52 protein-coding genes and 1 tRNA gene (2 of these 53 cut by a window edge) are annotated in these 57,671 nt (G+C 65.2%); 16 read left to right on the top strand and 37 right to left on the bottom strand.

What is annotated here, in order from left to right; all coding sequences use genetic code 11:
- Window positions 1-743, bottom strand: partial view of a DUF1365 domain-containing protein gene (locus IWX64_RS08410; protein ID WP_196866681.1) — the 5' portion only. It extends 13 nt beyond the left edge of the window; only the first 743 of its 756 coding nucleotides appear in the window; its start codon is at window positions 741-743; its stop codon lies beyond the left edge, outside the window.
- Window positions 740-2,113 (bottom strand): NAD(P)/FAD-dependent oxidoreductase, encoded by a 1,374-nt coding sequence (locus tag IWX64_RS08405; RefSeq protein WP_196866680.1) that lies wholly within the window; start codon window positions 2,111-2,113, stop codon window positions 740-742. The genes IWX64_RS08410 and IWX64_RS08405 overlap by 4 nt, the downstream gene beginning before the upstream one ends.
- A gap of 200 nt (window positions 2,114-2,313) precedes the next feature.
- Here IWX64_RS08405 and IWX64_RS08400 point away from each other — a divergent pair, with 200 nt between their 5' ends.
- A complete protein-coding gene (locus tag IWX64_RS08400) occupies window positions 2,314-3,237 on the top strand; it encodes a LysR family transcriptional regulator (RefSeq protein ID WP_196866679.1) in 924 nt (307 codons plus the stop codon).
- Here the strand turns inward: IWX64_RS08400 and metE are convergent.
- The gene (gene metE / locus IWX64_RS08395; RefSeq protein ID WP_196866678.1) at window positions 3,234-5,549 is read right to left on the bottom strand and encodes a 5-methyltetrahydropteroyltriglutamate--homocysteine S-methyltransferase; all 2,316 of its coding nucleotides are present in this window, start codon (window positions 5,547-5,549) and stop codon (window positions 3,234-3,236) included. The genes IWX64_RS08400 and metE overlap by 4 nt on opposite strands.
- Before the next feature lie 30 nt (window positions 5,550-5,579).
- On the bottom strand, window positions 5,580-6,497 hold the full coding sequence (locus IWX64_RS08390; RefSeq protein WP_196866677.1) for a methylenetetrahydrofolate reductase: 918 nt from the start codon (window positions 6,495-6,497) through the stop codon (window positions 5,580-5,582).
- Between the two features lie 361 nt (window positions 6,498-6,858).
- Here IWX64_RS08390 and IWX64_RS08385 point away from each other — a divergent pair, with 361 nt between their 5' ends.
- On the top strand, window positions 6,859-7,977 hold the full coding sequence (locus IWX64_RS08385) for an FUSC family protein (RefSeq protein ID WP_196866676.1): 1,119 nt from the start codon (window positions 6,859-6,861) through the stop codon (window positions 7,975-7,977).
- On the opposite strand, the gene IWX64_RS08380 is transcribed toward IWX64_RS08385, so the two are convergent.
- Window positions 7,943-9,049, bottom strand: a complete 1,107-nt coding sequence (locus tag IWX64_RS08380; protein ID WP_196866675.1) for an App1 family protein — start codon at window positions 9,047-9,049, stop codon at window positions 7,943-7,945. The genes IWX64_RS08385 and IWX64_RS08380 overlap by 35 nt on opposite strands.
- 53 nt (window positions 9,050-9,102) lie before the next feature.
- On the opposite strand from IWX64_RS08380, the gene IWX64_RS08375 reads away from it, so the two are divergent.
- Together IWX64_RS08375 and IWX64_RS08370 are read left to right on the top strand one after the other, a co-directional pair.
- Window positions 9,103-9,840 (top strand): M50 family metallopeptidase, encoded by a 738-nt coding sequence (locus IWX64_RS08375; RefSeq protein ID WP_196866674.1) that lies wholly within the window; start codon window positions 9,103-9,105, stop codon window positions 9,838-9,840.
- A 327-nt stretch (window positions 9,841-10,167) separates the two neighbouring features.
- The gene (locus tag IWX64_RS08370) at window positions 10,168-11,523 is read left to right on the top strand and encodes a diguanylate cyclase domain-containing protein (RefSeq protein WP_196866673.1); all 1,356 of its coding nucleotides are present in this window, start codon (window positions 10,168-10,170) and stop codon (window positions 11,521-11,523) included.
- A 52-nt stretch (window positions 11,524-11,575) separates the two neighbouring features.
- On the opposite strand, the gene IWX64_RS08365 is transcribed toward IWX64_RS08370, so the two are convergent.
- Entirely contained in the window at window positions 11,576-13,216 is a 1,641-nt protein-coding gene (locus IWX64_RS08365; RefSeq protein ID WP_196866672.1) for a cellulase family glycosylhydrolase, read from the bottom strand.
- A 122-nt stretch (window positions 13,217-13,338) separates the two neighbouring features.
- Between IWX64_RS08365 and IWX64_RS08360 the strand changes: the two genes are divergently transcribed.
- The 4 genes from IWX64_RS08360 (at window position 13,339) to IWX64_RS08345 (ending at window position 15,982) form a co-directional block, all read left to right on the top strand.
- Complete coding sequence (locus IWX64_RS08360) at window positions 13,339-13,629, top strand: hypothetical protein (RefSeq protein ID WP_196866671.1); 291 nt, start codon at window positions 13,339-13,341, stop codon at window positions 13,627-13,629.
- 15 nt (window positions 13,630-13,644) lie between these two features.
- Window positions 13,645-14,565: a 5'-3' exonuclease gene (locus IWX64_RS08355; protein WP_196866698.1), complete on the top strand. Its 921-nt coding sequence runs from the start codon at window positions 13,645-13,647 to the stop codon at window positions 14,563-14,565.
- 91 nt (window positions 14,566-14,656) lie between these two features.
- Entirely contained in the window at window positions 14,657-15,016 is a 360-nt protein-coding gene (locus tag IWX64_RS08350) for a VOC family protein (RefSeq protein ID WP_196866670.1), read from the top strand.
- A gap of 276 nt (window positions 15,017-15,292) precedes the next feature.
- Window positions 15,293-15,982, top strand: a complete 690-nt coding sequence (locus IWX64_RS08345; protein WP_196866669.1) for a hypothetical protein — start codon at window positions 15,293-15,295, stop codon at window positions 15,980-15,982.
- Between the two features lie 30 nt (window positions 15,983-16,012).
- On the opposite strand, the gene IWX64_RS08340 is transcribed toward IWX64_RS08345, so the two are convergent.
- The 9 genes from IWX64_RS08340 to IWX64_RS08300 all read right to left on the bottom strand — a co-directional run bounded on the left by IWX64_RS08340 (window position 16,013) and on the right by IWX64_RS08300 (window position 26,021).
- Window positions 16,013-17,260, bottom strand: coding sequence for an ABC transporter permease (locus IWX64_RS08340; RefSeq protein WP_196866668.1), 1,248 nt, complete (start codon window positions 17,258-17,260; stop codon window positions 16,013-16,015).
- Window positions 17,257-18,138, bottom strand: coding sequence for an ABC transporter ATP-binding protein (locus IWX64_RS08335; RefSeq protein WP_196866667.1), 882 nt, complete (start codon window positions 18,136-18,138; stop codon window positions 17,257-17,259). Before IWX64_RS08335 ends, IWX64_RS08340 begins: the two co-directional genes overlap by 4 nt.
- A gap of 79 nt (window positions 18,139-18,217) precedes the next feature.
- On the bottom strand, window positions 18,218-18,907 hold the full coding sequence (locus tag IWX64_RS08330; protein WP_196866666.1) for a response regulator transcription factor: 690 nt from the start codon (window positions 18,905-18,907) through the stop codon (window positions 18,218-18,220).
- 89 nt (window positions 18,908-18,996) lie between these two features.
- Window positions 18,997-20,343, bottom strand: a complete 1,347-nt coding sequence (locus IWX64_RS08325) for a sensor histidine kinase (protein ID WP_196866665.1) — start codon at window positions 20,341-20,343, stop codon at window positions 18,997-18,999.
- 168 nt (window positions 20,344-20,511) lie between these two features.
- Window positions 20,512-21,924 (bottom strand): amidase, encoded by a 1,413-nt coding sequence (locus IWX64_RS08320; protein WP_196866664.1) that lies wholly within the window; start codon window positions 21,922-21,924, stop codon window positions 20,512-20,514.
- Window positions 21,921-23,150 carry an amidohydrolase gene (locus IWX64_RS08315; RefSeq protein ID WP_196866663.1) on the bottom strand — a complete coding sequence of 410 codons (1,230 nt, stop codon included), beginning with the start codon at window positions 23,148-23,150 and terminating at the stop codon, window positions 21,921-21,923. Before IWX64_RS08315 ends, IWX64_RS08320 begins: the two co-directional genes overlap by 4 nt.
- Before the next feature lie 38 nt (window positions 23,151-23,188).
- Window positions 23,189-23,920, bottom strand: a complete 732-nt coding sequence (locus tag IWX64_RS08310; RefSeq protein ID WP_196866662.1) for a hypothetical protein — start codon at window positions 23,918-23,920, stop codon at window positions 23,189-23,191.
- 28 nt (window positions 23,921-23,948) lie between these two features.
- Complete coding sequence (locus IWX64_RS08305; RefSeq protein ID WP_196866661.1) at window positions 23,949-24,704, bottom strand: DUF5058 family protein; 756 nt, start codon at window positions 24,702-24,704, stop codon at window positions 23,949-23,951.
- A gap of 45 nt (window positions 24,705-24,749) precedes the next feature.
- Entirely contained in the window at window positions 24,750-26,021 is a 1,272-nt protein-coding gene (locus IWX64_RS08300) for a M20 family metallo-hydrolase (protein WP_245345677.1), read from the bottom strand.
- 261 nt (window positions 26,022-26,282) lie between these two features.
- On the opposite strand from IWX64_RS08300, the gene IWX64_RS08295 reads away from it, so the two are divergent.
- From IWX64_RS08295 to IWX64_RS08285, 3 genes are all read left to right on the top strand, one after another.
- Window positions 26,283-27,311, top strand: coding sequence for a LacI family DNA-binding transcriptional regulator (locus tag IWX64_RS08295; protein ID WP_334683220.1), 1,029 nt, complete (start codon window positions 26,283-26,285; stop codon window positions 27,309-27,311).
- Complete coding sequence (locus tag IWX64_RS08290) at window positions 27,302-27,553, top strand: zeta toxin family protein (RefSeq protein ID WP_196866659.1); 252 nt, start codon at window positions 27,302-27,304, stop codon at window positions 27,551-27,553. Before IWX64_RS08295 ends, IWX64_RS08290 begins: the two co-directional genes overlap by 10 nt.
- Before the next feature lie 959 nt (window positions 27,554-28,512).
- Window positions 28,513-29,532, top strand: a complete 1,020-nt coding sequence (locus IWX64_RS08285) for a DUF808 domain-containing protein (RefSeq protein ID WP_196866658.1) — start codon at window positions 28,513-28,515, stop codon at window positions 29,530-29,532.
- On the opposite strand, the gene IWX64_RS08280 is transcribed toward IWX64_RS08285, so the two are convergent.
- Complete coding sequence (locus IWX64_RS08280; RefSeq protein WP_196866657.1) at window positions 29,529-29,999, bottom strand: hypothetical protein; 471 nt, start codon at window positions 29,997-29,999, stop codon at window positions 29,529-29,531. The genes IWX64_RS08285 and IWX64_RS08280 overlap by 4 nt on opposite strands.
- A 254-nt stretch (window positions 30,000-30,253) precedes the next feature.
- Between IWX64_RS08280 and IWX64_RS08275 the strand changes: the two genes are divergently transcribed.
- Window positions 30,254-32,245, top strand: coding sequence for a S8 family peptidase (locus IWX64_RS08275; RefSeq protein WP_245345678.1), 1,992 nt, complete (start codon window positions 30,254-30,256; stop codon window positions 32,243-32,245).
- 171 nt (window positions 32,246-32,416) lie between these two features.
- On the opposite strand, the gene IWX64_RS08270 is transcribed toward IWX64_RS08275, so the two are convergent.
- The 16 genes from IWX64_RS08270 to IWX64_RS08195 form a co-directional block, all read right to left on the bottom strand.
- A complete protein-coding gene (locus IWX64_RS08270; RefSeq protein WP_196866656.1) occupies window positions 32,417-33,847 on the bottom strand; it encodes an IS1380 family transposase in 1,431 nt (476 codons plus the stop codon).
- 296 nt (window positions 33,848-34,143) lie between these two features.
- Window positions 34,144-34,219: transfer RNA gene (locus IWX64_RS08265), tRNA-Ala, on the bottom strand.
- A gap of 107 nt (window positions 34,220-34,326) precedes the next feature.
- Window positions 34,327-35,007 carry a histidine phosphatase family protein gene (locus IWX64_RS08260; protein ID WP_196866655.1) on the bottom strand — a complete coding sequence of 227 codons (681 nt, stop codon included), beginning with the start codon at window positions 35,005-35,007 and terminating at the stop codon, window positions 34,327-34,329.
- Window positions 35,004-35,465, bottom strand: a complete 462-nt coding sequence (gene rsfS / locus IWX64_RS08255) for a ribosome silencing factor (RefSeq protein WP_334683214.1) — start codon at window positions 35,463-35,465, stop codon at window positions 35,004-35,006. The genes IWX64_RS08260 and rsfS overlap by 4 nt, the downstream gene beginning before the upstream one ends.
- Window positions 35,466-35,496: 31 nt before the next feature.
- Complete coding sequence (locus tag IWX64_RS08250) at window positions 35,497-36,159, bottom strand: hypothetical protein (protein ID WP_196866654.1); 663 nt, start codon at window positions 36,157-36,159, stop codon at window positions 35,497-35,499.
- A gap of 7 nt (window positions 36,160-36,166) precedes the next feature.
- Complete coding sequence (gene nadD, locus IWX64_RS08245) at window positions 36,167-36,790, bottom strand: nicotinate-nucleotide adenylyltransferase (protein ID WP_312884101.1); 624 nt, start codon at window positions 36,788-36,790, stop codon at window positions 36,167-36,169.
- 59 nt (window positions 36,791-36,849) lie between these two features.
- A complete protein-coding gene (locus IWX64_RS08240) occupies window positions 36,850-37,095 on the bottom strand; it encodes a hypothetical protein (RefSeq protein WP_196866653.1) in 246 nt (81 codons plus the stop codon).
- Window positions 37,096-37,188: 93 nt separating this feature from the next.
- Entirely contained in the window at window positions 37,189-38,472 is a 1,284-nt protein-coding gene (locus IWX64_RS08235; protein ID WP_196866652.1) for a glutamate-5-semialdehyde dehydrogenase, read from the bottom strand.
- Window positions 38,473-38,481: 9 nt separating this feature from the next.
- On the bottom strand, window positions 38,482-39,615 hold the full coding sequence (gene proB / locus IWX64_RS08230) for a glutamate 5-kinase (RefSeq protein ID WP_196866651.1): 1,134 nt from the start codon (window positions 39,613-39,615) through the stop codon (window positions 38,482-38,484).
- 7 nt (window positions 39,616-39,622) lie between these two features.
- A complete protein-coding gene (gene obgE / locus IWX64_RS08225) occupies window positions 39,623-41,242 on the bottom strand; it encodes a GTPase ObgE (protein ID WP_312884023.1) in 1,620 nt (539 codons plus the stop codon).
- A gap of 116 nt (window positions 41,243-41,358) precedes the next feature.
- The gene (gene rpmA, locus IWX64_RS08220; protein ID WP_081743419.1) at window positions 41,359-41,619 is read right to left on the bottom strand and encodes a 50S ribosomal protein L27; all 261 of its coding nucleotides are present in this window, start codon (window positions 41,617-41,619) and stop codon (window positions 41,359-41,361) included.
- A gap of 35 nt (window positions 41,620-41,654) precedes the next feature.
- The gene (gene rplU, locus IWX64_RS08215; RefSeq protein ID WP_019482657.1) at window positions 41,655-41,963 is read right to left on the bottom strand and encodes a 50S ribosomal protein L21; all 309 of its coding nucleotides are present in this window, start codon (window positions 41,961-41,963) and stop codon (window positions 41,655-41,657) included.
- A 283-nt stretch (window positions 41,964-42,246) separates the two neighbouring features.
- Window positions 42,247-45,525 (bottom strand): Rne/Rng family ribonuclease, encoded by a 3,279-nt coding sequence (locus tag IWX64_RS08210; RefSeq protein WP_196866650.1) that lies wholly within the window; start codon window positions 45,523-45,525, stop codon window positions 42,247-42,249.
- A gap of 375 nt (window positions 45,526-45,900) precedes the next feature.
- A complete protein-coding gene (gene dxs / locus IWX64_RS08205) occupies window positions 45,901-47,874 on the bottom strand; it encodes a 1-deoxy-D-xylulose-5-phosphate synthase (protein WP_196866649.1) in 1,974 nt (657 codons plus the stop codon).
- 163 nt (window positions 47,875-48,037) lie between these two features.
- Window positions 48,038-49,351, bottom strand: a complete 1,314-nt coding sequence (locus tag IWX64_RS08200) for a class I SAM-dependent RNA methyltransferase (RefSeq protein WP_196866648.1) — start codon at window positions 49,349-49,351, stop codon at window positions 48,038-48,040.
- Window positions 49,352-49,409: 58 nt separating this feature from the next.
- Entirely contained in the window at window positions 49,410-51,386 is a 1,977-nt protein-coding gene (locus tag IWX64_RS08195) for an APC family permease (RefSeq protein ID WP_196866647.1), read from the bottom strand.
- A 127-nt stretch (window positions 51,387-51,513) separates the two neighbouring features.
- Between IWX64_RS08195 and IWX64_RS08190 the strand changes: the two genes are divergently transcribed.
- Entirely contained in the window at window positions 51,514-52,188 is a 675-nt protein-coding gene (locus tag IWX64_RS08190) for a potassium channel family protein (RefSeq protein WP_196866646.1), read from the top strand.
- Window positions 52,185-52,901: a potassium channel family protein gene (locus IWX64_RS08185; protein WP_196866645.1), complete on the top strand. Its 717-nt coding sequence runs from the start codon at window positions 52,185-52,187 to the stop codon at window positions 52,899-52,901. The genes IWX64_RS08190 and IWX64_RS08185 overlap by 4 nt, the downstream gene beginning before the upstream one ends.
- Before the next feature lie 57 nt (window positions 52,902-52,958).
- Here IWX64_RS08185 and IWX64_RS08180 read toward each other — a convergent pair whose 3' ends face one another.
- The 4 genes from IWX64_RS08180 to dut form a co-directional block, all read right to left on the bottom strand.
- Window positions 52,959-53,690, bottom strand: a complete 732-nt coding sequence (locus tag IWX64_RS08180) for a DUF3159 domain-containing protein (RefSeq protein WP_196866644.1) — start codon at window positions 53,688-53,690, stop codon at window positions 52,959-52,961.
- A complete protein-coding gene (locus IWX64_RS08175; protein WP_196866643.1) occupies window positions 53,687-54,067 on the bottom strand; it encodes an OB-fold nucleic acid binding domain-containing protein in 381 nt (126 codons plus the stop codon). The genes IWX64_RS08180 and IWX64_RS08175 overlap by 4 nt, the downstream gene beginning before the upstream one ends.
- Complete coding sequence (locus tag IWX64_RS08170) at window positions 54,060-54,788, bottom strand: DUF3710 domain-containing protein (RefSeq protein WP_196866694.1); 729 nt, start codon at window positions 54,786-54,788, stop codon at window positions 54,060-54,062. Before IWX64_RS08170 ends, IWX64_RS08175 begins: the two co-directional genes overlap by 8 nt.
- 229 nt (window positions 54,789-55,017) lie before the next feature.
- A complete protein-coding gene (dut, locus tag IWX64_RS08165; protein ID WP_196866642.1) occupies window positions 55,018-55,506 on the bottom strand; it encodes a dUTP diphosphatase in 489 nt (162 codons plus the stop codon).
- A 132-nt stretch (window positions 55,507-55,638) separates the two neighbouring features.
- Between dut and IWX64_RS08160 the strand changes: the two genes are divergently transcribed.
- Window positions 55,639-56,103: a DUF3093 domain-containing protein gene (locus IWX64_RS08160; RefSeq protein ID WP_196866641.1), complete on the top strand. Its 465-nt coding sequence runs from the start codon at window positions 55,639-55,641 to the stop codon at window positions 56,101-56,103.
- A gap of 17 nt (window positions 56,104-56,120) precedes the next feature.
- Here IWX64_RS08160 and IWX64_RS08155 read toward each other — a convergent pair whose 3' ends face one another.
- Window positions 56,121-56,420 carry a DUF4193 domain-containing protein gene (locus IWX64_RS08155; RefSeq protein ID WP_196866640.1) on the bottom strand — a complete coding sequence of 100 codons (300 nt, stop codon included), beginning with the start codon at window positions 56,418-56,420 and terminating at the stop codon, window positions 56,121-56,123.
- A 279-nt stretch (window positions 56,421-56,699) separates the two neighbouring features.
- Here IWX64_RS08155 and sepH point away from each other — a divergent pair, with 279 nt between their 5' ends.
- Window positions 56,700-57,671 carry the 5' portion of a septation protein SepH gene (gene sepH, locus IWX64_RS08150; RefSeq protein WP_196866639.1) on the top strand. It continues 276 nt past the right edge of the window, so 972 of the gene's 1,248 nt are visible here — the first part of the coding sequence; its start codon is at window positions 56,700-56,702; the stop codon falls past the right edge of the window.

The raw sequence follows: 57,671 nt of genomic DNA, 5'->3' as shown, positions 1-57,671 counted from the left end.
TCCTGCGAATCATGGTGTGGCCTGGTGCGGACGGGCAACCGGCGCATCCAGAGTTTAACTCCCTGCCACCTGATCTGCGCAGCCGCGCGCAGGGGTGCAACCGGGATGGCGGTGATCATGCGGACAACGTTGCCGGTCGTGGCTGGCAGGCGGTGGCCCGCCATCGTTGCGATAAAGGGGGATTGACCATCCCGGTGCAGGGTAATTGCGATGGTGAGCCGTTCAGCCGGTTCCGGGACACGCATCTCGTAACTGCCCGAGACGTCGTTAAACGGCGACACATAGAACGCCTTCTCGGTGACAGCGCGGCCCACCAGGTCCGGATCCAGCAGGTAGCAGTGCCGCTCCCCGTAGGTGTTGTGCACCTCGGCGATCACCGCGGCCAGTGTCCCGTCGGTGCGGTGGCACCAGAACAGGCTCAGGGGGTTGAACACGTGCCCGAGCACCCGGCCGCTGGTCAGCATGGTGACGGTTCCGCCGTCGTCGTCGATACCCTGGGTCGCCAGATAGGTGGCGACGTTGGACCGGATCGAGCGCTCCGGGTCCCCCAGATGGTCGGCGGCGGAGAACACCGCGAACGGCCGCAGCCACCTTGGGAGCTGTGGGAGGTCATCCAGGTTCACGAACCAGCTGTAGCTGCGGTAGGTGAACTCATTGTGTAGCGGCGACCGGCGCACATGCCGGATCGTCGTCGGGTACAGGGCGGACGGGCTTGGGTCCGCGGGGTAGGAAGCAGGGCTCATGACGGAACGTCCACCACTGCAACCTCGAGCGGTTCGGCGTCCCAGGAACCGCCGAGACGTTCAGCCGCCCGGAGCCCGGAGAGGGCCCCGTCCTCATGGAAACCCCACCCGTGATAGGCGCCGGCGAAGGCGATCCGCTCGTCGCTGAGATCGGCCAGGCGGCGTTGCGCGGCGAGCGACGACGGCGTGTACTGCGGGTGCTCGTAGGTCATTGATTCCAGTACCGACTCCGGGGCAATCTCGTCGCGCTCACCAAGACTGACGAGGAACCGGTGCGCGGTGCGCCCCTCCAGCCGCTGCAGCCGTGTCAGGTCGTAGGTGACCAGGACCCGGTCGGGGCTCGCCTCGCAGGACGGCAGCCGGTAGTTCCACGAGGACCGGACGGCGTCGGTCCGCGGCAGTACCGATTCGTCGGTGTGGAAGAGCGTGTGGTTTGTCGAGTACGGCAGATCGCCCAGCACCTGCCTCTCGAGCGGGCCGGCCTCCCCCAGCATGGCGAGCGCCTGGTGCGGGTGAGTCGCGATCACAGCCGCATCATAGGTTTCGGTCTCGCCGTTGGAGGTGACGACGACGCCGTCCCCTGCCTTTCGCACCCCGGCGACGGGCGATCCGAGCCGCACGTCCTCGATGTGATCGAGGACCCGGCTCACGTACTCTCCCGACCCGCCCGTCACGGTGCGCCACTGCGGCGACCCCTTGATGGTGAGCATTCCGTGGTGCGACATGAAGGAAAACAGGTACCGCGCCGGATAGGCGAGCGCCGTCGACGGGTCGCAGGACCACACCGCGGACACTACGGGGGTCATGAAGTGGGAGGTGAAGTACTGGCTGAACCGTCCCCGGGCGAGGAACTCACCGAGGGTCATTCCATCGTCTGCGCCGGTAGCCTCCAGGAGTGCACGGGCGTTGCGCTGGAAACGGAGAACCTCGAGCAACATTTTGAGGTACCTGCCGCGGCGCAACACTCCCGGCTGACCGAATACCCCGCGCCTGCCCTTGGCCCCGGCGTACTCGAGCCCGCAACCATCGCACCGGACCGACATGGTCATGTCGGAGTCCTGGGTGGGAACGCCCAGTTCGTCAAAGAGCCGTAACAGCGTCGGGTAGGTACGGTCGTTGTGGACAATGAACCCGGTGTCGACACCTGACGTAGTACCGTCGGCCATCGGCATCTGGTGGGTATGGGCATGGCCACCGGCGCGGCGGTCGGCCTCGTAGAGGGTGACCGAGTGGTGACGGCTCAGCACATAGGCGGCGGTCAGCCCCGCCACGCCGCTGCCGACGACGGCGACCCGGCGGCGGACGCCCGGCTCGCTGGAGCCGGCGTCGGGCGTGTCAAGGTCCGGCGTGCCATGCTGTTGCTCAGTCATCTGCGCTCCTCCGCGTAGGTTTGCGTAAGGCGTCCAGCCGGTCGATCCGACCGTCCGGCACCTCACCACAGGCCTCCCAAAAGGAAAACGCCTGTTGTAAATATAGTTTGGTTATTGTTCGGAGACGGTTCATTCCCGGATTGGTGCCCCAGCCAGGGCCGAGGATCGCGAATGGCCCTCCGCTGCGGAAAGGAGTGCCAGTGGTCAACCCCGTGCATTTGCGCACACTTCTGGAGGTCATCCGGCTGGGCTCGTTCACGGCTGCAGCGTCCCGCCTCGGGTATACGGCGTCGGCGGTGTCACAGCAGATGTCGGCTCTGGAGCGGGACACCGGGGCCACCCTGTTTGAGCGGTCCGCGCGCAGCGCGATTCCGACGGAGGCGGCAGTGGTCATGTCACGTCATGCGGCGAAGGTGCTCACCGACATCGACGCCCTCCTGGCCTCGACGGCGCGGGCCGAGGCAGAGCCCACGCAGGAGCTACGGTTGGGGATTTTCCCGAGTCTGGCCACCTATGCACTACCGCGACTGCTCGGCACCCCTGAATGGCGTCGGTTGGGGATCAGCCTGAAGGTGTACGTCGCGGAACCGGGTCAGACCATCCAGGGGTTGCGGGCCGGCGGCGAACTCGACCTGGCCCTGGTGTTCCAGGTGGGCCAGGGTGGGCTCGCCTGGCCGTCGTCGGTCAGTCGCCAGTGGATCGGGGATGACAATTTCCGGGTGGTGCTCCCGGCTGCATGGGGCATCCAGCCCGGGGCAGCGGTCAGCGCCGACCAGCTTTCCGACATGCCATGGATCATGCACCACCCCGGGACTGCCGATGCCACGGTGATCGAACGGCTGTTCGCCAGCTGCAACCTGCACCCGCGGGTGGTGGCGTACTGCGACGATTTCAACGCCAGTCTGGCGATGGCCGACGCCGGGCTCGGCGCCGCGCTGGTCCCCGACCTCGCCATGACCCACGGCCCATCCGGCGTGGTGGCGCTGGATGTCCCCGAGATCCGCCTGGCCCGCAGTATCTTCGCCCTGCAGATCGGTGACCGGCAGACCACCAGGGTGGGGCTCTTCATGGACCAGCTCGCTGCCATCCTGAAGGCACAGAGCATCGAGCCGGTCCGCAGCTAGAGTGTCAGCCTCACCCGAACGGCGGCGTTGACCAGGTTACCCAATGACTCGGTGGTTTCCGTGTACCCCCTGGTCTTCAGGCCGCAGTCGGGATTCACCCAGAGCTGCCGGGCTGGCACGTGCCGGACCGCTTTCCCCAGGAGGTCCGCAACCTCATCCTCGTCCGGGACCCGTGGCGAATGAATGTCATACACCCCCGGCCCCACCCCCCGCGCGAAACCGTGGGACTGCAGGTCGTGGACCACTTCCATCCGCGACCGGGCGGCCTCGATCGAGGTGACGTCCGCATCGAGGCCGTCGATCGCCTCGATGATGGCGCCGAACTCGGAATAGCAGAGATGGGTGTGGACCTGCGTGGACGGCGCCGCCCCGGAGGTTGCCAGCCGGAAGGAGTTGACCGACCACGCCAGGTAGTGCGGCCGCTGTGCCGCCCGGAGGGGCAGCAGCTCGCGGAGCGCCGGTTCGTCGACCTGGATCACCCGGATACCGGCACGCTGCAGATCGCTCACCTCGTCGCGGAGCGCGAGGGCCACCTGGCTTGCCGTCTCGCCCAGCGGCAGGTCATCCCGGACAAAGGACCAGGCCAGGATGGTGACCGGACCGGTCAGCATCCCCTTCACGGGCTTGCTGGTCAGGGACTGGGCGTATTCGGCCCACCGCACGGTGATCGGTTCGGGTCGGCTGACATCGCCCCACAGGATTGACGGCCGGGTACATCTCGACCCGTAGGACTGCACCCATCCGTTCACCGTGACGTCGAAGCCGTCCAGGTGTTCGGCGAAGTACTGCACCATGTCGTTGCGTTCCGGCTCACCGTGCACCAGGACATCAAACCCCAGGTCCTCCTGCAGTGCGATGACCCGCGCAATCTCCTCCTGCATCAGGCCCGTGTACTCCTCGGTGGTGAGGTCTCCCCGGTGGAACCGGGCCCGCGCTGACCGCACCTCGACGGTCTGTGGGAACGATCCGATGGTGGTGGTGGGAAGCACGGGCAACTGGAGGGCCTCCTCCTGCGCCGCGACCCGTTCCTGGTACGGTCCGCGGGTGAAGTCCGACGGCGTGAGTGCGCCGAGCCGCTCCCTCACCTCGTGCCGGTTGACGCCGACGGCGGCCGCGCGGGAGGCCAGCACCGCCGTGGCCTCGGCGATGGCGCCGTCGATCGACCCGGTCGGGGACCCATCCACCAGCCGGGACAGGGTGAGAACCTCGGCGATCTTCTGGTCCGCGAAGGCCAGCCACGACCGGAGGTCGGGAGCCAGGTCCGGTTCGTCGTCGACGTCGTGCGGGACGTGTTGCAGCGAGGTGGAGGTCGCCACCGTAAGCCGGTCGACCGAATCAGCGAGGGTGGTCAGCTTGGCCGCCGCGGTCGCGAGGTCGGCTTTCCAGATGTTGTGGCCGTCGACCACCCCGGCCACGAGGGTGGTGCTACCCAGGACGGCCAGGTCCTGGGCTGAGGGCAGATCGCCCTTGAAGAGGTCCAGGTGCAGCGCGTCAATGCCGGTGGCGGCCAGGACCGGCAGCAGCGATCCCAGTGAGCCGTACGCAGTGGTGACGAGCAGTGAGGGCCGTTCGGCCGTCCCGGCGAGGTACTGGTAGGCCCGCTCCACGGCAGCCGCCACCTCGTGTTCGGGGATCACTTGGTCCGCCACCAGCGCCGGCTCCTCCAGTTGCACCCAGCGCGTTCCCACAGCAGCCAGCCGGCCGAGGAGGTCGGCGTAGAGCGGCAGCAGGTCGTCGAGCCGGGTCAGCGGGGAGAAGCCGTCAGGCGCCTCTGCCGCGGCCTTGCTGAGCAGCAGGAAAGTGACCGGGCCGATGAGGGTGGGCCGCAGCGTGATCCCCAGGTCGGCTCCCTCTACGACGTTGCGCAGCGTCCAGTCGTTGGCAATCGTGAACCGGGTGTCCGGCCCGATCTCGGGGACCAGGTAGTGATAGTTGGTATCGAACCACTTGGTCATTTCCAGGGGCGGCCGCCCGGCGTCGCCGCGGGCGAGGGTGAAGTAGGCGTCGAGTCCCAGCGAACCGCCGTCGTCGTACAGGTCCTGGAACCGGGCCGGCACCGCCCCGAAGGTGACGGCGGTATCGAGCACCTGGTCATACAGGGAGAAGGACGCTGGGATGGCCGACGCGGTCTCCGAAAGCCCGAGGCCGGCCAGCCGCGCGTAACCGTCCTCGCGGAGCTGGCGGGCGGTGGCTTCCAGCTCCGCCGCCGAGATTCTGGACGCCCAATAGGATTCAACGGCCTTCTTCAGTTCGCGCCGGGGGCCGATACGGGGGTAGCCGACGATCGTTGCGGCCGGGAATTCACTGTGCATGGTGGTACACCCTTCGGAAGTAATGGTGGGTCAGGCGGTCTGGATCAGGCCCGACGCCGGCGGGCGGCTCAACTCAAGCCGGTCGAGGACGTCCAGCGCTGCCGCGTGTTCGTTGAAGGTGTAGATATGGATGCCCGGGGCGCCGTCGTTCAGCGCAGCGTGCGCCAGGTCCACGGTGGCGCGGACGCCGATGCGCCGTCGTTCGGCGTCGTCACCGGCGCTGACCAGCCGATCCTTCAACCGGGCGTCGAGCTGCAGTCCCGCGAGTTCGCTGAGCCGCTCCAGCCGCCTGACGCTGGTGAACGGGATGACGCCCGGGATGATGGGAATGTCCACGCCGGCGCGGCGGGCCGTACGCAGGAGCTGGCTGTACTGTTCCGGTGCGAAATAGACCTGAGTGATGGCGAAGTCGGCTCCTGCCGCCTGTTTGGCCAGCAGTACTTCGATGTCGTGTTCGGTGCTCGGTGATTCCGGGTGTTTCGTGGAGTAGGCGGCGACGCCGACGGCGACCCGGCCGGCGCACAGATGTGCCGTGAGTTGCCGTTCCGCCTGCCGGATCAATTCCACCAGCTCGCTGGCGTGCTGCAGATCGCCCTCGGGCAGCGACCGGTCAAGTGGCCGGTCGCCGCGAAGGGCGAGGATGCCGCGCACTCCGCGGGAGATCAGTTCGTGCACGAGCTGGACCAGATAGTCCCGGGAGTTCCCCACACAGGTGAGGTGGGCGAGCGGTTTCAGGGTGGTCTCGTCCAGGAGACGCTTCAGCAGCCCGACGGCGGTGTCCCGGTTGGAGCCGGAAGCACCATAGGTCACTGATACGAAGTCCGGCCGGGTATCTTCAAGCGCCCGGATGGTCCGCCACAGTCCTTCTTCGGCGCTGGTGGTGCGCGGCGGGAACAATTCGTAGGACAGGGCCGGGTAGGTGGGCGGCGGCGGAAGGGGATATGACATTTGTGTCCTGTTTCGTTAGGTCACCGCCAACCCATCAGGGCATTCGGCTGGTGAAATAATCCGGAGGAACGCAGATCCGAGTCCAGGCGTAGCGCGGCAGCGCTGCTATGGAACTCCTGCGAACAAATGTCAGACCCACATGGGGGCACCCACACTCTCCGTGGGAGAGTCGCTGACCCGTTACTGAAGTAACTTGGGGGCTACGCTACGCCGTCGACCCCGCCGCATCAAGTACCCGGCGCCTACCAGCAAGTCAATCTGGGCACTGAATCGAGCTGGACACACCCCGTGCACATCAGAACCGGGGACACATTAGGACGGCGAATTCCGTGGGAGAGAGAATGCTGGAAGAATAGCAAGCATGCTGAACAACCCTTCCGGTGCCCGCCTGCTGACCCGGGTGGGAGGACTGATCCGCCACAAGCGGCTGCTGCTGGCGCTCAAGGCCGCCCTCGCCGCCTCCATTGCCTGGCTGGTTGCCCTGCAGGTGCCGGGCGTCGCCTCCGAGTACCCGTATTACGCACCCCTGGGCGCCGTGGCCTGCATGTACCCGACCATTGCGGGCTCAGCGAAACAGGGCTTCCAGACACTGGTGGGCCTGGCCCTCGGGTTTGCCCTGGCCTTCCCAGTGATATTTTTCGGCGACCGTTCGGTGGTGTCGGTGGCGTTGGTCGTGGGACTCGGGGTACTTACCGCCGGGCTTCCCCACATTGGTGCGGGCCGGGACTGGATCCCCGTCGCTGCCCTGTTTGTCCTGCTGCTCGGCGGCGACGATCCTGACGGGTATTCGTTCGGGTATCTGTTGCAGATGCTGGTGGGCGTAACAATCGGCCTGATCGTGAATGTGCTGATCATTCCGCCCCTGCACCTGAACGCGGTGGTTGCCGGACTCGACAGTCTCCGCTCCGCACTCGCACTTCAGCTGCGGGACATGGGCGAGGCCCTCCGAGAGCAATGGCCACCGGAGCACAAGGACTGGGCCGATCGGCAAAACAAGCTCACCACCTTTAGCAAGGAGGTGCGCACCGCAGTGCAGCTGGCAGATTCCAGCCGGCACGGGAACATCCGCCAGTACCGTCACAAACGGGACCTGGCCGCCGATTTCCACTCACTGCAGTCGATGGAGCGTATTACGTTCTACGTCGAGGACATGACCGAACTGCTCACCGACGTCATCTGGCGTACCCCGGAATCCACTCCCCTGCCCAAACCGCTCGGTCCGCCCCTCGCTTACGCGGTGAAGCTCACCGGGACCGCCGTCGAAGAATGGGACACCACCGCCGAGTCCCTGACCGACGCCGAGAACGCCGTCGAGGACCTGATGCAACACCTCAAGGACGTGTCCCCTGACGAGCGGATTGACGCGACCGCTTCGCTGGGCATGGCCCTTCGACGCATCCTCCTGACCATCCGCGCCGACGCCGGCCCGCAGGATCAGGACGGAATTACTCTGCCGGCTCCTGAAACGAATGATCAATAATTCCAAGGTCCGCCAGCTGGGATGACATTCCGGCGCCGTCCGGTGCGTAGATCCACGGAATGTTCGGGGTGGGCGAGGACGGCTTGGCGTTCGAGCGGCCACCGGCCAGCACTGCCTCACCCATGGTCAGCTGGCGAATCGCCACAGCCCGAACATTCTGCGGGTACTGCTCAGCGAAGTCGGCGTAGATTTCCTCGTCATGCTGGCCATTGTCGCCGATGAGCAGCCACTTGATGTCGGGGAACTCGGCGGCGAGCCGTTTCAGCGAGCTGCGCTTGTGCTCGGGGCCGCTGCGGAACCAGCGATCCCGGGTGGGGCCCCAATCGGTCAGCAGTTTCGGCCCGGCGGGATACAGGTTTCGCGACAGGAAACGGGTGAGCGCGGGAGCGACGTTCCACGCCCCGGTGGACAGATACAGCACCGGTGCCCCGGGGGACTCCTGCGTGATGCGTTCCAACAGCACGGCCATCCCCGGGGTGGCAGCCCGTGCGTGCTCGTCGAGGACGAACGTGTTCCACGCGGCGAGGAACGGCCGGGGCAGCGCAGTGACCATGACGGTGTCGTCGATGTCGGAGACCACGCCAAAGTCGATGCCGGATTCAATGATCCGCACCGGCGACTCGACCAGGATGTTGTCGGCCGAGCGTAGTGTGATGGTGTGCCAGCCCGGAGAGAGCTGGGCATCGATCCGTGCGTCGACGATTCCGCCACGGTCGGCAGTCACCTGGTGGCTCTCTCCGTCCACCTCGACGGTGACCGACGCATAGCGAACGGGTGCGCTGGTGAAATTGCGCCACCCACGGATGCCTTCCTTGATGGTCTTCAGCACCTCACCGCCGCTGATCGGCGCCATCTCCTCGGGATCAGCCAGGACCACGCGGGCCAGAACCCGTATCCAGCTGCCGGTCCCATAACCGGTGTACGGGATGATCGTTTCGACGTGTCCACGCTTGATAGCGACATTTGTCTGGACCGAGTGCCAGGCATCGTCTATCCGGAGGCCAAGATGGGTTCGTTCTTCGACGCCGTCGTTGTCCGACGCGGCCTGATCTGGTGGGGTGCTCGATGACATGCTCCCAGTCTTTCACGTCGGGGCCGCCACCGAGGGTTCAGTAGGGTGGAGACATGATTGAGACGTGGTGGAACCGGATCGTGGAGGGGTTCGCCCGGGCCGAGCCACCGGAGGTCACCGCCGTGGAGCTGGCGATCATGGTGCTCGCCGCCGCGGCGCTGTCGATCCCCCGGTTCACCTGGCGTTACTTCGGCCTGTTCACCACCGTGGTGCATGAGCTCGGCCACGCATTCGCTGCCCTGATGACCGGCCGGGTACTCAAGGGCATCACGCTGACCATGGACCATGCGGGCACGACGACGACGATCGGGCGCCCGGGGTGGCGCGCCGCATGGTCCGGGTTCTGGGGATACCCCACACCGGCAGTGCTCGGAGCATCGCTGACCTGGGCCGGCCTCAACGGGTGGGGTCCCGCGGCCCTGTCGCTGGGAGCGTTGATCCTGCTCGCAGCGCTCCTGTTGATCCGTAACGGCGGCGGCCTGCTCATCCTGCTGTCAGCGGTGGCCGTCTCGGCGTTGCTGGTACTGACCCTCCCGGCAGCGTTCACCGGGCATGTGGTCATTGCCCTCGGGCTGGCGCTCCTGGTCGGGTCGGTGCGGGATCTGGGCAAGGTGATCTCGGTACACCTACGGCGCCGTCGGGAACTGCAGTCCTCCGACGCGTACCTGCTGTACCGCAGCACCGGTGTCCCCTCGCCAGTCTGGTTACTGTTCTTCGCCGTCGTCATCGCGGGGTCGTTGGTTGCGGCCTGGTTCCCATTGTCCAAGGTGGTCGGCACGGCGCTCAGCTAGCATTACTAGCTATGGCACCCGGCGCAGCTGGCCAGCAACGCAATTTTGGCGCTGGATCGGCTGAGGTCGGTGAAAACCGGCACGAATGCGGCTAACGTGAGGGTGCCACACTGATCGTGGTGAGAGGCGCGGGGAGCCTCCTTTGACAAGTACGGGAGCATCTTGGTGGTACTTCGGTGGGTTAGGTCTGCGCTCAGTGCGTTCCCGCGTGGTTCGCGCCTCCCCGACCCGGCCTGGAATTTGCGCCACCGGCTAATCCTGCTGTTCGCGGTAATATCGTCGGTCTTGGTCGCTCTCTTTTCCCTTTTCCAACAGGAACCCCTGCGGATGGCGCTGGTCCAGGGCGCCGCTCCCGCAGCAGTAGCGTTGCTGGCTTGGAAAGCCCCGTTGAGTAGGCGTTTTAGCGCATCGCTCAGCTCGGCGTCCCTGATGCTGGTCGCGGCAATGGTCGTGAACATCAGTGGCACCATCGAAGCCCATTTCCTGTTCTTTATCCTCGTTCCCGTCGTTGCTTTGTACGAGGACTGGGCGCCATTGGCAACAGCCTCCATTCTGGTCTTGGGCCATCACGCAATAATGGGAGTCGCTTTGCCGACCGCCGTCTACAACCATGACGCGGCGCATGATGATCCGCTCACCTGGTCACTGATCCATAGCGCGCTGTTTCTTGCGATGTGCGCCACCAGCATTGTGCACTGGACCATCCATGAACGGGCCCGGCGGGATGGCTCCATGTTGCTGGCCCAGCTCGCCAGCCAGGCACTCCACGATCCTCTCACCGGGCTGGCCAACCGCACCCTGCTGAATGACCGACTTTCCCAGGCACTGATCATGAGCCAGCGCACCGGCACCCCAGTGATGGTGCTCACCGTTGATATTGACGGTTTCAAACCGGTCAATGACTCCTACGGGCACGCAGCCGGGGACACACTGCTGATCGAGCTGGCACGCCGCCTCGAATCGTGCATCAGGGCAGGCGACACCGCGGCACGCCATGGCGGCGATGAGTTTACTCTGCTGCTGCCCGGCACACCTCCCGAAGAGGCGCCGGCGATGGCCGAGCGGGTTATGGCAGCGGTAAGTTCACCGGTTTTCCTCCTCGGCGTCGAGATGCAGATGAGCGTGAGCATCGGTATCGCTCTGAGTTCGCCGGGTCTTTCGTCTGAGCTGCTGCTGCAGGAAGCGGATCAGGCCATGTACGCAGCCAAGCACAATGGCCGCGGCGGCTACATGGTGTTCGATAAGACCCTGGCCGCTGGCACGCTGGGCACGCTGGCGGTCCACCCCGACCATGCGCGGGCGTGGGCGGCCTACACACACGACCTCCGTTCGGAAATTGCCTCAGCGAAAGAGCTAGGGCTGATCCCCGAGCAGTCCCGCGGTCCCGAAACTGTGAGGCGCACGCTCGAGTCCGTCGTAGCGGCAATCGAACAGCTGCCCGAGGGACAGCAACCAGCAGGGTTGGCGCTTCCCGAACGGAATGCCCTGGAAGAGTTCGTATTCCATCATGATCTGGTGCAGCACTGGGCTGACACCCTCAGGCTGGACTCGATCATCGAGGTCCAGCGTTCACCCGAGGCAGACGAGTTCTGGCGCACCCTCCACCAGACCGTTATCAAGGACGCGAACGATCTGGTGGACGACGACGGCGACGCCGTCCACGCTGACTCCTCACCTTCCTAGCGGGGAGCTAGGTGGCTTCCTGGCGCGGAACTACGTGGCTTCCTAACGCGGGCTACTTGGCGGTCACCGTGACCTTCGGATTGACCGGCGGAGTCGCAGAGTTGACCTGCAGGCCGATGGTGGCCGTCTGGCCCTTCCGCAGGCTCGTGGTCCAGTCCGTCCCGACGCAGGTGACAGACCTCTTCGTCACCGAGGTGCACTTCAGACCCCAGGAGTTGACTACGCCAATCACCTGCGGATCAGTGAAGGTCACCGACCACGAGCTCACATCCCGGGTAGCCTTCACTGTGATGGTGGCAACGTAGCCGCCCGCCCAGGAACTCTGCACCGACCATTGGGCCGACACTGCGGGTGCACCAGTCGGCGGAACCGGCGACGGTGACGCGCTGGGCTTCGACGTTGGCTTCGGCGACGGTGACGCGCTGGGCTTCGGCGTCGGCTTCGGCGTCGGTGACGCGCTGGGCTTCGGGGTCACGGCAGGTACGGCCACGGGTCGCAGGATGGGTTGCAGCGCGGCCAGCTTTGCCGTCTCAGGGGTGCGCCAGTCCGATTTCAGCAGGCCCCCGGTGTCGGAGCTGTTCGGGTTGAAGGACCAGTAGGCAAAACTCGTTCCGTTGGTGGCCAGATAGGAGACCAGTTTGCTCATCCACTGTTTGTCCGAGGTCGTCACAAGTTTCGAACCGAACTCGCCGACAAGCACCGGGGCGATCCCCTGCTTGGCGATGAACCCCCAGTTGGCGTCCCAGATACCCGGCAGGTTCGCCGGGTAGTTGGGGGAAGCGAACCACTTCTGCGGATAGACCGAGGCAGGGTAATCGTGGGGCGAATAGACCACCCGGTTGGGCACCGACAGTTTCACCGGCTTCTTCGCGACATCGGCGAGACCCCCACCCCACCACGTCCACGAGTCATTACCCTGCGCCTCGACGCCCTCCACGATGACCAATAGCTTGGGGTTGACCGCCAAGACGGCATTCCCCGCCCGGGTTGCCGCCGCATGCCAGTCCTGGGCAGGATTGGCGCCGCCCCACCGCGCTGCCCCGTGCGGCTCGTTGTGGAGGTCAAAGCCGATCACCGTCGGTTCGTTCTTGTACCGGGCGGCCAGCATCTTCCAGTCGGCGATCCACTTGGCTTCCGGATACTGGGGTGTGTACCAGAGCTCCGACTGCGCGTTCGAGGAAGGGCGGTGACGGTCAAGAATCACATTGAGTCCAAGAGCCTTCGATTTGGCGACCAAGAGGTCCATCACCTGCTGCGGGCTCTTGCTGGCCAGATCGGGGTTGGCGTAGAAGTTGGTGTCCGAGCTGACCTTGCCCGAGGTGATGCACTGATTGGAGTAGGGCAGGCGGATGGTGTTGAAGCCCATCGACTTGATCTGCCGGAGACCATCGTTGAGTTTGATGGTCCAGAGACCGTGCGGAACGCAGTCGGGAGTCTCCAGACCAAACCAGTTGGCGGCCCTGATGACGTAGGGCTTGTTCGCTGTGTCGCGGATAGTGCCGCCGTCGGTGTGCAGCCATCCGGCACCGGTGACGGACACGTCCGCGGCACGGACGGCGCTGATCGCCGTCGGCTGCGCGGCGGGCTGCGCCACACCACAACCGGCCAGGACAAGCAGGCCGGCGACGGCGGGAACGAGTACCTTCGCCCATCGGGCGCGCGCCCAGGGGTGGGTGCCGGGTTTTATAGGCATGTACGGGGGTTCCTTTTCGCGTAAGACCATCAGTCCGGCACCACTTCATGTTGAGAATACGCCAATAGTGCGGGACTCCGCGTGCGGGGTATTCTGGTGGCTGACGAAAGGGGAGCGTACCGGTGGATAAGCAAGAACGTGCGGACTCTTCGACGGTGGAACTTCACCCGTGGCCGCTCCCGGTCAGCACCAGGGTGTTGAACATTGCCAAGGCCGTGATCGGGGCGGCGCTGATCCTCATTCTGATCACCCAGATCCTTCCGGTGAATCTCCTGGGCGGAATGATGAACCACTTCTTCACCATTCTCCTGCTGCTGTCCTGGGCGGGCCCGGCTCGGCGAATGATGCGCCGGTATACCTCCGGCGGCAGAAACAACCAGTCGACCGAGGACCCCAAGACAGAGGATCCCTAATTGCTCAACCGCCTGATGCTCCTAGATACGGCTTCCCTCTACTTCAGGGCGTTCTACGGTTTGCCGGACTCCCTGAAGTCCCCCGACGGAACCCCGGTCAATGCTGTCCGCGGCCTCCTCGACATGATCGCCCGGCTGGTTGCCGACTACGAGCCCACCCACCTGGTTGCCTGCTGGGATGATGATTGGCGCCCGGCCTGGCGGGTGGATCTCATACCCAGTTACAAAGAGCACCGGATGACGAAGGCGGTCACGGACGGCGTCGACGTCGAAGAGGTGCCACCCGGGTTGGTGGCACAGATTCCGCGTATCCGCGAGATTCTGGCGGCCTTCGATATTACGGTGATCGGCGCGCCCGAGCACGAGGCCGACGACGTCATCGGCAGTCTGGCGGCTCAATCGGATACACCGGTGGACGTGGTTACCGGGGATCGCGACCTGTTCCAGCTGGTCGACGACCGCGGTGATGTACGCGTGATCTACACCGCCCGCGGAATGAGCCGGCTCGAGGTCTTGACCGATGCGACAGTGGTCAGCAAGTACCAGGTCCTCCCCGGCCAGTACGCGGATTTTGCTGCCCTCCGCGGGGATACCTCCGACGGACTGCCCGGTGTCGCGGGGATTGGCGACAAGACCGCTGCGAGTCTGTTGCAGGAGTTTGTCGACCTGGACGGGGTGATTGCAGCCGCTGGCGACCCGGCGTCGACGATGTCAGCTTCGATGCGGGCCAGGATCACCGGCGCCGCTGACTACCTGGCCGTCGCGCCAACCGTGGTCAATGTGGTTCGTGACCTGGACCTCGGCGGGTTCAATGCCGAAATCCGCCCCCTCGATGCTGAGCAGCTCAAACGAATCGAGAAGCTTACCGGGGACTGGAACCTTGGTGGGTCTGCTGCCCGGGCGCTGCAAGCCCTGGGGAACAGCCCTACTGGCTGAGGCTCTGGCTAGCTGGCCACGCCACCCATCAGGACAGTGGATGCCTCGGGTGTGCCTTCATATTGACCGGGTCTGGCAGTAGGATTCCGGCATGGTTATTGCTCGCTACCCCAGTGTGGTCATCGACTGTCCTGACGCTCCGTCGCTCGCAGCGTTCTACGGCGAAATCCTGGGTTGGCGTTCTGACGTCAACGATGGGTGGGCGGATATCCGGCCGGATGACGGAAGCAACTGCATTTCGTTCCAGTCGGTGGAGAACTACCGCGCGCCTCAGTGGCCGGGGCAGGACGCTCCGCAGCAGATGCACCTTGACCTGATGGTGCAGGACCTCGATCACGGCGAGTCGGTGGTGCTTGGGTTGGGTGGAATCAAGGCTGCTGTCCAACCGGGCGAAACATTCCGGGTCTACCTCGACCCCGCCGGTCATCCGTTCTGCCTGTGCCTGAGCTGACCCGAAGGAATCGGTGACCGATGACTGATTCCCTCACTGACCCAACCGGCCAAGACCCCACCGAATTTATTGCTGGTCCGGGAGGGCTACGAGTATTCGACAACTGTCAGGCACAGCCCCTCAGCTGACTGATCGATAAACCCATGCCTCGAACCCGACTCCCGCCGAGGTCGCTCTATAACGGTTCGACCACGTAACCAAGTTGTGCTGTCAGTTGGCGTGTCGCGTCTGTAGTGTCCAAGACATCTACTCACCGTCTCACTGAAAGCACCGCCCGTGAAGAAGCTCTCGCCCTTTTTTGCCCTGTCCATCGCCGCCCTTCTCCTGACGGGTTGCGCCGCTAACGTTGGACCCGCGGCCGAGGCAACCGACACTGAAACAAGTTCCGCACCCGCCGCGACGGCGTCGCCCAGCCCCGCATCGACTCCCTCGGACTCTGCCGTGGCCGCACCGACGACTGAGCCTGCAGCGGTCTCCCCTGCACCCACCGCTGAGCCGACCACCCCTGAACCGACCGCTGAGGTCACTCCTGAACCAACCAGCGAGCCGACCATGGTGGCTGAGCCAACCGCGGAGCCAACGGATGAGCCGATCACTGAGACGTCGGAGCCACCGATTCCCGGGCTGTCGGGAAGCTACGACAACCTGGAACTGGTTTCCACCTGGGATGGCCAGCGGGTTGTCCGCCATGTCGGTACCACCTGGAACATCGTCGGCTCGGGCTACGCGCCGGGGGCGGAGATCCAGGTCATCTTCACACCCATTCAGAGTGACTATTCGCTGATTGGTTACCCGGTCACCTACGCCGACGCCGACGGCAATTACACCTTCGAAATCAGCCTCGGACCCGATCTGGAACCAGGTGACTACGGGGTGATGGCTGTCCCCCTGGGCCTGAGCTTCGAGGACACCGAGGCAGCCAAACGGTTCTCTATCATCGAGGTGGTCTCCACCTGGGCGCCCTAGCTGACCCGGCGGAGACCACTTCGATGGTTGCTACCGTTCCAGCTTCATTGCTTTCCTCAGGCTCAGCGCTCCCCCACCCTGCATGACGGCTCGGCGGTAGATCTTCTCGCCGAGGTGGAGCAACGCGACGGCCGCGGCCAGCGCGATCACCAGTGACAGGAGCGGCTCCCACAGTGCTACGGGTGAGTTCAGCACCCGGATCGGCATCGCTACGGAGGACACCACCGGGATGTAGGAGGCAATGACCAGGAACTGGCCCGAGGCGAACAACCCGACAAACAGGGCACCGAAGATCAGTGCCATCACCGGAGTCGAATTGTTGTTCAGGTCCTCGGGCCGGCTGGCCAGGGACCCGAGAACCGCCCAGATGGCTGCGAGGATCAGGAATCCGAAGAGGAAGAACACGAGGAACCAGCCGGAGGCAGGAATGATGCTCCCTACCAGGTCCGCGGTGCCCGTGAGGTTGAGCGCCAGCAGCGCCGCGCCGCCGTAGAGGGCCAGCTGAACCATGGCCAGAATCGTGTTTCCCAGCACCTTCCCATAGAGGAGCTGACGGATCGGAATGGCGGTGGCCAGGATTTCCACCACCCGGTTCTGCTTCTCTTCGACCACCGAGTTGGCGATTGCCATGCCGAAGATGATCGACGCCATATAGAAGAGGAAGCTGAACACGAAGCCGGCGATGGTAGCGAGCAACTGGTTCTCGGCACTGCCCTCCAGCAGTGTCTGTTCCAGCTCGGCACCGGAGAGGAGCTGCTCGGCAGTGGTGCCGACAGCGGCGGCATTGCTTTCCAGGACAAATGCGTTCAGCGCCTCACCCACCAGCTGGCTGATTCCTGAATCAATTTCGGTATTTCCGGTGAGCTGCCAGGCGCCCCCGGCTCCCTGCAGCAGTGCTGCATCGGCTTCCTCGGCGCGCACCAGATCAACGGCGGCATCGTCGGAGCCCGCCTCGACGGCGGTGAAGGTGACGTTGCCGTCGTCGGCCCGGCCCGCCTCATCGGCGAGCTGGACGACGGTGGTAGCAGAATCCGACTGGACGGCCACGATGTAGTCGTCGCCGCGGTTCATCACGAAGGCGTTGAAGACAATCCCAGCAACTATCAACACCAGGGTGACCAGCGTACTGATCGCGTAGCTGCGGTCCCTGACCTTGATCATGACCTCCCGCAGGGTCACGATCAGCCAGGGTGGCTGGGTCCCCGCTGACCGGGGGCGGGCATCCTGTGGCGACGGCGCGCTCCCGTCACGATTCTTGACGCGTGTCTCGGTGCTCATTGGGAAACCTCCCGGTAGATTTCGCTCAGGCTTGGCCTGATCCGGCTGAATTCGTGCACACTGCCGCGGGTCATTGCGGTGGCGAGCAGGCGCTGGGCGGTGTCATCATTGTCGAGCTCCACCACGGCGTCCTGACCGGCGACGTCGATCACCCGCACTCCTGCTTCCTCGCGGACCCACCCGGCGTCCGGGGTGACGGTCAACCGGTGGCGCCGGGGTGCCGTCGCCCGAAGTTCCTCACCGGACCCCGAAGCGACGAGCCGGCCCTCCTGCAGAACCACCAGGTTGTCGCACAACCGGTCGACGAGATCCAGCTGGTGGCTGGAGAACAACACGGGAACACCCTCAGCGGTACGATCACGGAGAAGCTCGACCATCGAATCCACCGCGACCGGATCGAGACCGGAGAACGGCTCGTCCAGGATCAGTACCGTCGGCCGGTGGAGCAGGGATGCGGCGATCTGGACGCGCTGCTGGTTACCCAGGGACAGGGATTCAAGCTTGTCCTTGCCCCGACCGCCGAGCTGGAACCGGTCCAGCAGGTCCTGCGCCTGGGCGCGGGCGTCGGAGGGAGTCATCCGGTGCAGCTGGCCGAGGTAGACCAGCTGGTCGAGGATCGGCTGTTTGGGGTAGAGCCCGCGTTCTTCAGGCATGTAGCCGAAGGTGGACCGGTCATCGGCGGTGATGGGCCTGCCGTCCACGAGCACTTCACCACCGTGGGCGGCGAGCACCCCCATGATCATCCGCATGGTGGTGGTCTTGCCGGCCCCGTTGGCGCCGACGAATCCGGTCATCTTCCCGGCTGGGACGGTGAAGCTCACGTCGTCGACGGCGAGGTTCTCGCCGAAGCGCCGCGTGAGGTTCTGGACCTGCAGCATGGTTTCCTCCTGGTTGTCTTCCTGGAGTCAAGCCTAGGCAGCAGCGCCCCACACCAGATGAGCCAAAAGGCTGAACCTGTTACTCCCCCGGACGGATGAGTCCGCTCTCGTAGGCGAAGACCACCGCCTGCACCCTGTCCCGCACCTGGATCTTCGCGAGGAGTGAGGAGACGTGCGACTTCACGGTGGCCTCAGCGAGGAAAAACCTGCTGGCGAGTTCGGCGTTGCTGAGCCCGGTGGCCAGGCTCGCGAGAATTTCCTTCTCCCGCTGCGTGAGGGAATCGAGGCGTTTGCGGTGTTCACTGCTCGGCTGCGCTCCCGCCGATGCGGTCCCTGCAGCTTCGAGGGACTGGGCGAAACGCTCGATCACCCGGACTGTCACCTCGGGGGCAAGCAGCGCGTAGCCTCCGGCGACAGCCTGCACGGCGGCGATCAAATCGTCGGGGTCGGCATTCTTCAGGAGGAAACCACTGGCACCGCTGCGGATCGCGTCAAAGAGATAGTCCTCGCGCTCGAAGGTGGTCAGGATGATGACCTTGCCCCGGTGCGCCCTGGCAATCAGCTCAGTTGCCTGGATGCCGTCCATCACTGGCATCTGGACATCCATCAGGATGACGTCGACCTCGTGCTGGCTGGCGAAGTCAACCGCTTCCTGACCGTTGGTGACCTGTCCGACTACCTCAATATCGTCTTCGATGGAGAGCATGGTGGCGAATCCCGCCCGGACCAGGGCCTGGTCGTCGGCGAGCAGCACGCGGATGGAGTCCATGGGTGTCCTTCAGCAGTTGGTTCAGCAGGTGGTAAGGATGATGGTCCAGCAGGTGGATCAAGAGCGGCGCGGCGTGATCGGTGGAGTATCTAGTGGAGCAGGAATCTGGCGCGAACCCGCCAGCCACCCTCCGAGCGCGGCCCGATCTCAGCGGTGCCCCGGTGCAGGGCCACCCGCTCGCGGATTCCCCGCAGACCAAAGCCGGACCCGGTGTCGGATGTGGTGCGCGGCATCCCATTGTCCACTGTTTCGAGCTCTACCCACCGCTGCTCCCCCGCACGACCGGTACGCAGGGTCATCACGGCGGCACCGGCGGTTGAATGCCGTCGCACATTGGTCAGGGATTCCTGGGCCGTTCGGAACAGCGACAGTGCCAGCGGTGCCGAAATTTCGGCGAGCGCGCCGGGAATGTCCTCCACCCGGCCGAAGCTGACAGTGAGCCCAAGCTCCCGGTGCTGGCGTGCCAGGTCCTCAAGGTCGTCGAGCCCGGGCTCCGGTCTCCGGTCGCCGTCGTTCGTTTCTCCGGGCTCGCTACCCTCGGACCGGAGCACGCCGAGAAGATTCCGCATGTCGGTCACCGCCTGGCGGCTGGCCTCCTCGATGGTGCGTAGCGATTCGACGGCGACGTCCGGGCGCTTGTCGATCACCCGGCGGGCGGCACCGGCTTGCACCCCGATCACTGAAACGTGGTGCGCGACGACGTCGTGCAGTTCACGGGCGATGCGCAAGCGTTCCTCGACGACGGCCCGCCGTGCCAACTCTTCCGCTTGCTCACTGAGCTGCACCGCCTGCTCGGCAAGCTGGGTGCGCTGCAGTGCCCTGCGCCAGGAGGACATGCCGGCCAGGATTGCGCCGCCGAAATAGGCGAAATTCACCAGGAAGTTGTACAGGGCTATCGATAGCAATGGGTCGAGGATTCCGCCGGTGAAGTCGGCATTGTCCTCGGTTTGCGCCAGAATCGCGTCGAACGTATTGGCTACCGTCAGCGCGAGGATCAGCCACAGTGCCATCGCGATTACCACCACTGTTGTCCCCAGCCAGAGCACTCTCCGATCTTTGGCCCAGGCGACGGCCGAGTAAAGGGAAGCGAAATACGCGACCTGATAGGAGAGCTGGAGGGAAACTAGTGGTGAGAACAGGCTGAGGGCGATAAAGAGGGCTGACATCACGAGCATGACAATCACTGGATATCGTCGGCGTAGCACCAGCGGCAGGATCATCGATGCCAGCACCAGGTGCTGAACCCAGACCGGATGGTTATCCTCGGAGACCATACCGAAGCCACGGGACAGTTCCAGGGCCAGGGCGCTGACCAGCGCGAACACGATGACGCCGATGACATCCCTGCGAAGCTCGTCACGGGTGGGGCCGGGACGTTCCCAGCGGCTGTCCTGGCTGTCGACGGTGTGGAGCCTGAGCCATGCGAGGAGATTCACTGGTCCGGCCTTCGCGGTACTGGGCGCACGGAATCCATCATGGATGCCAGTGTAGCCAGCGGGACCGGCAGTCCGACTCCCCCGCCCGGTCTAGTCCGATCGGATGAGGGTGCGACCACACTCACCCCGCACCACCGCGTAGCGGGGTGGGCAGGGTGGCTGGGTCGATCAGAGGGTGGGGGCCTGTTTCGCGTAACCGGTGGCCTGCTCGAACCCATACGCCACCTGCAAAAGGTCAACATCCATCCCGTGAGGCATCGTCAGCTGCAGACCGACCGGGAGCCCGGTGGTGCTGAAGCCCGCGGGCACAGACACTGCCGGCAGTCCCGTCGCCGAGATAAGGCAGGCCGACCGCATCCAGTCCAGATAGGTCTCACATTCGATCCCCTCCACTGACGTGGGGTAGCGCAGCGTGGCGTCGAAGGGCAGCACCTGGGCCGCGGGGGTGACGAAGACATCGAATCTCTTGAAGAAACCGGCCACCCTCCCGGCCAACCGGGTCCGGGCCAGCGCAGCATCGACCAGGTCGCGGCCAGTCAACGCCTTGCCCTGTTCCACGTTCCACCGCACCTCGGGTTTGATCACGTCGCCGTGCTTCTCCAGGAGAATTCCATAAGCCAGCAGAAAATCGAACGCCCGTGTGGTGCCGAACACCTGGTCCGCATCCCGCAGGTCGGGGGCCGCCTCCTCGACCGTCGCCCCCAGCTCCACGAAGACCTGCAGCTGGGATTCCAGAACCCGCCGCACCTCTTTCTCCACGGGGACGCCCAACCCAAAGTCAGGCGACCAGCCAATCCTCAAACCGGTGAGATCCCGCTGCAACGGGTCACTGAACCGCTTGCTGCCCAACGGGTAGGGGTACGGGACCTCCGGATGCGCGCCGGCAACCGCGCTCATTCCCAGGGCGATGTCCTCCACGTCGCGGGCCATCAGCCCGGTCCGGCCCAGCCAGGCCCACGCGTTGCGGGTGGGTGCCATGGGCAGGACCCCCACCGACGGCCTGAAGCCCACAATGTTGCAGAACGAGGCCGGGATGCGCAGCGACCCGCCCATGTCGCTGCCGTCGCTGAGCGGCTGGATACGGGACGCGATCGCAGCGGCGGCTCCCCCGCTGCTCCCCCCGGCGCTGACGGTGGTGTCATACGGGTTGGTGGTGGTACCGAAAATCTCATTGAACGTGTGCGATCCGGCGGCGAACTCGGGCACATTGGTTTTCCCGGTGGTCACGACCCCCGCCGTCTTCAGCCGGCCGATCACCAGATCGTCGAACGTCGGCACATGGTCCTTGAAGATGACCGATCCCTGGGTGGTCCGCATCCCCTTGGTGTTGTTGGTGTCCTTGTGAGTCATCGGCAGGCCGTGCAGAGGCGGCAAGAGCGCGCCCGACGCCGTCAGCTCGTCAGCTGCAGCGGCCAGCCGCTGCGCGCCGTCCCGGTCCTGGGTCACCACCGCATTGATCCTCGCATTCACCGCGTCGATCCGGGCGAAGTGAGCCTCGAGTGCTTCCCTGGCAGAGATGTCGCGACGGCGGATGGCGCTGGTCAGCGCTGTCGCCGACAGATCCATGGGCCCGCCGGTCATCGCGCAACTTTCGAAAGGATGGCTGCCATTGCGGCACGGACGCCGGTGGTGAGGGTCGGTTCGATATCGGGGGCGAAGTGGGGCGAGTGGTTGCCGGGAAGGGGCGTGTCGGCGTCGAGCCGTTCCTGGCTGTAGGCGCCGAACATCCAGTACACGGAGGGCACACCGATCGCCGTCGCGAACAATCCGAAGTCCTCGCTGCCCATGACCGGTGGAACCTCGTTGACGGAGCCCTCGCCCAGCGTCAGATGGAACTCCTTGATCAGCGCGTCGGTGGTGTCGGGGTCGTTGTAGCACTGCGGGAAGCTGGAGATTTCCTCGATCGACGGCGCCGGGGCTCCGGATGCGTCGGCCTCCGCCTTGATGATGCGGCGGAGGGAGTCGAGCACCCGCTCCCGTACCTCGGGGTCGAAGGTGCGCACGTTGACCGAGAATTCGGCGGTGTCGGGGATGATGTTCTCCTTCAGCCCGGCGTGGAACGTGCCGATCGTGACGACGGCCGACTTCATGGGGTGCACCTCGCGGGCGACGATCGTCTGGATCCGCACCACCATGTGGGCGCCGAGCACGATCGGGTCGATCGATTGATCCGGCTGGGACCCGTGCGCCTGCCGGCCCTGCACGGTGATCTTCCAGGAATCCGCCATGGCCATCGCCGTGCCACGGCTGATATTCACGGTGCCCGCAAGACCCGGCCAGACGTGCTGGCCGTAGATCACCTCGGGCTTGGGCGCCCTGTCCCAGATGCCGTCCTCCACCATGGCTTTGGCCCCGGCGGCGGTCTCCTCACCGGGCTGGAAAATGAACACCACCGTACCCGCCCAGGTCTCCAGCCCCTCGCTGAGCAACCGGGCCGCGGTGAGCGCTGCTGTGATGTGCGTGTCGTGACCGCACCCGTGCATCACCGGCACCTCGGTGCCGTCGGCAAGGTTGCCCCTCGCCTGGCTGGCGAAGTCAAGGCCGGTATCTTCCTGCATGGGCAGGCCATCGGTATCGGCGCGGAAGCCGACAACCGGGCCTTCGCCGTTGCTGAGGACGCCGACGACGCCGGTCCCGCCGCACCGGTACGCTTCGATTCCCAGCTCGGTGAGTGCCTTCAGGATGTAGTCGGCGGTCCGGGTTTCCTGCATGGACAGTTCGGGGTGGGCGTGCAGATGACGGTACAGCTCGTGCATGGCGGTGCGGTGTTCGGCGGACAGTTCGAGCGGGGTGGTCTCGGTGGTCATGGGGTTCCTATCGTGGAGGGGATGGTGAAGGCGGCGGACTAGATAACGGGGTGTTCCTGGACCGCGGCAGCGTCGGAGTTCCTGGAGCGCAGAAACCAGGCCAGCACGGCGGTCAGCAGCACCACAATTCCGGTGGCCGGCTTGGCGAGGGCCGGAACGGCGGGCACCACGACAAACAGGACGACGACGGCGACGACGACGGCGATCACCGTCACCCGGGGCTGCTTCATCGTGACGATGAGCTGCACCAGTACGGCGCCGATGATGCTCGGGAAGATGTAGAGCCGGGCGACGTCGACAATATCGGCGGGAATGATGCTGACCAGCCAGGTGCCGAGCACCCCGACGAACAGGAGCATCGAGAAGACGTGGACCATCGCGGCCCCACAGATGGCCATCAGCGCTGAGAACTCGCCGCGCTTGGTTCCCGCCTTTGCCCCCACGGCCGCCTGGGCCACCAGGGCTGAGGGAAGCAGTTTGTTGGCGATATTGCCGATCATGAATGCCTGGTACATGGCGGCGGGTCCGAGGACCGGGTAGTAGGTGATCGGCTCGACGAACCAGAGGACAAAGAAGGCGGCAGCGACGGCAAAGAACGCGGTCCAGATCATCCCGGAGGTGATGCCGAGATCGGTGAACAGGACAAGGTAGATGGGAGCGGAGAGGGAGAACATCAGCGCGATGATCATGGTGATGCGTCCCCAGCGGGAAGTGGTGCGATCAAACTGGTCGACGGCGGCGGTCTGTTCAGCAGTGGCGGTAAAGGTCATGGCTTGTTCCTTTCGTGGAGGGTGCTGCTCAGGCCGCTGCGGGAGCGAGGCCGGCGGTGTGGGCGAAGTAGGCGACCGCGAGGCCCACCAGGATGGCAATACCGAGGCCCCACTCCCGGAGCCAGGCGGCGGACAGCGTCTTGGCGAGGAAGAGACAGACACCCATCACCAGGGCTGAGACGATCACGGTGATGATGTGCACCGGTGTTTTCCCGAACTCGGCAATGCCCAGGCTGGCGAAGGCACCGATCAGGGCGGCCGCGGGGACGATCGCCATCAGCGCCGGGTTGACGTGGCGCAGTTTGGAATCACCCCGCTTCAGCAGCGGTGTGAGGGCGAGGGTGGCGATCATCCACATGGCACCGGACATGCTCATGGCCATGAAGGCGACAACGAAGACCGTCTGCGTGTAGTCCGGTCCACCCAGCGTGGCGTCCATGGTGGCCGCGGCGAGCGACGCCGAAGCCGACTCTGTGGCGGCGGATCCCACCAGGCCGATCCGGACCAGCACCGCCGGGGTGCCGAACAGGGTCAGGAGCGCGACGCTGACGAGGACCACCGCGAGCGAAGGTCCGATCGCTGCCACGGCACCTGCCCTGAACGAGGTCTTCAGCTCGGCCTGGGAGATGTTGGCGGAGGGACCCGCCTTCTGGGCTGCGCGCATGTAGATCACTGATTGAAGGATGATCGCTCCGAAAACACCGATCGCCAGAATCCACAGGATGGGAATGTTGGCGATGGCGAGGATATCGGTGGATCCTCCGGGCATGACTGCGGTTTTCATGACTGCTCCAGGGGGCTGGGGTGACGGATCATTGACGGGGAAGGTCTAGACATGATGGGAAAGGGTTGTCTGGTCGAGGGCGATCAGTGTTTGGGTGAGGGCGGTAACGCCGGTCGCGACATCGGTGAAGTCTGTCCATTCCTCGGGACAGTGGCTCTTGCCGGCCTTGGAGGGGATAAAAATCATGCCCATCGGCGCGAGGGTCGCCATGTGGACGGCGTCGTGCGTGGCACCGCTCGGGACCGGCATCCAGGGGACACCCAGCGTGTCGGCAACCCGCGCTGCGGTGTCGTGGACACCCGGGTGGGTCTGGACCACCTCGTTGTCGGTCGACCAGGTGAAGTCGACGTCGACACCGTGCTGGCTGGCCTGGTCCAGAATTTCGTGGGCGAGCCGGCCCTTGACGCCGGAAAGCCAGTCCGCGTCGACGCTCCGCACCTCGCTGGTCATCCTGACCAGCGACGGAACCACGTTGGGCGAGCGGGACTCGGATTCGAGTCGGGTGGTGGTTGCCACGCCATGGGTGGGTGCACCGCATCCTTCCCTCCTCACGGCGAGGACCGCCTCGGCGGCGGCAACCATGGCGTCGGCCCGGTCGGTCATCGGCCTTGTCCCGGCGTGGTCAGGTGAACCAGTGAAGACCGCGAGGAGCCGCTGGATTCCCGCGATGCCGGTAACGATCCCGAGGGGAAGTCCACGCTGCTCGAGGGTGGGGCCCTGCTCAATGTGCAGTTCGAGGAAAGCGTGCAACCCGGTGCTGCGGGCCCAGTGGGAGTTGAGGGTGGCGGCCGGGTCGAGACCGAAGTCTGAATAGCTTTCACCGAGGGTCACTCCCCGGTAATCGGTGCGGTCCAGATCCTGGGCGGTCAGCTCGCCGGCGGCGGCGCGGCTGCCGAGGCAGCTGAGCCCGTAGGGGTTGGATTCCTCACCAAAGAAGTCGACCACCAGGAGGTCCCGGGTCAGGGAGGTGCCACTTTCCCGCAGTTGGCGAACCGCGTCGAGCGCCCCGAGCACTCCGACGATCCCGTCAAAGCGACCGCCACCGTCGACCGTGTCCGTGTGGGATCCGGTGACTAGCGCGGGCGCGTTGGGGTTGGTTCCGGGAAGCCGCCCCACGATGTTGCCGGCACCATCGGTGTGCACCTCGAGTCCGGCGTCTTTCATGCGCTGGCCTGTCCACTGCCGGGACTCACGGTAGGCCTCGCTGAACACATCCCGGGTCCATCCCGGGCGGGAGGCCTCACGGTAGTCGGAGAGTTCGGTGATCCCGGCTCCTAACCGCTCGGCTGCCTCGATCGCGTGGCTTGGAGTGTGCAAAATGGGGCCTTCCGTCGAGGTCGTCGGGCGGTATGCGAAATTTCAGCGCAAACGATTGCATTGAATCCCATATGAATAACGCTCGTGCGAATATGGTCTACATCACACTACCGATGCCACGTTTCGTCAAGGTTTCGCGGGAATTAACTCTTCACCCTTCACTCTTCGCGCCTATCGCCGAGGACAATTCACGCAAACCATTGCAGGCATGACGGTGCGGGGGGGCGTAGACTTCGCTGAAGGAATGGAAGGGGCAGGGCTATTTCTGATCCAACGGGCGCACAGCGCCAAAGACCGGTAACGCTGGCGACCGTTGCCCGGCATGCCCAGGTGCACGTATCAACCGTTTCGCGCGCCCTGAGCGAGGATCCCTCCGGGGTGGGAACAGACACCGTCCGCCGGGTCCGGGAGTTGGCAGCGATGCTCGGATACCACCGGGATGTCGGGGCAGCAGCACTCCGCACCGGAAATTCTCGCCTCATCGGGGTGCTGGTACCCCGCCTGACCGACCTGGTCCTGGCCACCATCTACGAAAGCATTGACGCCGCTGCAGGCACTGCCGGGTACACCACCGTCGTCTCCAACACTCTTGACGATCCGGCTCGTCGACGCAGCCGGCTGGATGCCCTGCTCTCCCGCCGGCTCGACGGCGTGATCATCGGCGACTCACACATCGGAGACACCGCTGCCTTCGAGTTGCAGCAGCGCGGCGTGCCGTACGTCCTGGTGATGCGTAAACTCGAGGGCCATTTGTCGGTGACCACCGACGATCAACTCGGCGGCCGTCTGGCAGCCGAACATCTGCTGTCGCTGGGGCACCAACGGGTGGGAGTGATCGCCGGTGACCTGCTGGCGAGCACCGGCTTGCAACGGACCCAGGGCTTCCGGACCGCTTTCGAGGCTGCCGGGTACCCGATCAATGACCACTACGTGGTGAACTCCGGTTTCGGGGCCCGGGCGGGGCGGCTCGCCGGCGACCAACTCATGAGCCTTCCGCACCCGCCGTCGGCAATCTTCGCCGTGGACGACCTGACAGCTGTCGGCGCCATGGGTGCCATTCGCGCCGTCGGGAAACAACTCCGCGAGGATGTGGCGTTGGTGGGCTACAACGACGTCGATCTGGCCGCCAACCTGCCGGTTCCATTGACCTCTGTCCGCTCGGCGCTCACCGAGATGGGGCAACTCAGCTTCGCCGCGCTGCAACGGCGGATCAACGGTGAGGAGACCGAATCGGTGCTCCTGAAACCAGTGCTTATCCCCCGCGCGACCACGGTTGAACGGTGGGAGTAGGCCCCACCGCGACAGCGTTTTCCAGGATCGCCGCAGCCATTACGCCGTCGGCTGGCCCCCGGCGAACCCTGGTGGGGATCGATGGGGTGGACGGTGCGGGCAAGACCACGTTTGCCGATGCGCTGGCGGAGTACCTTCGACGTCAGGGCCAGAGTGTGGTGCGGGTAAGCCTGGACCACTTCCACCACCGCAAGGAGGGCCAGCGCGATGACCAGCGCAGCAAAGACGGTGAATGCCCCTGACGACATCGCCACCAGCGACAGCATCAGACCGACCGCGACAATTGCGCCCAGAGTGACGGTGAAGCCCACCGCAAACGGCGACAGGGATTGACCGTTCCGGTGCTAAGCGTCCCACCGCGTCGAAACCAGCTCACCGGTCGGGTGGGATAGGCATACTGATAGCTGGGAAACCTGGCTCGCCGACGAGTTCCTCACCTGGTCACGCGTTCATACTGACTCGATCCGTTGCTGGCGCCTCCTACCCACACTGTCCCTCTCCGCTTCCAGTACCGGATCACCCGCGCAGGGTGATCCGGGCCCCGCCTGTCTGAGGACAATGACAGGATATGGACGGACAGGGGGAACCCGCAATCCGAACCCTCCTCCGCCCATCGCTCCCCGCGGCCGCAGTAGGATTCGTCGAGAGCCGTCTGGGTCGACCTTCCGGGAACCTAGGCCGTCACCCCCAACTCCGGTTGATGGATCTTCGCCATCCTCACCGCCCCAGGCTGGCCATCGGGCTACCGTGTCATTGTCGCCCGGTCACGGCGGTCGGAACACGCCAACGATGGAGTGCGGCTCCGCTGGCGCTCTCTGCCGTTCCCGGGCCTCTCCGGATGATGGTGCTGATGCTGGCCCACGGAGTCGTCTTGGCCCAGAGTCCCCCGGGCCGACACCGCACTGTATCAAGCGAAAAACCTAGGCTTTAGCGGGGTGGCCTGGTCGACCTACTCGTCCGGGGTCTCGGCGCCCTGGAGCTCATCCGAATTCGCTGGAGAATCGTGTAACACCTGTTGGGGTCTTTTGCTCCGCCGCCAATTCAAGCCGCGCCACAATAGGGGTCGTAAAACTGATGACTATAACTGTCGGGTAGTCATCGATTGGGTCGCAAGGTCATATAATCGGTGAATGCCGATCACCAGCCTCATTTATGGCTCCCGCCCGCTGCCTTCCCCCACAACCCAGCGTGAGGGCAATCTGTGAGCGGCGGTCTTGTCGCGCTGCTGGATGATGTCGCGGCTCTGGCCCGCATTGCAGCTGCCTCAGTGGATGATGTCGCGGCCGGCGCCGCCAAAGCGGGGGCAAAAGCCGCGGGCGTAGTGATCGACGACGCTGCCGTGACCCCGCAGTACATGTCCGGGGCCGATCCGTCCCGCGAGCTGCCGATGATCAAGCGAATCTTCTGGGGCTCCCTGCGGAACAAGCTGTTGATCATCCTCCCCGCGCTGCTGCTCATCAGCGCCTTCATCCCTTGGATTATCCCGTTCATCCTCATGGCTGGCGGCACTTACCTTTGCTACGAAGGCGCGGAGAAGGTCTGGCACAAGCTTCGCGGCCAGCACGCGGTCGAGAAGGCTCCTGCTGTCGACCGAGGTCCCGAGGCGGAGGCGAAGGTCACCAAAGGGGCCATCACCACTGACTTCATCCTGTCGTGCGAGATCATGGTGATCTCCATGAACGAGGTGGCCGATGAATCGATCTGGGCCCGAGCGATCATCCTGGTGGTCGTCGCGATCGCCATCACCGTCATCGTGTACGGAGCGGTCGCGCTGATCGTCAAGATGGACGACATTGGCCTGCACCTGACCACCAAGGACTCCGAAGGGTCCAAGCGTTTCGGCGAGATGCTCGTCAAAGGCATGCCGTCGGTGCTTGCCACGATCACCCTGATCGGGACCGTCGCCATGCTGTGGGTTGGTGGTCACATCATGTTGCAGGGTGCCTACGATCTCGGCTGGCACGCCCCCTACGACCTGGTGCACGTCCTCGAGGCACCCTTCGCCGGCATCGCCGTCGTCGGCGGTTTCCTGGCTTGGCTGGTGAACACCCTGTGCTCAGCGGTCCTCGGACTCATCTGGGGCCTCATGGTGATGGCCATCGTGCACCCGCTGATCAAAGCGCTGCCGTTCGGCAAGAACAAGGGTGGTCACGAAGAAGGAGACCTGCGCGCCGCAATCGCCGGCCACCGGCCGAAACACGACTCGGAGCCGGCCTCCTAAGTCAGGGTGGCTGTCCCATCGGGATGATCGACGACGACGTCGCTCTCCGGTTCGGCGTGCTCTTCAAGACGGCGTTCGTGCTTGGCTGCGGCACGGTCCGCGAGATATCCGGCGAAGATGAACACTGCCGTACCCACGGCCATCCATGGTCGCGGGTGCTGAACTCCAAACTGGCGAAGTTTCCTCTCCAGTCGTAAGTCGATTGACTCGCTGACGGTAGCCAAGCGAAGCGTGGCAACACCTGCGGCGAGGCCGGCCAGGACCCTCAGAGGTAGCTGCTTGCCGCCGATCGTGACGCCTGCGTAAAGGCCCGACACAACCGCTGATGCCACACGCATCGTGCGGCGGTCCCGATCGTCCAGCTTGGTGGGGTCGACAAGCGTTAGCCCACCCATGGCGACAACAGACGCCGCGCCAAAGACTGGCGACGCCGGATCGGCCATTGACTTCTGCAGGTGACTAGTCATGCATCGTCGTCACATCTGATCGAGACAAAAAGTGGCGCTGTGGCTTTCAGAAAGATGAGCGTTCCGGGCACTTCCCCACGGTAACACTCCCCTTACCCGGCCGGCCAGACCCTACCAATCGCCGTCTCGTGCCGATACAGTTCGATGTGGGGAGCCATCGTCGTCTTCCTCACCCCTGCGAGCATTCATCTCTCACGTTGGAGTGGCTGACGGGGTTACCTGGTGTCGCTGCGGCTTTGCCTCAAGGAACACCAATGACCGTTGCTTTCCGTTACCTGCTGAAGTCTGTGACATCTCTGTCCATCGCGGCCTTGCTGCTCGGGTCGCTGGGCGCCGCCCCCGCTGCGGCAGATCCTGAAGATCCGCTTTTCCGGATGCCGGCCATCGAGCTGCCGCCCTCGACCGTAACGGACCGGCCCGACCGGTTCATTGTGAAATTCACCGATCGGGCCCAGACCAGCGCGGCCGCTCGTGAGATGGCCTACGACAGCACAGAAGTTCTGGGGTCCGCCGTCGAGGAGCTGCGGACCACCGGCGATGGGGCCGTCGTACTCGAAGCGGACAAGGACCTCACTGAGAAGCAAGTCGAGGACGTCCTTGCGACTCTCGAAGCGCGCCCCGACGTGGAGTACGCCGAGGTCGACCAGTTCGCCACCCCAGCGGCGGTTCCGAACGACCAGATGTACCCGCTGCAGTGGAACCTACATGAGGCCAAAGGTGGAATGCGCGTCCAAGACGCCTGGAACTCCTCAACCGGAGCTGGCGTCACCGTCGCGGTCATCGACACCGGCAGCACTTTGCACACCGATCTGGCAGCCAACACTGTTCCTGGCTGGGATTTCATCGCCGACCCTGCTGTCAGCGGCGACGGCGGCGGGCGCGACTCAGATCCCAGCGACACCGGTGATGCCTGCGGCAGCAACACCTCGTCTTGGCATGGCACCCACGTTGCCGGAACCGTCGCCGCCGCAGGCAACAACACCACTGGCATTGCCGGGGTCGCCTACAAGGCAAAGGTGCAACACATCCGCGTGATGGGCATCTGCGGTGGCTGGACCTCCGACATCGCCCCGGGCATCGTCTGGGCGGCGGGCGGCACGATCGCCGGGATCCCAAACAACGCGACCCCCGCCAAGGTGATCAACCTGAGCCTGGGCACCGATGCGTCCTGCGGGCGGACCTACCAGGATGCAATTAACTTCGCAGTCAGCCGCGGCGCCGTCGTCATTGCTGCCGCCGGCAACTCCGCCCGGCCAGTCGCCAACACCTCCCCTGCGGATTGCCAGAACGTCGTCACAGTCGGAGCGACAAATCGCAACGGTGACCAGGCACCCTATTCGAGCTATGGGCCCGAAGTTGATGTCAGCGCACCCGGCGGGGACATGAGTCGCGGCATCGAAGGCGGCATCCTGGCCACGTTCAACCAGGGCTACTACCGGCCGGGTACCCAGGGCTACAGCTATCTGCAGGGCACCTCCATGGCCACACCCCATGTGGCCGGTGCAGCTGCGCTCATGCTCTCCGCCAACAAGGCCCTGACCCCGGCGCAGATCGAAGAGAACCTCAAGAAGACGGTCCGGCCGTTGCCGGGCAACTGCTTCGGCGGCTGCGGGACGGGGCTTGTGGATGCCACGGCGGCCGTGAAGTCCGTCGCAACCCCATTCTCGCCAGGAACCTTCAAGGATGTTCCCTCCGGCACTCAGTTCCATAAGGAAATGTCATGGATGGCGACCGAGCGGATCTCCACCGGTTGGACGGAGAAGGACGGCTCGAAAACCTACCGGCCGCTGACCTCCGTCAACCGGGATGCGATGGCAGCGTTCATGTACCGGATGGCGAACAGCCCGGCTTACACTCCCCCGGCCAAGTCACCGTTCGCCGATTTCTCCACGAACCAGCAGTTCTACACGGAAATGTCCTGGCTTGCCTCAACCGGCATCAGCTCCGGCTGGACCGAGAATAACGGCACCAAAACCTACCGCGCCCTGACGCCCGTGAACCGGGATGCAATGGCTGCGTTCATGTACCGGATGGCCGGGAGCCCCGCCTTCGCTCCGCCGGCTCAGTCACCATTCGCCGACGTTTCCGCGACCCAGCAGTTCTACAAAGAGATGGCATGGCTGGCCTCCACCGGAATTAGTACCGGCTGGACCGAGAATAACGGAACCAAGACCTACCGGGCGCTGACCCCGGTAAACCGAGACGCGATGGCCGCGTTCATGTTCCGGTACTCGAAGAAGTTCTAGCCTTGATTTTTCATGATGCCCGGTGACTTGCGCGGATTCGTGGCCGCGGTCGCTTCGCAGTTGTTTTCTGTTTCCGGGCAAGTTGATGGGGCCCGTTGGTTCGCCTGGGTTTGGCGCCGGTTCCACTTCCGGTGATCGTGCTGTTGGTTGGGATGGGATGAGTGGCGTTGGTCAGCCGGTGGAAGGGACGAGGCCTTTGGCGAGGCGGGCGGTGTTTTCCAGGAGGAGTTTCATGAGGTCTTTTTCCGGGGCTGATTCGGGGAGCAGGAGTTGATGGCGGCGGGCGCGGGTGATGATTTTCCCTGCGGTGGCGAAGAGCCGGTAGCGCCAGCGTTTGATGTCCCAGGCTTTGGCCCGGTGGTCGTCCGGGAGGGCGGCGAGCTGGATCCAGGAGACGAGATTGAAGGCCAGCGCTGCGATGTTGGCCCAGGCCTGGTTCGCGGCGAAGTCGAAGAATGGCAGTTTGCCCAGGCCAGTGTTTTTCAGGGTTTTGATCCGGTTCTCGCAGCGGCCGCGGGCGCGGTGTCTGGCGTCCAGGAACGGTCCGTGCCAGCGCGGTGAGTTGGTCAGGAACGCAGTGATCCGGTGCCCGTCAACATCGAGCAGGGTCGGCTGCGCCCCGGGGTGGAGCGGCTCGGCGCGCAGGAACAGTTTCGTGCCAGGCGGGTAATCGGTGAGGGGGATGACGTCGGTGGTGTTGATGACCCACGCGTCGGTCCGGTCGTTTCCGGACTGGTCCAGGGCCGGCTGCCAATACTCCTTGTCGCTGATCCAGTCGACCATGTGGGCTTTGCCGAACGGCAGGGTGTAACTGGTGGTGAACTGCACGCCGAGGCTGTGCAGGTGCCACAGGAATTTCCGTGAGGCCCCGGCGCTGTCGGTGCGGACCAGGACTTTTTCCCCGGCCAGTGCCCCGGTTTCGTCGTAGAAGCTGTCGGGGAGTTGGGCTGCGGCGGTGTGGAAGACGCGGATGTGGTCCTCGGCGCTGTTCGCTCCGGCGCTCCCTGGCCGCAGCACGGCCGCGAGGATTTCCCCGGAACCCTTACCGGTCCCGTAGTCGACGCTGGCGATGAACGGTGCGAATCCGTAGCCGCCCTTGTAGGTCCCGGCGACGTTTTCCTTATCGGAGTGTGAGGTCACCAGGGTCGCGTCGAGGTCGATGATCAGCGGATCCGCGGCCGTCGCGGTCAGTGCCGGGTTCCGGTTCCCGGCGGCGTTCCAGGCCCGGGTGCGCAGCTCCCTGGTGAGGGTCTCGAATCCGTAGCTGAACAGCTCGGGGTTCACCACGGTGCGTTCGAAGAACCTAGAGACGGTCGCGTTCGAGGGCAGTTGGCCGAAGACCCCGGGTGAGGAACGCAGGATGTCCAGGTCCGAGGCGTGTTCACCTCCCGCGGTGAGCATCGCCGCGAGGGACCCCACCAGCCGCCCGGGCCGGTGCTTCGCGCCGGAAGGGACAAACTGTCCGAGTCTGTCTTCGCAGAGTCTGCCGAATCCCAGGGCGTCCATGAAGCCAGTGACCACCGAAACCCCGGCGTGGGAGATCAGCGACTGGCCGGTGAAACTGACCGGCATGGACGGAAAAACAGCGATAGACTTTTGCATCGAAAGGGTGCTCCCTCGCTCGGCGAATAACGGTCTCGACAACCACTATTTTCCCAGCTCAGAGCACCCTTTCCCTGATTAACACGCCAGCCCCACAGACCCGCCATGAAAACCTCGGGCTAGCACCCATTCAGGAAGTCCCTCCCAAAATATACAGCGGGGCGCCTGCACTCACACATTACGAAGTGGACATGGATACTACCCGTTCGAAAAGGACCTCAAAGCAGGGTTAGGGGTATCGGGCAAAGAAAAATCCGCTGGATCAACGACTACAAGCCATTGTTCTAGCGGATCTTTGGTGGAGCTAAGGGGATTCGAACCCCTGACCCCCTGCATGCCATGCAGGTGCGCTACCAGCTGCGCCATAGCCCCAATTCCTTGGTGTCACCCCGCCGAACCGGCTGAAGCAACTTGTTCAGTTTAGTCAACAATCGGCCCCCTGCAAAATCGGCCGGTTTCTGACCGATCAGGGCGGGCAGCTAACCTTCCAGCGGGGTAGACGGCATCGAAGACAAACCCACATTGTGCTCGGTCAGCTGCCACTTGTTTCGGGCTCGCGGACCGTGATCCAGCTCCTCGAGAACCGACCAGTGACAGTTTGAGACTCCTGACAGCGACGCCCAGAGCTCCGGTGGTAAGCCCATCAGCGCAGCAAGCCCCGCCCGGATCGATCCGCCATGACTCGCCACCACCAGGGTCTGCCCGGCACCCAGGCCCGACACAGCGTCGAGCGTACCTTCCGCCATCCGACGTCCCACGTCGAGACGGCTCTCTCCCCCACCCGCAAGCATCGTTGGATCCCCGCCATGCCAGGCGGCGTGATCGGCCGGGAACTGTGAGGCAATCTCCGCGAAGGCCAACCCCTGCCACTGCCCCGCATAGGTCTCCCGCAGCCGCGTATCCAACTCCACGCCGACGCCGGTCAACGAGGACAGCTCATTCGCTGTGGCAACGGTCCGGGCAAGGTCGGAAGAATAGATCCGCGAGGGTGCCAGATGCACCAGTTCAGCCGCGGCCTCCCGCGCCTGCTGTTCACCCAGTTCGTCGAGGGAGATGTCTTCCTGCCCCTGGAACAAGCCCCGGGCATTCCACTCGGTCCGCCCGTGCCGCCAGAAAATAATCCTTCGTGCACCTACCGATCCGGCGGCGTTGAACTTCACTCGGCGTCAGGGGCAGTGGCGTCAGGGGCAACGGCGTCGTTGGCCAATGCTGGTGCTGGTGCTGGGGCAGGTGCTGACGACGTCGATGCTGCGGGTGCGTCCTCCAGTTGCAGGTCGATGACCGGGCAGTCCCCCCACAGACGCTCCAGCGCATAGAAGACGCGGTCCTCTTCGTGCTGGACGTGAATTACGACATCCAGGTAATCCAGCAGGACCCAGCGACCCTCACTGCGTCCTTCCCGGCGGACGGGCTTGAGATCCCGCTTTGCCAGTTCCTCTTCGATGCCGTCGACAATCGAATTGACCTGGCGTTCGCTGGATGCCGAGGCAACCAGGAATACATCGGTAATCGCCAGCCGTTCGCTGACGTCAATAGCCACAATGTCCTGACCAATTTTGTCCGAGGCTGCATGTGCAGCCGCCCGGGCAATTGCGATGGACGTTTCGTTAGCGCTCACGTATCTCCTTGTGTGTAGTCAGCCGTCAGGTTCAACTGAAGACCCCGGTGATCATGATGACCCCGGTGATCAGCGCCAGGGCGCCCAGACTGACAATCGAATATTGCAATAGCTGCAGGCGCTTGACCCGCGCCAGCCCCGCCGTCATGGCGTCGAGTGGTTCGAGACCGTGCGCGGTGCGCGCACCGATGGGATCCGCCTGCTCCGGGGCGGCGTTCACGGGTTCCGTAGTCGTCATTGACAGTGGATCGGGCGTCGTCGCACCCGGTGGTCGGAAAGCAGCGACCGGCAGGGCGATGAAGCTTCCGGACGAGAAAATCGACAGGTTATGTGCAGCCGTGGGGTCGTTGGGGCCCGGCTCGGAGCTGAGTCCCACCAGGGCGTGCTGCGTTTGTTCAATGGAAGGCTGCTGCGCCGAAAGCGCACGGGTGTTCAGTGCTGCCGCGCGATCCGCAAGCGCTTTTTGCTGCTTCAGGATTTCCGGGTCGACAGCAAACGGCTCGTCCTCCCCGGCCTCCAACAGGGCGACCTGCTCCTGTGCCCCGATGGAGGATTCGCCACTGCGACGACGGCGATCCCGCCTGCCTCCCTCGCGTACCGGTCCGAGACCGGCCACAGGACGGTCGACGTCGACGTTCGTTTCGCGCAGATCCCGTCGTTTCCGCTCGTTCGCGGAATCGTTGCCGTTGATCATTGGTCTCTCACCCAGTAGTAGATTTCAGTTCGTTGTTCCGGACGGGGTGTTCGACGCGCTGCCCGGCCGCTGCCTCATCCCGGTACAGACCGTGCTTGGCAATGTACTGGACCACACCGTCGGGCACCAGGTACCAGACGGGATCCCCCGCCGCCACCCGCAGCCGGCAATCAGTTGAGGAAATGGCCATGGCTGGCACTTCCAGCAGACTCACGTCCCTGCCTCCCCCATCGAGTTCGTGGCCCGGTCGGGTGACGCCCACGAAATGGGCGAGGGTCCACAATTCATCAGCGTTCTTCCAGGAAAGGATCTGTGCCATGGCATCGGCCCCTGTGATGAAGAACAGTTCGGCCTCGGGCCTCGCAGCCCTTAGATCGCGCAACGTATCGATGGTGTAGGTGGGACCGGGGCGGTCGATGTCTACGCGGCTCACCGTGAAGCTGGGGTTGGACGCCGTCGCCACGACCGTCATCAGGTAGCGGTGCTCAGCTGCACTGACTGCGCGCTCAGCCTTCTGCCACGGCTGCCCGGTGGGCACGAACACTACCTCGTCGAGGTTGAATACTGCAGCTACCTCGCTGGCTGCGACGAGGTGCCCATGGTGGATGGGGTCGAAGGTACCGCCCATCACCCCCAGTCGCCACGGGCGGCCGTCCGCGTGTGCCCTACCGGCTGGATTCACGTCCCGGACTAGCGGCGCGTGGCTTCGCCGTGGTCATGCTTGTTGGGGTGCTGCTTATGCGGGTCAGCGTGCTCCTCAACGGCGTCGTGACGGTTCCCAAGGCTGGTGAAAGCCAGTGTGATGAACATCAGCGCCACGAGCGCGCCCATGATGATGATCCCGTACAGCACGGGATCCATCGGAAGTTCGACGTGTACCGCATGTTCGCCGGTCTCGGCAGCGACAACTGCGGCATCGAGAAATTGAGAAAGCATAAATTCTCCCCTTGAAATCAGAGTAGTACGTGGCCGATCAGCACAAACCGGCGGATAGGTTCCCTACCATGTTACGCGCATCGGGGTGCTGTCCTAGGCCCGGACCTGGCCGTCACCCTGAAGGATCCATTTGGTGGTGGTCAGCTCGCGCAATCCCATGGGTCCGCGGGCATGCATCTTTTGGGTGGAGATTCCCACCTCGGCGCCCAGCCCCAACTCGGCACCATCAGTGAACCGGGTGGAGGCGTTGACAATCACGGCTGCCGAGTCGATGCCTGCTATGAACTGCTCGGCGTTGCCCAGGTCGTTGGTGACGATCGCTTCGGTGTGCCCGGTGGTCCACCGTCGGATGTGTGCCATGGCGTCATCCAGCGAGTCCACTGTCGCCACCGCGAGGTCCAGATCCATGTACTCTCGAGCCCAGTCGTCGTCGGTAGCCAGATCAGCCTGGACGCCGTCGGGCAGCGCGTCGAGGGTCCGCTGGTCAGCGTGGATGCGCACGCCAGCCGCCACCAGTGCGCGCAGCACGTCGCCGGTGGCGACGGCGTCGCGGTGCACCAGCAAGGTCTCGACCGTGTTGCAGACACTGGGCCGATGGGTTTTCGCGTTGAGGAGGATGTCGACGGCCATTGTGGGATCGGCGCTGCGATCAACGTAAATGTGCACGTTGCCTTCGCCGGTCTCAATCACCGGCACCGCCGAGTTGGTGACAACCGTCTGGATCAGGTCATGGCCGCCCCGGGGAATCAGTACGTCCACCCGGCCACGCGCCTTCATCAGGACGTTGGCACCCTCCCGTCCGTACTCGTCGACGCTCTGAACGGCGTCGGCAGGCAGACCCGAGGCCACCAGCGCGCCGCGGATGATGTCCAACAACGCAAGGTTGGTGTGCGCGGCGGCGCTGCCACCACGGAGGATCACCGCGTTGCCGCTCTTGAGCGCCAGCCCGGCGATGTCGACGGTGACATTGGGCCTGGCCTCATAGATCGCGGCGACGACGCCGAGGGGTACGTGGACCTGACGCATCCGGACGCCGTTCGGCAGGGTCTGTCCGCGCTCCAGTGAGCCCACCGGATCGGGAAGTCCCGCAAGGTTCCTCAGGGCTGCCGCCAGACCCTCAATGCGTTCGTCGGAGAGGCTGAGCCGGTCAAGGAGCGCCTTCGACATACCGTTCGCATGCCCTGCCTCGACGTCCAATGCGTTGGCGGCGAGAATCCCGGCGCGGTTGGCGACCAGAGCCTCACCTATGGCGAGCAGCGCCTGGTCCTTGGCGGCCCGGTTGGCGGCGGCTATCAGCCGTGCCGCCGCTCGCGAGCGGTCAGCGATGGCGTGCACCGCGGTGGTCACATCTGTCTGCTGTTCGGTCACGGAAGTCATTGCTCCAGTCTAACGAAGCACCACGAGGTCGTTGACATGGACGACTGAACGCTCATATTCGCGGCCCAGTTCCTTGGAGAGCTCGCGGGTCGTCCGGCCCAGCATCCTGGGCAGTTCGAAGGAGCTGTAGTTGACCAGCCCGTGTGCGACGACGCCGCCCTGGGCGTCCAGCATGGCCACCGGGTCACCGGCTTCGAAGTCTCCGCCGACCGAGACGATTCCGGCAGGCAGCAGGGAGCGCCGACGTTCCCCGATGGCCTTCGCGGCGCCGTCGTCGAGGGTCAGGGTGCCCCGGATGTCTGCCAGGTGGGCGAGCCACAGGAGGCGGATCGGCTTGCGCCGGCCGTTGGTGCTGAACCAGGTGCCGACGTCGGCGCCCGCCAGCGCGGCAGCCGCGTTGTCGGTTGAGGTGACCAGAGCCGGAATTCCGGAGCTCGCGGCGATGGTCGCCGCCTCGACTTTGGTGACCATGCCGCCGGTACCGACTCCAGCTTTGCCGGTGCGCCCGATTTCAACGCCGACAAGGTCCTGCGGCCCCTTGACCTCGGGGATTCGCTGGGCACCGTCCTTGGGCGGCCCGTCGTACAGGGAGTCGACGTCGGAAAGAAGCACCAGCGCGTCAGCCTTCACCAGGTGCGCCACCAGGGCTGCCAGCCGGTCGTTGTCACCAAACCGGATCTCATGGCTGGCGACCGTGTCGTTTTCGTTGACGATGGGGACGACGCCGAAATTCAGCAGCCTTTCCATGGCCCGGTGCGCGTTGGCATAGTTGCCGCGGCGGATCAGGTCCTCGGCGGTGAGCAACACCTGGCTGACCGTGACACCGTGCGCACCGAACGCAGCCGTGTACCGGGCCATCAGCAGGCCCTGACCAACACTCGCGGCGGCCTGCTGGGAGGAAAGCTGGTTGGGCCGGCGTTTCAACCCGAGCGGGGCCAGGCCGGCGGCGATGGCACCGCTGGACACCAGGATCACCTCGGTGCCCTCGTTGCGCCGGGCGGCGAGGACGTTCGAGAGGCCCACCAGGGCTTCCTCGGACAGCCCGCCCGAGATGGAGGTCAGCGATGATGACCCCACCTTGACGACAATCCGCTTCGCCTTCGCGAGGCCCGAACGGGTTTTCAGGGGACGTTTAGCGGTCATGGTCACCTCAGTGTCCAGCTTTTTCGTCATCCGCTGCTGGCGCCGGCTCATCGACCTGCGGCTGGTCCGGATCCGCTCCCGGGCCGGTGCGGGTCTTGTAGTTGACCGACTCGGTCCAGATCCCGGCCTTTCGCTCGGTCTCCAGGTCCGCCCGTGCCGCGGCGCGAGCGTCTTTACGGTCCTGGTAGTCCTCGCGCTTCTCATCGCGGGTGGGCCGTACAAACTCCGCCAGGCGGATGTCGGTACCACGCGGTGATGCGAGCAGCTCGGCGCCGCCCATCATGGTTGGCTCCCAGTCGAAGACGACGCCGTCGTCCTCGCCGATGACCACCGTGTCGCCAGGCTTGGCGCCACTCTTGAACAGCTGTTCCTCGACCCCGAGCTTTGCCAGCCGGTCGGCCAGGTAGCCAACGGCTTCGTCATTGTTGAAGTCGGTCTGCTTGACCCAGCGTTCGGGCTTCTCGCCGATGACGCGGAACAGCGGAAGGAGGTTCTTCTCCTCGTTCCGGATGATGAAGCCGCGGGAGTTGACGGCGCGCGGGCGGAGGACCGGCGGGGTGATCTTCGGCGGGGTGGCCTTGAGCTCCGCGCGGGCGGCGGTCACAATCTCGCCCATGGCGAAGCCCAGCTGCCGAAGCCCCTCGTGGCTGGACGCCGACACCTCGAACACGCGGTAGCCGCGCGCTTCGAGCTCAGGCCGGACGAAGGACGCCATGTCCTTGCCGTCGGGGACATCGACCTTGTTCAGGGCGATCAGTTTGGGGCGCTGATTCAGCGGGACGACGTCGCCGTCGGGGCCCGCGAAGCTCATGTCGACCGCGTACTTCTCGAGTTCGCGTTCGATGATGTCCAGGTCATTCAGCGGGTTGCGATCCGACTCGAGGGTGGCGCAGTCCAGAACGTGGACCAGCGCGGCGCAGCGCTCGACGTGGCGCAGGAAGTTGTGGCCAAGGCCCTTGCCTTCGCTGGCGCCCTCGATCAGGCCGGGCACGTCGGCGATCGTGTAGCGGACGTCGCCGGATTCGACGACACCGAGGTTCGGCACCAGGGTGGTGAAGGGGTAGTCGGCGATCTTGGGGCGGGCCGCGGACATGGCTGCGACGAGGCTCGACTTGCCTGCGGAGGGGAAACCAACCAGCGCGATATCGGCAATCGACTTCAGTTCGAGCACAATGTCGCGGGCGTCACCGGGAATACCGAGCAGTGCGAAGCCGGGAGCCTTGCGCTTCTGGGAGGAAAGCGAGGAATTGCCGAGGCCGCCCTGGCCACCGGAGGCAGCGACGAATTCGGCGCCTTCCCCGACCAGGTCGGCGAGCACTTCGCCGTCCTTGGTCTTGATGACCGTCCCGTCAGGCATTGGGAGGATCAGGGTTTCGCCCTGCTTGCCGCCGCGCCAATCGCCCATCCCGTTGCCGCCATTGGTGGCGTGACGGTGCGGGGCGTGGTGGTAGTCCAGGAGGGTGGTGGTCTGCGAATCGACGCGCAGGATCACACTGCCGCCGTCGCCGCCGTTGCCGCCATCAGGCCCGCCCAGCGGCTTGAACTTTTCACGCTTGACGGAAACGCAGCCATGACCGCCGGTACCGCCCGACACATGCAGAACCACCCGGTCAACGAAGCTTGCCACGTTGAACTCCTTCAGAATTTTTGGATTGATGCCGAGATGATCCCGGCTTAAAAAGAAAGTGGGGCGAGCCGGATCGGCTCACCCCACCTCACTGCCTAATGCTTGGTGCGCAGAAACTACTCTGCGACTGCGCCCACGATGTTGACGACGCGACGTCCACGGCGGCTACCGAACTCTACTGAGCCGGCCTCCAGTGCAAACAGTGTGTCGTCTCCGCCGCGGCCAACGCCAGCGCCGGGGTGGAAGTGGGTGCCACGCTGGCGGACGATGATCTCGCCAGCCTTGACAACCTGTCCACCGAACCGCTTGACGCCAAGGTACTGGGCGTTTGAATCGCGACCGTTGCGAGTGGAACTCGCACCCTTCTTATGTGCCATCTGCTTTGCCTACCTTTTGATAAAGAACGAAGAGGTTACTTGATGCCTGTGATCTTGACGCGGGTCAGTTCCGAACGGTGACCCTGGCGCTTCTTGTAGCCGGTCTTGTTCTTGAACTTCTGGATGACAATCTTCGGTCCACGAAGATTCTCAATGATCTCGGCAGTGACGGCGACCTTGGCCAGGTCATCTGCTGCTGAGGTTACCTTGTCGCCGTCGACCAGGAGGAGGGCGGGCAGCTGAAAGCTGCTGCCGGCCTTACCGGTGACGCGGTCAAGGGTTACGAGGTCTCCCACGGAAACCTTTTCTTGCCGGCCGCCTGCGCGGACAATCGCGTACACCACTTGGGAACTCACTTCTCTCGACAACTATGCTTGGAAAACTACTGTTTGCGTACTTACACCGGTAAACCGTACTGATTGGTCCCACCGCTGACGCTGTGCATCGACGCCCCGGATAACCGGTTAGAAGGCGAACGCACCGAAGATCAAGATTACGCCAGAGCGGCGGTTTCCTGCAAATCCTCCCGGGGGTGGGCGAGTCGCGGGAACCTCCGAACCGGGAGGGTCTGCTCCCCCACCCCTTGCCCTCCCACGGGAGGACCAGGGGTGCGGGAGCAACCCACCGCTACAACTCGGACGCGGGAACCCCAACCCCAAGGATCATCGGCTCATCCTTGGCTGGCGCTGCTGCCGGGGACTTCCGGGGTGCCACTGCGGTCGCCACGAATCGTGCCACCGGCTTCTCGGCGGCCTCTTCCTCCCCGGACTGCTTCCGTTCGATGGTGGACGTCGCTGCAGTCCCCTGGGGGCTCCCGGCGCGCCGACGGTTACGGCGCGGGCTGCGAGGAGGCTCTGGAGGGCTCACCGACTGCTGACTGGAACCGGACGATCCTGCACCACCCGACGCCGCACGCACCGGTGCTTGCGCAGCAGGCCGGTCGTTGGCTTCCTGTTCGTTGGCAGGCCGTTCGTTGGCTGGCTGTTCCGAAGCGGGCTTGCGGTCGAACGCCTGGGTGAGGCTGTCGAGGGTCAGGCGTCGTGCTTCCTGCACCTCGGCGTCGCTGCTCTCCGCGCGGGGCAGGCTCACCGTCTCACCGTTGATGGTGAGCACCACTTCGGCGGCCTCGTCGGCCGCCGGGTGGCCCTCGGCCTCGTGGGCGGCGTGAGTGGCTGCAGCGATGCTCGCCAGGGCCACCCGGGCCGCTTCGGCCCGTGCCTGCCGCTCGGCGTCGTTCTGAGGTGCCTCGGGTGCCTGCTGCTCCTCATCGGCCGGCGAGGAGGAACGGCTCCGGTTGCGCTTGCGTTCGCTCCGGGAAACCTTCTCCTGCCGCAGGTGCTGCTGATGGTTGTCCGGCGAGACGGCATGCCGCTTGTGTTCCACCGGTTCGTCCTGGGTGACGACACCGCGGCCAGCACAGTGCTCGCAGTTCTCGCCGAAGACCTCCAGCAGCCCGGTCCCCATCCGTTTCCGGGTCATCTGGACCAGACCGAGCGAGGTGACCTCGGCAACCTGGTGCTTGGTGCGGTCGCGGCCCAGGCACTCGACCATCCGACGCAGCACCAGGTCACGGTTGGCTTCCAGGACCATGTCGATGAAGTCGATGACAATAATCCCGCCAATGTCGCGCAGGCGCAGCTGACGGACCACTTCCTCCGCCGCCTCCAGGTTGTTCTTGGTGACGGTCTCCTCGAGGTTTCCACCGCTGCCGGTGAACTTGCCGGTGTTGACGTCGACAACCGTCATCGCCTCGGTGCGGTCAATCACGAGTGAGCCGCCGGAGGGGAGGAACACCTTCCGGTCGAGGGCCTTGTGGATCTGTTCGTCGATCCGGCTGGCGAGGAAGATGTCCTCGTTGCCGGTCCACTTCTCCAGACGACCGACCAGGTCGGGAGCCACGTACATGACGTAGGCCTCGATGGTGTCCCAGGCCTCATCACCGGAGACGATCAGCTTGGAGAAGTCCTCATTGAAGACGTCACGGACCACCTTGATGGTCAGGTCAGGTTCCCCGTACAGCAGCTCGGGTGCCAGGGACTTGGTGGAGCCGGACTTGGCTTCGATGTTTTCCCACTGCGACCGCAGCCGGTTGATGTCATGGGTCAGCTCTTCCTCGCTGGCACCCTCCGCAGCGGTGCGCACGATCACCCCGGCGTTGTCGGGCAGGCGATCCTTGAGGATGCGCTTGAGCCGGTTGCGTTCCACGTCGGGGAGCTTCCGGGAGATCCCCGTCATGGACCCGCCCGGGACGTACACCAGGTAGCGCCCGGGCAGGGAGATCTGACTGGTCAGGCGTGCACCCTTGTGGCCGACCGGGTCCTTGGTCACCTGCACCAGAACGGTGTCGCCGGACTTCAGGGCGAGCTCGATCCGGCGGGGCTGGCCGTCGAGACGGGAGGCATCCCAGTTGACCTCGCCGGCGTACAGGACGGCGTTGCGGCCGCGGCCAATGTCGACGAACGCTGCTTCCATGCTCGGCAGCACGTTCTGGACCTTGCCCAGGTAGACGTTGCCGATCAGGGAGTCCTGCTGCGTCTTGGACACGAAGTGCTCTGCCAGCAATCCGTCCTCGAGGACGGCGATCTGGATCCTGTCGTCGCGCTGCCTGACGATCATCTGCCGGTCCACCGATTCGCGGCGTGCCAGGAATTCTGCCTCGGTGATGACCTGGCGACGGCGCCCGGTGTCGCGGGATTCCCGCCGGCGCTGCTTTTTGGCCTCCAACCGGGTGGATCCCTTGACGCTGGTGACCTTGTTGGAGGGTGCAGTCTCCTGGGCCTGCCGGGGTGCACGCACCCTGGTCACCGTGTTGGGTGGGTCGTCATCCTGGCCGCCGGTGAGTTCGAGGTCCTCGTCTCCGCGGCGACGGCGACGGCGGCGACGCGAGGTCACGCCCTCATCGCTGTCACTGTCCGAGCCGCCATCGGCAGCCTGGTCGTTGTCGTTGCTGCCGGCGTCCTGGTCGGCGCGGCCCCTGCCCCGGCTGCGACGGTTGCGACGACGGCGGCGCCCACCGGTCTCGGTGTCACCGTCCTCATCGTCCTCGGCGGTGTCGTCCTCGGCGGAGGGCCCCGCGACAGCGGTCTTCCTGACGGGGGCTGCAACAGCCTGCAGATCGGGGGCGTGAAACAGCGACGCGGGGATCGCAAAGGGGTCGGCCGCCGACAGGGTCGGAGGGACCTCGGAAGCTTCGGCCACCTGGAGCGCGGCTGGGGTTTCCCGTGCGTCCTGCACGGCCTCGCGGGAAGCGTCCTGGTCGGCGGCAACGCCACCAGTACCCGCGCTGGCACCGTTGGAGGTGCCCTGGCCCGCCGCTTCCTGGGTTGGGGTGCCCTCCGCAGCGGCAGCCTCCGCGGCCGCAGCCTTCTTCTGGGCCACGGTGAGCCGGCGGCGCGGGGCCTTTTTGACCGGGGTCAGCTCGGCATCCACCGGTGGCGCGGCCGCCTCGGCGTCCCCGCTCGCTGTGTCCTCGCTGGGTGCTGTGTTCGTGGCGTCAGCCTTGCGGGTGGAACGGCGCCGGGACGGGGCCTTCGCCTTGGGCTCGGCTTCGGTTGAGTCGGCTGGATCAGCTGCTGCTGACTGGCCTGCAGGATCGGCTGCTGCCGGGTCCGGCGTCGTCGCACCCGTTGGCGGGGTGGCCGGTGCATCGGGGAGGACGATATCGCTGGTCGCTGCCTTGCGGCTGCGCGAGGCGCGACGGCGCGGTGCGGCTGGCACGTCGGCGGCCGCCGTTTCAGTGGATGCAGCGTCGGTGGCGGCAGGGTCGGTGAGTGACTCCTGCGGGGTCTCGGCCGCGGGCTCCACCTTCTTGCGGCGGGTCCTTGGAGCCTTCTTCACCGGAACATCGAGCTGTTCCTGCGCGGGGTCTGTCGGATTTTGCTCTGTCGGGTTCTGCTGATGATCCATATGGTGTTTTGCTCCAGCGCCCCTGCGGCGTCGGCCACATTCCGACGCCCCCGGGGGCAGTATGTCGGTTGTTCGCGGACCTTGGCGCCTCGCGCTTACCGGAAGTCGTCTAAGTGAGCTTCGAGGTCGCACCATCCGTGGGGTGCGGCATCACTCGAAGACCAGTGGCGCTTTTCCTTACCCGCTGCTTTCCCAACGGTTGGCCTGCACAGCGGATTCCCGGCACCCCATCCGTCAGGATGTTTTCACGATGCACGCGGAAGCGTCGCCGGCAGAGCCGGAAGCCTGTCACTGGACCGGCCGGGGAATGTGGTTCCCCTGCCAGCCACGTTCATTGTCTCACAGACTGTTTCTGACACTGAGCTTTTCGGTGGTTTAGAGTTTGGGCAGCTGCCCGGTCACCGGTGAATCCTGACCGGTGAGGGGGCGTGCGACGGGGACCCGGGTGCCCAGCACCTGTTCGACGACGTCCTGTGCCACCTTGCGGGCGGTCAGTCCGACGCGCTCGAGCACCTCGCTGCGGGTGCCGTGGTCGAGGAATTCCACTGGAAGCCCTACCTCATTCAGTGCGGTGTCGACACCGCAGGCGCGCATTTCCTGCCGGATCCGTGACCCGACGCCGCCCGCCCTGACGCCGTCCTCAATCACGATGACAATGCGGTGCTCGGCGGCCATGTCGATCACCGAGCGGCGCACGGGGAGGACCCACCGCGGATCGATGACCGTCGAACTGATCCCCTGGGCACCCAACCGGTTGGCGACGTCCAGGGCCAGCTCGCTCATCGCGCCGACACTGACAATGAGGACGTCATTGTTGTTCGATCCGGCTGGGCGGCGAAGGAGCACTTCGACGCCGTCGTCGAGCCGCTCAATGGCCGGTACCTCGGCGCCCACCGCGCCCTTGGAGTAGCGGACCACGCTGGGGGCGTCGCCGATGGCGACCGCTTCCCGAAGCTCTTCACGCAACCGGGTGGCGTCTCGGGGGGCGGCCAGGTGCAGCCCGGGAATGATCTGGAGCATGGCCATGTCCCACATCCCGTGGTGGCTCGCGCCGTCGGGGCCGGTGACTCCCGAACGGTCCAGGACCACGGTGACGCCCGCCTTGTGCAGTGCCACATCCATCAGGAGCTGGTCGAAGCCCCGGCCCAGGAAGGTTGCGTACAGCGCAACCACCGGGTGCAACCCGCCGAACGCCATCCCGGCGGCGCTGGTGAGTGCGTGCTGCTCGGCGATGCCGACGTCGAATACCCGTTCCGGGTACTTCTCCGCGAACTTGTGCAGGCCCACGGGGATGAGCATGGCGCCGGTGATCCCGACGATGTCCTTGCGCTCGTCCGCGATGGCCGTGATCTCGTCGGCAAAAACCGAGGTCCACGACTGCGGTCCGGCGGCACCGACGGGCTGACCGGTTTCGGGGTCGATGATGCCCACTGCGTGGAACTGGTCGTCGACGTGGGCGCGGGCCGGGGCGTAGCCGTACCCCTTCTCGGTCATCGCATGAACGATCACCGGTCCCTCATAGTTGCGGGCCTGGTGCAGCGCGTGCTCGACGGCTGCCAGGTCGTGGCCGTTGATCGGGCCGACGTATTTCATCCCAAGGTCCTCGAACAACCCCTGGGGTGCCCACCAGTCCTTGATGCCCTTTTTCGTGGCATGCAGGCTCTTGTACGCGAAACGGCCCACGGGACCGCCGTTCTGGAGGCGCCGCTTCGACCAGTCGAGGGTTCTCTCGTAGACGGGGTGGGTGCGGACTGTGTCGAGGGTTGGCCGCAGCGAGGCAAGGTAGTCGGCGACTCCCCCGATGGTCGGCGCGTAGGACCTGCCGTTGTCGTTGACAACGATCACCACCCGGCGACGCTTGTCGGCGGCAATGTTGTTGATGGCCTCCCAGGCCATCCCACCGGTCAGGGCACCGTCGCCGACCAGCACCACGGTGTACCGGTCGCCTTCACCGGCGAGCACCCGGGCGCGCGAGATGCCGTCCGCCCACGACAGGGACGAGGACGCGTGGGAGCTCTCGACGACGTCGTGTTCGGATTCGGCGCGGGACGGGTAACCGGACAGTCCGCCCTGCTGGCGGAGGGTGCTGAAGTCCTGGCGGCCGGTGAGAAGTTTGTGCACGTAGGACTGGTGTCCCGTGTCGAAGATCATCGCATCGCGCGGCGAATCGAAGACCCGGTGCATCCCGAGGGTCAGTTCGACGACTCCCAGGTTGGGGCCGAGGTGCCCTCCGGTCCGGGACACGTTGGTGATCAGGAAGTCACGGATCTCCCCGGTCAGGCGCATCAGCTGGTCGTCGGTGAGCCGGCTGAGATCCTGGGGGTGGCGGATGGTTTCCAAGAGTCCCATCGGTGCCTCCTTGCGTTGGTCAATCCCGCCGGACGTCCACCTGCGGGTCTTTAACTCTAACGCGGGATCCCCGCCAAGCGTGCCCGTGGCCAAAACGCCACGGACCCGGTGGCGACCGGGGACCGGCCGGGAGCACCGATGGGCGACCGACCCGCCGTCGGACCTAGCCGGCAGTCGGTCGGAGCACTGCGAAGGACTCCAGGTGATGCGTGTGGGGGTACAGGTCGAACACGCGGAGGGTGTCCAGTTCCCACCCGGCCTGCTGGAAGTATCCGACGTCGCGGGCGAACGACGCCGGGTCGCAGGACACGTAACCCACTGCACGCGGACCGGCGGAAATCACCTCGGTGATGGCGGCCTGACCCGCGCCGGCGCGCGGCGGATCCAGCACCACAACATCGAGCGAAGGCTTCCGCTCCTGGAGCACCCGGTCCACCTTGCCCTGCACGATGTCGACCTGGGTGCGGCCGTGCAGGTTTCGCTTGGCGTCGCGGGAGGCGCCGGGCGCCCCCTCGACCGCGAGGACGCTGCCCGTGTCGCCGACGGCATCGGCGATCGGCGCAGTGAAGAGCCCCGCCCCCGCATAGAGATCGGCGGCCCGCTCCCCCGGCTGGATGGCCAGGCCATCCAGGACAGCGCCCATCAGCAGATCCGGTGCGCCCCGGTGAATCTGCCAGAACCCGTCGCCCGTAATCCGGTAGGTCTGATCCCGCACCGTCTCAGCGAGCCAGGTCTTGCCCCGAACCCGCTCCACCGTCCCCTTCTCGGGATCCCAGAAGGCGACCGCGGGACCGTCGAACTGGTGAACGACGGCCGCGGTCTGTTTGCGCCGTGCCCCCGGCGCGGGAACCAGGAGCACAAGGGGCGGCCCGCCCGCGGAGCCGACCGCCACCTCAACCCGCTGGATGCCGGTGAAGTCGATGGTCCACAGCTGGAGTTCGTTGATCGCATCGATGGCGAGCGGCATCTCGGCTACCGGGATCAGTTCGTTGGAGCGGTGGGCATGCATGGCGAGATGCCCGTCGGGTGCCACGGCAAAACTTGCCCGGGTGCGCCACCTCAGGCCGTCCGGGGATTCGCCCGGAACCGGTTCCACCTCGACCGTCCGCTCCACTCCCGCCAGCCGGGCGAGCTGCTCGCTGACGACCGTCCCCTTGAGCTGGCGCTGGGTGGGCAGGGCGATATGCCCAAACTCGGCACCGCCCACGGGCGCCGCGCCCCGTTGGGCGGCCAGCAACGCATCGGCAAGGGGCCATGGATGGTTGACCCGGTGCTCTGATGCCTCCAGCGCCTCGACCACGTCCGCGCGCCAGAAGCTCGCGCCGTCGTCGTGCTCCGTGAGCCTGACCCGCACTCTCTCACCGGGCAGGGCATGACGCACAAAGATGACCCGGCCCTCATGTCGCGCGACGCAGTGGCCACCGTGGGCCACCGGGCCGATGGAGAGGTCGAGGGTGCCTGACGGCTCGTCTGTCACTGTGGGTCCTTAACTAGTGCTGCGGCTCTGTGGAACGAAAGGTGAAGCTAAAACAATGTCACTGCAGGTCCTGAAATTTCTTTGCAGCGTCGGAGGATGCGAGCTGCCAGGGGACACTTGCCACCATAACCCCCGGCTCGAAGTGCAGCCGGGTCTTGATGCGGAGGGCGGTCTGGTTGTGGACCAGCTGCTCCCACCATCGGCCGACGACATATTCGGGGATGTACACGACAATCAGGTCCCGTGGGGAGTCGCTGCGGATGCTCCTGATGTACTCCATGATCGGGAGGATGGTGTCCCGGTAGGGTGACGCCAGGACGGTGATCGGCACCGGAATTTCGTACCGGTCCCAATCGCGCAGCGTCCGCTCGGTCTCTTCGGGGTCCACGTCCACCACGATCGCGTCCAGCCTGGACGGCCGGGACGCGCGGGCGAACGCCAGTGCCCGGAGCACCGGCTTCCGGACGTGGGAGACCAGGATGACCGCGTGGACGCGGGACGGTAGCGCCCGGGAGAAGGTGGATTCGTCGAGGGCCAGTTCGTTCGCCACCTGGTCGTAGTGCCGCTTGATGCTGTGCATGAGCGCGAACAGGACCACCATTGCCAGCACCGCCACCCAGGCGCCGTATTTGAACTTGGTCACCAGGACCACCACCAGCACAGCGGCGGTGAGCACGAAACCGACCGTGTTGATGGCCCGTGACTTCTTCATCCGCCACCGCCGCTTCTTGTCTGCGGTGCTGCGCAGTTCGCGGGTCCAGTGCTTGATCAGTGCGGCCTGGCTGGCGGTGAAGGACACAAACACGCCGACAATATAGAGCTGCACCAGCTGGGTGACGTCGGCCCGGAAGACAAAGATCAGCAAAATGGCTCCAGCGCCGAGGGCGAGGATGCCGTTGCTGAAGGTGAGCCGGTCCCCCCGGGTGCGTAGCTGGCGGGGCAGATAGCCGTCCTTGGCGAGGATGGAGGCTAGGACGGGAAAGCCGTTGAAGGCGGCGTGACCGGCCAGGACCAGGATGAGGGCGGTGGCGCCCACCACCAGGACGAAGGGTATCGCCGCGTCGCTGAAGATGGTGCGGGCCAGCTGGCTCACCACCGGGTTCTGGATGTAGTCCTCGGATACGGGATTGCCGTCCAGCAGCAGCTGCTCCTGCGGGTTCTGCACCACGTGCACCTTCACCGCGTTGGCCAGGTAGATCACCCCGGCCATCATGGCCGACGCAGCGACGCCGAGAATGAGCAGGCTGGACGCTGCGTTGCGGCTGCGGGGAGCCTGGAAGCTTGGCACGTTGGCGCTGGGGACCTCGACACCGGTGAGGGCTGCCGCCCCGGCGGAGAAGGCCCGGAGAATCAGCAGCGCACCCGCGAGGCCCACCAGTCCGGCGTCGAGCGCGGGGTCCGGGATGATTTCGAACCTGGCGCTGGGCGCCTCCCCCAGCGTCCCGTTGAGGCGCTGGATGATGCCGACCGCGCACATGCCGAGGATCGCGGCCAGGAAGACATAGGTGGGGATGGCCAGGGCGAGGGTGTTCCGGGACACGCCGCGGAGGTTCAGCAACACCAGGACGACGACGCCAGCCACCGCCATCACCGTCTGGCCACCAGCCAATCCCGGGGCGAGGGCAATGAGGTAGTGGGCAGCGGCGGACACGGAGACGGCGACGGTCAGCACGTAATCCACCATCAGAGCCGACGCCACGGTGAGTCCGGCTGAACTTCCCAGATTGCGGCGGGCAATCTCGTAGTCGCCGCCCCCGGTGGGGTACGCGTGGACGGCTTGCCGATAGGAGGCGATCACCACCAGCAGCACCACCAGGACGGCCAAACCTACCCAGGGGGACACCGATACGGCCGCCAGTCCTGCCAAAGCCAGGGTGAGGAGGATTTCGTCGGGTGCGTAGGCCACGGAGGACAGGGCATTGGCCGAGAACACCGGCATCGCGATCCGCTTGGGCAGGGTCTGATGCCGCAGCCGGTCGTTGCGGAACGGTTTGCCCACCAGCACCCGCTTGACGGCTTCAAAGAAAGTCAGCACAGCCCACAGACTAGCGCGTTTGTTGCTGCCACACTCCATTAGGCTGGGTGCAGCGGACGCAGGCCCCCAGCGAGTGGAGCGCGTTGACACGTAGGTTGGCAATCGGTTGGAACGGCAGGTGGCGCTAGTGGCGCATTTTGTGATTATGGGGTGCGGCAGGGTTGGCGTCAGTCTCGCCCATACCCTTGACGAGTCGGGGCATACGGTGGCCATCATTGACCAGGACGACCGCGCATTCCGCCGGCTCCGGGGAACGTTCGGGGGGCGGAAGGTCACCGGCGTCGGTTTTGACCGCGACACGCTGAAGAACGCCGACATTGAAAACGCCTATGCCTTCGCTGCGGTGTCGAGCGGCGACAACTCAAACATCCTCGCTACCCGGGTGGCCCGCGAGATCTTCCATGTGCCGCACGTGGTGGCGCGCATCTACGACCCCGGACGCGCGGAGATCTATCAGCGTCTGGGCATTCCCACCGTTGCCGCGGTCCGGTGGAGCGCCGACCAGGTGCTGCGCCGCATCCTGCCGGAACAGAGCATCAACGGGGATTTCCGGGAGACCTCGGGACGGTTGATTCTCGGTGAGCTCACCCTGCACGACGGCTGGCTGGGACGGTCGCTCGCCGATATCGAGGCCGCGTCCGGGATCCGCGTCGCTTACCTCACCCGGTTCGGTGAGGGGATGCTGCCCACCTCGGAGACTTCCTACCAGGAAGGCGACATTGTGCACGCCATGATGAAGACCTCCGCCACCGACGAGATTGGGCGTATCCTCGCCAAGAAACCTGTGGAGGAGTCGGAGTGAGAGTAGTCATAGCGGGCGCGGGAAGCGTGGGATCGTCGATCGCCAAGGAGCTGCTCTCGAACAACCACGAGATCCTGCTGATCGACGAGAAGCCCGAGGTGATCGGCCGCAGCGGTCTCAAAGGCGCCAAGTGGCTGATCGGCGACGCCTGCGAGCTGACCACGCTCAAGGACGCCCGGCTGGATGAGGCTGACGTGGTGGTCTCCGCGACGGGCGATGACAAGGTCAACCTGGTGGTGTCCCTGCTGGCGAAGAGCGAGTTTGGGGTGGGCCGGACGGTGGGTCGGGTCAACAACCCGAAGAATGACTGGATGTTCGACGACTCGTGGGGTGTCGACGTGGCAGTGAACACTCCCCGGCTGATGACCGCGCTCGTCGAGGAGGCGGTCGAGATTGGCGACCTGGTCAGGCTGCTGACACTGCAGAGCGGTGTCACGTCGATCGTCGAGTTCACTGTCCCGCAGGAGTCGCCGATCGTGGGCCGGACCCTCGGTTCGCTGATCCTGCCGGAGGATTGCACCGTGGTGGCAATCCTGCGGGACGACGCATCGATTACGCCGAGCCCGGACGATGTGGTGGAACCGGGCGACGAGCTGTTCCTGATCGCCGCGATCGCCGCTGAGGATGCGCTCCGCAGCGTGCTGCTCGCCGTTCCCGGTGACGCGGGCGACGACGAGCCCGGTGCGCCGGTCGACGCGCCGGGGCTGCCCTAACCCACAGTTCCGCTGGCTGACGGCTCCCCTGACTTTAGGGCTGCCGCCAGCCTCGGGCTACCGGCCTGCTGCCCCGGCAGGGAGCTGGGCGGGCGGGCGGGACACGAGCCACGCGAGCCACAGTCCGAGCGCATAGAGCGGTAGCCCCATAATCAGCCGGGTGGTCCCGAGTGCCACGAAGTTCTCGGCGAAATACAGGGGCATCTGGACCGCGAGCCTCAGTCCAAGAACCGTCACGATGATCCAGGTGGCGATGGTGTACGCCTTGACCCGCAGGGGGTCCTTCCGCCAGTCGACTCCTTCGCCCCTAATGAAGCCGAACAACAGCCCAGCGATCGGCCACCGCGCTGCGATGGAGATGACCATCACCATGATGTAGGCGCCGTTCGTGAAGAATCCGGGGACAAAAAAGTCTTCGGCGTTGCCGGTGCGGTTTGCGACGAAAGCGCAGATCGCCACGCCGATCAGGCCGGATAGCGCCTGCGTGAGGGGGGTCCTGGAGACCAGGCGGATGACGGTGAAGACAGCCGCGACACCCAGCGCGGCGATGAGGGAACTCGCCAGGTCCCGGTTGATGGTGAAGACCACCGTAAAGATCAGGCCGGGCAGGATGCTTTCGGCGAGGCCCCTGACGCCACCAATCGACTTCAGGACGTCGATCTGGCCGTCCTCCGAGCGTTGCATACCGGACCGTGCGGCATACTGTTCCGCCAGTTCAGCTGCCGAGGGCCCTTGACGCTGCGCCGGATCGGGCTCGGGCCCGGTGCTGGGTGGTTGCGGGGTGCTCACTGCTGTGCCTCCGGACGGCCGATGATTTCGTAACGAGGATTGTAGATCGTTGGCATCCCGTCCACCGGGCTGACCATACCTTCAAAAGCTATCTGGGTTCCCGCTTCGATGCCCGGCACTCGCCGCTGCCCGATCCAGACCAACCGCACCTGGGCCCGTTGGCGGCGGGACACACTGTCGCGGCGGTCGGATCCGGCGGTCACCGGCGGGGCGTCGTCGGACACGACCGCGGAGAACTGGGGTGCTGAGCTGCGGGGCAGGACAGTGATCCGGGAAATGTAGCCCCGGGCCCGGGCCCGTCCTCGGGCCGGAAGCCCTGCGATGCCTGTGGCGCCGGGGTGCACCCCGGCGCTGTCGACCCCCGGCCGATCAGCCAATGTGGGTGATCTCGGGACCGCGTTTCAGCGGATCGGTGAGATCAGGAGCCGGTTGCACGGGCTCAGTGGGACGCGCTGACGCCGATTCCTTGGGCAGCCGGAGCTGTAGCAGTTCACGCGGCGGCAGCGGGTGGTCTCCCCTGACCACGACGACCTTGCGGAAGAGTTCCTCAATCGGTGCGGCCGCTTCCTTGTTGATCGCCGCGGGTCCGCCGATGACCCCGCGGAGGAACCAGCGGGGGCCGTCGACGCCGAGGAAGCGAGCCACCCGGAAGCCGGGCTGCCCATCGGCGGTTTTGGCCGGGAGCTGGGCGACCAGCTCGGTGCCGAAGGTTCCAACCCGATCCTGGACCGTGCCGCCCTGCGAACCGACGGAGACGCCGATCTGGGCGCGGATTTCGTCCCACAACCCATCGGTGCGGGGAGCAGCGAACACCTGCAGTTGCAGGTTCGATCCGTTCAGGTCGAGGGTCACGGCGATGACCCGCTTGGTCTTCTCTTCCACTTCCAGACGAAGTTGCAGGCCTTCGGCCGCCCCGATACGGAGGGCCCCGAGGTCGATGTAGCCGGCGTCGTTGTCGTGTTCCGAGACGTCGAACGGGCCGTTGTCACGGGAGACAACCACTCCTGGGGCGGGCGCCACGGGAGTTGCGGGGGCCGCGGGGGTTGGCTCGACGTCGTCGTCGGCTGCGGCCGGAGCGGCGGTGTCGTCAGAGACCATTTCCGGTTCGGGGACGTCCGTCGGGGTGCTCGCCCCGGTGGTTGCCTCGTCGGTTGCAGCGGCTGCCGCTGATGCATCCTGTTCCTCGACCGGGCTGCCGGCGGGTGCCGCCTCTTCTGCCGGGAGGTTCGCTTGCTTCTTCTTCAGGCGCCCAAAAACCATGATTGGGTTCCTTTCCTTGGTGTGTGGGATCCGTAGTGTCGGGTCCCGTAGCTGGATATCCTCTAGGTTATGCGTGGGTCGGATGCGCTGTGTTTTCAATGGTGTAGCCGCCGGTGGACCCGAATCCCGCAGCGCCCCGCACCGATTCCGGAAGCTCCTGAACCACGGTGAAGTCGGCCTGTTCCACCTGTTGGATGATGAGCTGGGCGATCCGGTCCCCCCGCTTGAAGCTCAGGGACTCAGTAGTGTCGGTATTGAGGAGGGTGACGGCAATCTCACCCCGGTAGCCTGAGTCGATGGTCCCCGGAGCGTTGACCACAGTCACCCCGTGCTTCGTAGCCAGACCGGACCGCGGATGGACCAGGCCCACATACCCTTCCGGGAGGGCAATGGCCACACCGGTGGGCACCAGGGCCCGCTCCCCCGGGGCCAGCCGGAAATCGATGCGGGTCCGCAGGTCTGCTCCTGCGTCACCCGGCTGGGCGTACGCTGGGGGTGTCATCGCGTCGTCGAGCAGTTTGATCTGCACGGGAAGTCTCCGCTGTGGGTCCAGCACGTTCTTACTCCAGCTACGTCGTGGGTGATCGGGGTAGGCCTTCACTCTAGCGCCTTAACCTTGGCGGCTGCCGGGTGGCCTGATGGTGCGCATCGGGATGAAGTGCCCCGGAAAATCTGTCAGGGTAGGGGTATGTCAACCCCCGCGCCCGGACCATCCGCCAGCCCCGTCATCTACGAGGAGCGGCTCTGGCCCGCACCGTGGATCTGGCTCGTCGTGGCCGGAGCAGCGGGCGCCTCAGTCGTCACGTTCGCCCCGATCAACCTGACCACCGGGTTCATCGCGGCCACCGTCGTCGCGGTGGTTTTGGTCACGCTCCTGGTGCTGTCGACCCCACGGATCGTCGTAACCTCGTCGCACCTGACCGTGGGACGGGCCACCCTAGAACGGCAATTCCTCGGTGAGGCGACGGCCTACATGGGAGAAGACGCGACCGCGCAGCGCGGACCGCAACTGAATGCGACGGCATACCTGTGTATTCGTGGCTGGATCTCCCCGGTGGTCCGGGTGGCCATCACCGACCCGGCGGATCCCACTCCGTATTGGATGACTTCCACCCGTCGCCCCGACCAGCTCGTCGCCGCCCTGGCCAGCTAATGCTCGGTCCTGGCGGTCTATCCCTCGCAATCGCTGCAGTAAGTCAGCGCACCGACCTGCCGGGCGATCTGGGATCGGTGGCGCACCAGGAAACAGGAGGCACAGGTAAATTCATCGGCCTGGGCTGGAAGGATCCGCACCTGGATTTCCTCGCCCGAGAGGTCGGCTCCGGGTAGTTCGAACCCGTCGGCAGCTTCCAGCTCGTCCTCGTCGATCACCGGCGACTGGTGCTCGGCACGTTGGGCGTTCAACTCATCGACCGAATCAGTGCCGACGGCCTCGTGGGTGGTGCGCGGCGTATAGTCATCAAGCGCCATTAGGGGTTGTTCACTCTCCGGTGTTCTGTGGTTGTGCTCCATGGAACCTGTCCAACGTTCATGTCGAAACTGTGCAACGTCGTCTCCAACGCTGACCGACTGCAGTTTGTGCCCGTAGCCAGCGATTGTTACGGAAGCTGCCGTGATAGTCCAATTCGGCGTCGTCCTGGCCTATCCGACGGCGAAAGTTCCTCGCCACACCACGGGTGTAGTAGGCATGTGGGCCAACAGGTGGCACAGTTTCACGGTAAGGAAGCAATGTCGGCTCGGAGGATTTTCATGCAGGAACTACGGCTGGTAGGTGTTCACGAAAACGGCGGACACCTGCACTTGAACGGCGAGGACGGCTCGAGCTACAGCCTGCCGGTCAACGAGGCGCTCCGCATGGCGGTTTCCCGCCCCATGGAACAGCACAAGATCACCACACCACCACCCCCGGCGGGCAAGCCGGTGGTGCCACTGTCACCGCGCGACATCCAGGCGCGGATCCGCAGCGGCGCAACGGCACAGGACATCGTTGACGAGTCCGGGCAGGAACTGGCGCACGTGCTCCGCTACGAGGGTCCGGTGCGCGCCGAGCGAGATTACATGGCCATCCTGGCCCAGCGCGTCGAGGTGTCCTCCGCCCTGCCGTCCCACGATGGCTCCCGGTCAGCCTTTGGTGAGAACCCGGCGCAGCTGGGTGAAATGGTTGACTACCGTCTGCAGGCCTACGGGGTAGACCCGAGCGGCGTCGAGTGGGACGCGTGGCGCCGCCCGGACGGACTATGGAATGTCGTCGCCCGCTTTGAGCTCGCGACCGACGCCCGGGTAAGCGTGGGCGAGGAGCCACCAGCCCAGTGGACGTTCAACCCCAGCCGCAAGACGGTCCTCAACACCAACCGCTGGGCCCAGCTGCTCAGCGAGCTCGAACCACTCGACGGCCCCCTGCCGACGCGCCGGCTCAGCGCCGTCGCCGATCACGTCTTCGACTTCGAAGCCCAGAAGTCCCCCGAGGTTGCCGCCGAAGAAGCCTCCGACAACCTGTTGGACGTGCTCCGGTCCCGCCGCGGGCAGCGCCTGGGAGTGGATGAGGAGGGCGACGACGCCCTCGCGCACCTGCTGGCCAAGGGCAGCATCCCGGCTGCCCACCCCCGTCCCACCGAGGGCGAAGAGGAGCTGGAGGCCACCGGATCCGCTGAGAGCACCGATGACGCCGAGGGACCACAGCGGTTTGCCGGCCTCAGCCTGGCCCCATCAGTGCCGCACGAC

It is taken from the genome of Arthrobacter sp. CAN_A212 (assembly GCF_015752345.1).
GTDB lineage: Bacteria > Actinomycetota > Actinomycetes > Actinomycetales > Micrococcaceae > Arthrobacter_D.
The sequence above is the reverse complement of the archived record's forward strand: the minus strand, read 5'-3'. Positions and strand labels throughout refer to the sequence as shown.

What these genes read in the sequence shown, in the direction of transcription:
- IWX64_RS08375 (WP_196866674.1), top strand. Translation starts at nt 9,103, where the DNA reads ATGATTGAGACGTGGTGGAACCGGATCGTGGAGGGGTTCGCCCGGGCC.
- IWX64_RS08235 (WP_196866652.1), bottom strand. Translation starts at nt 38,472, where the DNA reads ATGACTTCCGTGACCGAACAGCAGACAGATGTGACCACCGCGGTGCAC.
- IWX64_RS08380 (WP_196866675.1), bottom strand. Translation starts at nt 9,049, where the DNA reads ATGTCATCGAGCACCCCACCAGATCAGGCCGCGTCGGACAACGACGGC.
- IWX64_RS08280 (WP_196866657.1), bottom strand. Translation starts at nt 29,999, where the DNA reads ATGACTAGTCACCTGCAGAAGTCAATGGCCGATCCGGCGTCGCCAGTC.
- IWX64_RS08370 (WP_196866673.1), top strand. Translation starts at nt 10,168, where the DNA reads ATGGCGCTGGTCCAGGGCGCCGCTCCCGCAGCAGTAGCGTTGCTGGCT.
- IWX64_RS08315 (WP_196866663.1), bottom strand. Translation starts at nt 23,150, where the DNA reads ATGACCACCGAGACCACCCCGCTCGAACTGTCCGCCGAACACCGCACC.
- IWX64_RS08275 (WP_245345678.1), top strand. Translation starts at nt 30,254, where the DNA reads ATGACCGTTGCTTTCCGTTACCTGCTGAAGTCTGTGACATCTCTGTCC.
- IWX64_RS08320 (WP_196866664.1), bottom strand. Translation starts at nt 21,924, where the DNA reads ATGACCGGCGGGCCCATGGATCTGTCGGCGACAGCGCTGACCAGCGCC.
- IWX64_RS08305 (WP_196866661.1), bottom strand. Translation starts at nt 24,704, where the DNA reads ATGAAAACCGCAGTCATGCCCGGAGGATCCACCGATATCCTCGCCATC.
- IWX64_RS08335 (WP_196866667.1), bottom strand. Translation starts at nt 18,138, where the DNA reads ATGCTGCAGGTCCAGAACCTCACGCGGCGCTTCGGCGAGAACCTCGCC.
- IWX64_RS08210 (WP_196866650.1), bottom strand. Translation starts at nt 45,525, where the DNA reads ATGGATCATCAGCAGAACCCGACAGAGCAAAATCCGACAGACCCCGCG.
- IWX64_RS08385 (WP_196866676.1), top strand. Translation starts at nt 6,859, where the DNA reads ATGCTGAACAACCCTTCCGGTGCCCGCCTGCTGACCCGGGTGGGAGGA.
- IWX64_RS08240 (WP_196866653.1), bottom strand. Translation starts at nt 37,095, where the DNA reads ATGCTTTCTCAATTTCTCGATGCCGCAGTTGTCGCTGCCGAGACCGGC.
- IWX64_RS08405 (WP_196866680.1), bottom strand. Translation starts at nt 2,113, where the DNA reads ATGACTGAGCAACAGCATGGCACGCCGGACCTTGACACGCCCGACGCC.
- IWX64_RS08350 (WP_196866670.1), top strand. Translation starts at nt 14,657, where the DNA reads ATGGTTATTGCTCGCTACCCCAGTGTGGTCATCGACTGTCCTGACGCT.
- IWX64_RS08250 (WP_196866654.1), bottom strand. Translation starts at nt 36,159, where the DNA reads ATGATCAACGGCAACGATTCCGCGAACGAGCGGAAACGACGGGATCTG.
- IWX64_RS08340 (WP_196866668.1), bottom strand. Translation starts at nt 17,260, where the DNA reads ATGAGCACCGAGACACGCGTCAAGAATCGTGACGGGAGCGCGCCGTCG.
- proB (WP_196866651.1), bottom strand. Translation starts at nt 39,615, where the DNA reads ATGACCGCTAAACGTCCCCTGAAAACCCGTTCGGGCCTCGCGAAGGCG.
- metE (WP_196866678.1), bottom strand. Translation starts at nt 5,549, where the DNA reads ATGCACAGTGAATTCCCGGCCGCAACGATCGTCGGCTACCCCCGTATC.
- IWX64_RS08390 (WP_196866677.1), bottom strand. Translation starts at nt 6,497, where the DNA reads ATGTCATATCCCCTTCCGCCGCCGCCCACCTACCCGGCCCTGTCCTAC.
- IWX64_RS08170 (WP_196866694.1), bottom strand. Translation starts at nt 54,788, where the DNA reads ATGGTCTCTGACGACACCGCCGCTCCGGCCGCAGCCGACGACGACGTC.
- IWX64_RS08355 (WP_196866698.1), top strand. Translation starts at nt 13,645, where the DNA reads ATGCTCCTAGATACGGCTTCCCTCTACTTCAGGGCGTTCTACGGTTTG.
- rpmA (WP_081743419.1), bottom strand. Translation starts at nt 41,619, where the DNA reads ATGGCACATAAGAAGGGTGCGAGTTCCACTCGCAACGGTCGCGATTCA.
- IWX64_RS08310 (WP_196866662.1), bottom strand. Translation starts at nt 23,920, where the DNA reads ATGACCTTTACCGCCACTGCTGAACAGACCGCCGCCGTCGACCAGTTT.
- IWX64_RS08330 (WP_196866666.1), bottom strand. Translation starts at nt 18,907, where the DNA reads ATGGACTCCATCCGCGTGCTGCTCGCCGACGACCAGGCCCTGGTCCGG.
- IWX64_RS08365 (WP_196866672.1), bottom strand. Translation starts at nt 13,216, where the DNA reads ATGCCTATAAAACCCGGCACCCACCCCTGGGCGCGCGCCCGATGGGCG.
- IWX64_RS08270 (WP_196866656.1), bottom strand. Translation starts at nt 33,847, where the DNA reads ATGCAAAAGTCTATCGCTGTTTTTCCGTCCATGCCGGTCAGTTTCACC.
- IWX64_RS08160 (WP_196866641.1), top strand. Translation starts at nt 55,639, where the DNA reads ATGTCAACCCCCGCGCCCGGACCATCCGCCAGCCCCGTCATCTACGAG.
- IWX64_RS08155 (WP_196866640.1), bottom strand. Translation starts at nt 56,420, where the DNA reads ATGGCGCTTGATGACTATACGCCGCGCACCACCCACGAGGCCGTCGGC.
- dxs (WP_196866649.1), bottom strand. Translation starts at nt 47,874, where the DNA reads ATGGGACTCTTGGAAACCATCCGCCACCCCCAGGATCTCAGCCGGCTC.